Raw genomic sequence first — 57,458 nt, forward strand, 5'->3', positions numbered from 1 at the left:
ATGTTATGTAGCTTACTTCGTTCAGTTATGCAAAGCGGTATTTAACCCTACTTACGAAGCTGAGGGACTGCGTTTCGCATTTATCGTGAAACGCTTTCGCGTTTTTCGTGCGCCGCTTCATTCGGCGTTATGTGTGAAACTTTCTGTAAATTTACGATATAAGACCGATGTGTTTGACTAAATACCGAAGGATTCAAATACATATAGATATCACTGATATTTTCATATGTCTCATAGACACGTGATTGAGTATAAATTAAGCATTTCTTCCCTGATTTTTCGATAAAAATAATTTGATCAATTGGAATGTAATAAGTAGACCCATTAAATTTTACAGGCAGCCTCTTTAATTGATCACTTGGCTTTTTCAACTGATTTTTATCAATTCCAATGGAATTTTTAGCCCGCTCTAAAGCCATATAAAGCCTTGTTTTTTCAATCGGTTTTACAATGTAGTCGAGTGCCGACAGTTCAAATGCCTTCACAGCAAATTCATCATAACCTGTAATAAAAATGAACTTTAAATTCGGCTTAATGCGCAGACACTTTTTTATTGCATCTACACCGTTAATCGTAGGCATATTAATGTCTACAAGCAAAAGGTCTGGACTTTTAACCATCACTTCCTGTACGAGCTGCTCTCCGTCTTTACAGATTCCGATAACTTCAAATTCCGGAAGCTGTTCTATAAAGTAATCTAAAATTTCAACCGAATCTTCGTTATCATCGGCAATAATTAAGTTAATTTTGTTCATCCTGACTCCCCCTAGGATACAATGTTAAAGTATAGTACGAACTATTGCCCATTCTGTTTTATGCATGTCTACACATCTTTATAGTGTTTTTATGGTGAGATGAATGATCTACACGGACGCTAATCGTTAATGAACACATAACGATTGTTCATGGGGAATATTGCAATAATTGTAGGTTTTCTAGAAGAAGAAATAAAAACCGTTTATCTATTATCATTTATTTTCCTAACAATGATTTAATACCCTTTTTATAATCTGTAAACCAGCATGCCAGAATCTTTATTTAATATTTTTGATAAAGGCGACACGCTATTTTCAATCATTTTGTCTTCTCTTACTATTAAAACATGTTCTACGTTCTTCCACCCATACTTTTATTCATTTTTTTACTTTTTATTCAAGGTAATTACTTACACAAAACCCTTAATAACCCTGTATTTGTAATTTTACTTGAAAAAATTTATGTATTTTTTATTCATTTTATTATAAAAATTCTAGCATATAACGTTATGAACTTACATATGTATTCCGAACTAGTTCCTTTTAGAACTATGATTATTATACCATTTCATAGTATAAATCACATATATTTAAAGGTGAAGACTTTCCATTCCTTTAAGAGTTCAAAGCTATTTATTTGTAAAATAAATCAATTCATTCCTCTATAAAGGCTAACACACCTAATTATCCATCTATTATCTGTAAAAAAACAGGCCTAAAGTTATACTTCGGCCTGTTTTACATTTATTTCTTATTTTGCATTTTTTACAATTTGCTGTGCCTGTTTCGGTACAAAGAAGCGACCATTTTTATCCTGTACAATTACGCTGTCCATCTGCATTTCTTTCCCATTTACAATCGCAATATTTTTGTTTACTGGAAAACGTACCGTTCGCTTATTGTTTGTTACTACCAGCACAGGATTGTTTTTGTCTTTTGTGTCAATCGCTACATTTGAGCCTTTAAACGCTTTATTTGCTTCAATAAACAATTCGTTTGTTAATTCGTTTAAGTTAATGTTCATTGACTTAGCCATATGTTTGGCAATATCCGTATTATCAAAGTGCCCCATTGGTCGATTTACGCCGTACGAGTATAAAAATACATCCTCACCCGTATGACCGCCCGTTGTGAATCCAAGGTTTGCTCGGTTGGCTAATAGCTTCGGTAGTGTAGCACTGATTTCTTTTTTATCTCTTGCTTTAGTCAGCTGCGCTTTTTCCTCTGAAGTTAGATTTGATAAACCATACAAAGCAGCTACTTCTTCTTTATTTGATAAATCTTCTTTTAATTTAGACGTAGCGCCTTCTAACGTCATTTTTGCTTTTTTTAATGGGTCAATATAAGCAGAAACAGGTGTGGTATCGTATCCTTTTGTTGTATTTGCATTACCGATTGAAAGACCGCTGTTCCCATGATCGGCAATCGCAATAACCATCGTATTTCCATCTTTTTTAGCGAACTCTACTGCTTTGCCCACTGCTTCATCAAACGCTAATACATCGCTAATCATTCCTACTGGATCATTGGCATGAGCTGCCCAATCCGTTTTGCTCCCTTCAACAAATAAGAAAAAACCATCTTTATCTTTTGACAACGTCGTTATTGCTTTATTTGTCATCTCGGACAACTTTGGCTGTTCTGCTTTTGTCTGTGGGCGGTCCATATCATACGCCAAGTCTCGGTCAGCGAAGTTCCCCCAGATTTTTTTAGAGCGCGACTGCTCTAATTCTTTTTTGTTTTCTACAAAGTCATATCCTCTTTTATTCAATACATTGACTAAGTTTTCACCGTCTTTCCGGCTTTTTTCTTCTGCTCCTGGAAGAAGAGACTGCTTACCTCCTCCAAGCACTACATCCATGTTTTGATATACTTGCTGCTCAGCTAACGTTTGGAAGTCATCACGGTTATAGTTATGAGCTGAAAACCCAGCTGGTGTGGCATGCTGGATTTCAGAAGTAGCCACGATTCCTGTCGCGCGCCCTGAAAGCTTTGCTCCTTCTAGAACGTTTGCTACCGGACGAAACTGATCCTCTTTCTCTACAGATTTAACTCCAGGCGTATTTACTACCGAAGGCAACACGCCTACATAGCCTGAATTTGATTTATTTCCTGTTGCTAAAGCAGTAGCTGCCGGAGCGGAATCGGTAATAGCAGATTCTGCCGAATACGCCCGTACTCCCCCGGCCATTAGCTGATCCATGTGTAACGGTTTTCCTTTGTACCATCTTGCGAGTGTAGTAGCATTTGAACTCGTCCCGTCCATTACCATCATAATGACATTTTTAGGTTTCTTAGCTGACTTATGCTCCACTTTTGCTTCCGTTTGAATAAGTGAGTTTCCTACACCAAACGAGGCCAATGCTACCGCTCCTGCCAGTGTAATACCTGCTAATTTTTTCTTCATATAAATGTACCCGCTCCTTTATGTAATTATCTTTGACATTTCTAAAGTTATCATTTAAACGTAAACCCACTGTTTATCCATTGTAAAAGAGTGTAAAGTTTGTCTTTATATTCTTCCTTTCTTCTTGAGAAAAAATAGTCGAATAAAAAGGAAGTACATGAACAAACTACCAGTAATAGAAAGTCATGCGAGGGGCACGGTTATGTTTAAACATTTATTTAAAAAAAAGAATGCAGACGATCAGCCCAAAAAAACATTGGATGAACTGATTAAACAATTTAAAAAATCAAGTGATTTCACAACATTAGCTATTGGTTCGCAGCATCGAAAATACATCATTACTTATTTTAAGCAGCTCGTAAATATGCAAAGTGTTGAAGATAAAATACTTGAGCCTTTTCAAAAACTAGACTTCACGTTAAGCAGTGTATATGAAGTCGAAAATGTTCTGCCGATTGAAGATATTTCTGTTACAAAAGATACAAAAGAAATTTTAGAAAAGCTGCTGCGCGGCTATGTGATGTTTCAACTGCATAAAGACGATAAGCTAGTAGCTCTTATTAAAGTTCAAAGCTTTGATACGGGGTTTCGAAAAGAAAATGAAACGGAAAATGAGTTCAGCGTCGTTGGTCCTAAAATTGGTTTTGTGGAGGATTTAGATGTCAATCTCTATTTAATGAGAAAAACGGTCATTTCCGAAAACCTTATTTTTAAAGAACTCACCGTAGGAAATAAATCGAAAACGCGCGTGGTGCTTGTTTATTTAGAAGGCGTAACGAATCCTCAGCACGTAGAGACCATGACCCAGCGCCTTGAAGAAATAGATTTTGACGTCATTTTTGATAGTACAATGCTTGATCAATTGATTTCCGATAATTCTTCTACGGCGTTTCCGCTTTTTTTAACAACAGAGCGGATTGATCGAGTTCTGTTTAGTCTGTTAAACGGGCAAGCTGCCTTCTTTTCGAGTGGTTCACCCTACGCAGTTACCGGACCGTCAACATTGCTTGACTTCTTTATTTCACCCGAGGACTACTATTTACCGTGGGTTCTAGGGTCATTTTTCCGGGTTATTCGTATTTTGGGCGTCTTTTTCTCTATTTTTGCTACGCCTCTTTATGTAGCCATTGTTACGTATCATTATGAGATGCTTCCAAAAGATTTGCTGGGGCCTATTATCTTTTCAAGGACAAACGTTCCTTTTCCACCGGTCATCGAAGTACTTTTTTTAGAAATCACCATTGAGCTGCTTCGGGAGGCAGGAGCCAGACTTCCAACAAAAGTAGGGCAAACACTGGGAATCGTAGGCGGGATTGTTATTGGGCAAGCAACGGTAGAAGCTGCGTTAACAAGCAATATTTTGCTTATTATTGTTTCACTGACAGCTTTAGCCTCTTTTACAACGCCTATTTTTAAAATGTCTAACACGATCCGGCTGCTACGTTTTCCGTTTATTTTGTTTGCCACTGCGTTCGGTTTAGTCGGCATCACATTTGGCTTTTGTTTCTTGCTGGTTCATTTGCTTCGTTTAAAATCTTTGGGCATGCCTTATCTTGTTCCGCTTTTTCCGTTTCGCCCCACAGAGTACAGGGATACATTTCTGCGATTGCCCTATAGTCATACAGCAAAGCGTCCAAGCTACTTACGTCCTTTAGAACGCTTCCGCTATAACCCTAATAAAGCGAATAAGATGAAACGAAAAAGTAATTTAGATAATGAGTAAAGCGGGGAAACGTCATGAAAAGAATACTAATTTTATGCACTTGCCTTACTTTTTTAACGAGCTGTGCAGACCGTGAAACGATTGACGAAATTCAAGTAGTCAACTCCATCGGATATGATTATATTCCTCAAAGCAATAAAGTTAGAGGAACAATTTTATACCCTATCTATAAATACGGACCAACGGAAGAACCGAGTATTATTGCGGCTACTGCTAATTCATCATTTGATATTCCACTCCGTTTAAACAATAAATCATCTCTTCCCGTCGCGTTTGGGCAGCTGAGAAGCATCGTTATGGGAAAAGAATTTGCGACACATGGAGTAGATGAGTTAGTAAATACAATTGCTAGAAATCCAGACCTTGGACGTAATATTAAATTAAGCATTGTAGACGGCAACGCACATGAATTATTAAGCTCCGTTACAAAAAAGAAAATTAAGGACTATCAGTTTATTTCTAATTTAATCGAACAAAATATCCGCACAGAAAATTTGCCTAACACCAATTTACAAATTTTTTTATTCAGTTTTTTTAGCGACGACCGTGACCCGTATCTTCCTGTTTTAGCACAAGAAAAAGATGCTATTAAATTAAAGGGTCTGGCGCTTTTCAAAGAACAAAAAGTCGTTACAACCATTGGAATGAAAGAAACATTTTTATTTAAGCTGCTAACAAGCGGAACAAAGCACGGACGCTACGCAGTAAAAATTAAAGAGAATGACCGTAAAGGCGAAATTATATTGCAAAACTTGCGCACCAAAACGAAGTATGAAATTAAAGGAAATCATCAACATCCAAGTATTGTTGCGCACTTAACTATCGATGGCCTTGTAAAAGAATTTCCTGGATGGGTGGACCTAACTGATCCGACTCGTATTAAAATGGTTGAAAAAATGCTCCAAAAAGATATTGAAAAAGATGGGGATGCCTTTATTAAGAAACTTCAGCAACATAGGATCGACCCCATTTGTTTTACAGATTATGTTCGAAGTAAAACGAGAAGGTTTAACAGTGAAGAATTTAAAGCGCAATATCCGGATATGAATATTGAAGTAAAAGCTCGCGTTCACCTTATTCAAACCGGTATTAGCAACTAGGAGGAAGAAAAGATGCACAATACAATTAAAGAAGAAAATCAAGTTTCCCCTTCTTTTCTTTTTTTCTTAGTTCACTCTACTCAGATTGGCGTTGGAATACTAGGATTTCAGCGTTATATTATTAAAGGTGCCGGATATGAAGCATGGATATCCATCTTCCTTGCTGCAATCAGCGTTTGTATTTTATTAGCCATGATCTTTAATATCTTAACTCGTGAAAACAGCGATATTGTTGATATTCACCGGTTATATTTCGGTAAATACCTTGGAGGAGCTTTAACTCTTGCCGCTTCCATTTATTATTTTATCTTTGCGTTAACGATTTACCGAACCTACGTAGAGATTTTACAAATATGGATGTTTCCACAGTTAGAAACATGGATCGTATCACTTGTATACTTGCCTATTATTTACTACACGGTTTCCGGTGGGTTTCGTGTGATTACTGGAATTGCCTTTTTTGGGGTCATGCTTCCCTTGCCGCTCATATTTGCCTTAATTTACCCTTTGAAGTATGGGCACATTAATAATTTATTTCCTTTGTTTGATCACACGATATGGGAATTTTTAATTTCGACTAAGATGATGACCTTTGAGAATTTGGGGTTTGAATCCGTGCTTTTTTTCTATCCGTTTATAAAAAATGGCGCTACTAGTCAGAAGTGGGGGCAATATGGCGTTTTGTTCAGTACTTTTTTATATTTGTGCACGGCATTAGTGTCATTTGCTTACTTTAGTCAAGGACAGTTAGGCCATACCATCTGGCCAACTTTAACAATGGCTAAAATTATTGAAATTCCATTTTTACAGCGTTTTGAATATATTTTAATTTCTCTGTGGCTTTTAGTCGTTCTTCCTACTATTGCTGTCAGCGTATGGTGTACAATTCGTGGATTTAGTAAAACATTTAATAAGCCGCCTACGATTTTTCTCATATTAGTTCTTATTGCCCTTCTTGGTTTTTCTATTTTCTTTGACGATCGAGAAACTATCGATCATCTTAATACACGATTATCCATGACCGGCTTTTACTTTATTTATGGCTACATTCCTTTCCTTTTTCTCTATAGCCTCATTCGAGCCAAAATAAAACAAAAGAAAGCACAAAAAGAAGAGCGTGAGCCAACTTTAAGTTGAATCACGCTCTTTTTTTCATATTATTTTATTTGTTAAATAAAACAGCGTATTCCCCGTATCCTTCTTTTTCTAAATCTTCCTTCGGAACAAATCGAAGAGCTGCTGAGTTGATGCAGTAACGCAAGCCGCCTGCATCTTGCGGACCATCATCAAATAAATGACCTAAATGAGAGTTAGCCGTTTTGCTTCGTACTTCTGTACGAACCATATTATGACTAACGTCCATGTTTTCTTTTACTTCATCTTCATTAATCGCTTTTGTGAAAGACGGCCATCCGCATCCGGCATCATATTTATCAGTTGAACTAAACAACGGCTCTCCTGACACGATATCTACATAAATACCATCTTCTGTATGATCCCAAAATTCATTGCGAAACGGAGGTTCCGTTGCGTCATTTTGAGTAACTTCATATTGAATAGGCGTTAATGTCGTTTTCAGCTGCTCGTCGCGGCCAAAGTCTTTCCAGTTTTCTTTAATAAAACGATCACGTCCAGATCCTCGTCGATACATAGCATAGCGGAATTTATTTTTCTTATAATAACCTTGATGGTATTCTTCCGCTTCGTAAAACGGTTTTGCCGGTAGAATTTGTGTAGCAATCGGCTCAGAAAAACGACCGCTTGCTTCTAATTGCTGCTTCGATTCTTCGGCTAGTTCCTTTTGGTGTTCGTTGTGGTAAAAGATAGCTGTTCGATACGAGTCGCCTCGATCCGCAAATTGTCCGCCTGCATCCGTTGGATCAATTTGAGGCCAGTATAGTTCTAAAAGCTTTTCATATGGAAAAACTTCTGGGTCAAATGTAATTTGGACCGCTTCATAGTGGCCCGTTGTTTCTGAGCATACTTCTTTGTACGTCGGGTTCTCTTTGTGACCGCCTGTATAACCAGATACAACTTTTATAATGCCTGGCTGTTCATCAAAGGGCTTCACCATACACCAAAAACAGCCGCCGGCAAAAGTTGCTACTTCATATTGTTCTGTCAAAAAGATGACCTCCTTCATGTATTCTTTCTACTATTATACGCTGATTTTATATTCTCACCAACTAACTTGCCTTTCGTACTCTTTGCTTTTTAAGACAAAAAAATAATCAGTGAAGCCAATATTCACTGATTATTTTTCGACTTTAAAGCGCTTTATTTTTTACTTTCTTTAATTTTGTGGAACAGTTTATTCATCGTTTCAATTTCTTTATCTGTAAAATGCTCAAACCGTTCGATAAAATACGCTCGTTTCTTCTCTTGAATAGCATTAAAAATATCCTGTCCTTCCTTGGTCAGTTCAATATCAATAATACGCCGATCGTTTTCAGACCGTTTGCGCGCAATGTAGCCTTTTGACAAAAGCAAGTCGGTTACCGCCGTAATGTGACTTGCTGACACTTGAAGATACTTTGATAAATCAGTTGATCGCTGCCTGCCGGAATCAACCAGCATACGAAGCACCATAAATTCATTTGTTGATAGCTCTGAATTGTATACTTCATTAATTTCTTGGCGAAGCTGTCTGAACACAAAGCGAAACAGCGTCTCCATTTCTTGAACGAGCTCTTCTCTTTTTTTCACTTGTCACTCTCCTTAACGCTATCACATGATAACGAATATATATTTACGAAAGTATTTCACTTTCTTAACTTAATTAGTTTTATCAAATTACTAAGCGTTTCGTCAACTATTATTGAGATTTTTTTCCACAAACCTGTACGAATTGATGTATTTTTCATAAAATTCCATAAAAAAAGCGATTTACCGTTATGGTAAATCGCTGCTAGTAGCTAAAAATACCGGTTAAAAAGCTTCTCCATCTTGGAACAGGCTTTTTACCTTTTAAGCTATCTTCATTTTTTAACTGACTTTCAAGTTCCACTACTCGATTTTCTAATTTCGTAATAACTTTATTTAATCGATCGATTTCTGAACGATGCTCTAAAATTTGAAAGGTAACTACTTCTCCCGCTTTTTCTTCTGTACGCTTTTCATTTTCAATCAGCCTTAAAAAAAGCTGATCCAGCTGCTTTTGCATGTCTTGCGCACGTTCATCAGATATAACGACTTCCTCTTTTTCTACTACTTTTTCGACCACTTTGACGACGGCTTGACGATTGCGGTTTTTTTGGAAGTTTCTAAGTGCTTCAACATTTTCTTCTGTAAACTCACAGTGTCCCGATTCATTTCTCTCTAGCTCGATATCTGCCATTTTAACCCACTTTAATACCGTACTTGGATGTATTCCCAGCGACTTTGCCACATCTACCGTTTTCATCGTCATATTCCATCCCTCCATTTTTTTCATTTACTAGCCATTTCGAGAGAAATCTTTAAATCCCTTCATACGTGACAAAACTAGTATGAATTCGTCAAAGAAAGTGGACGTTCAACAAATGAAGAAAATGATGTCATTATTGCTTAGAAAAACTCGTACAATCCTTCTGCAAAATAACAAAATTCGTGCTGTGAAATCCCCTTGCCGTATCCTTTAAAAAAACACGCGCGCTCTTTAACTGTAAAGATTACGTCTTCAAAGCGCACAGCAAGCGCCATATCATAACGAGCATCTCCACAGGTTCCTCCGCTCCAGTCAATAACAGCTGTTATCCGACCGTCGTGCACAAGTACATTATCAATTGTGTAGTCTCCGTGAATAAGCACCTCTTGTTTGCATATCATGTGTTGATCCTGTAATTGTTTTAACAGCTGTTGATTTCCGTCTACCTTATAGTGGATTAAATTGTACTCTGCCTCTTGCAGCATTCGGTGGATCCACAGCTGCTTACTCACTAATTGTTCTGGACACTTCGCATCGTGAATACGAGCAAGAAGACGCCCCATTTCGTAGACAATGTGCTCGCGCTTTTTTTCATTATTTTCCTTCTCTAAATACTCTCTTACAGTTTTTCCTTCAAAAAATTCTAGCAGCAGCCAGCTTTGTTCTGCTGTTTGAACAAACTTGTAAGCTCTCGGGCTTTGAAAGTCTGTCAGTGCTTGTATATTCTTTAATACATAATATTCCTTATATAACCATTTTCTGTACTTTTCCCCTTTTGTTCGCTTTAAAACATACCTTCCTTTAGCGGTATGAAGGATACCAACATCCGACGTACATCCCTGCTTTGGAAACGTCACTTTTTCGATTTGTTTCACATACTTTTTTATAGAGTCAGGAATTTCTTCTACTATAATAGGAATAAATAGGAATAGGCTGCAACTGTCTCACTCTCCTTTCTTTCTACATTCTCTTTTGATTGCTCTTTCCCTACAAAAAGGATAAGACATAACGAAATCACTTTAATCTAGAAACAAACAAATGTGGTAAATGAGCTGTTATGAAGCGCTTATTACATACTTGAAACCTACGTTCACCATTCCTATAAAAAAATCCGAACGATTACTCGTTCGGACCTTCCTTCAACTAAACTACTTTTGCCCAGTCTCTTAACCTTTACCAAGCACCCAGCGGCTTTTCGTAAACATCGTATAACCAACCGCAAATAAAACAACCGTACAAACCGATAAGCTTCCTATTGTATAGATGAGACTCTGCATGTCATAGACACCGTAGAGAAGCTGTTTCATAAGTGCAAATACGTTATAAATAGGAATTAAAAATCCGCTTGGCTGCAGTTCGTGTACGGATTTTCCCATCAGTAAAAAGTATGGAAGTACCGCTACCATCATAATCTGAGATGTATAGCTTTGCGCTTCTTTAACCGAACTTGCTAAAAGACTAAGAATACATAATACCATAGCTCCTAGCAGCGCTAGCAGAGTAAGGGTGACTAAAAAAGATAAAATAAAGGTTGTAAAATGACCGTTAAGCTGCAGTGCATCATTTAATACAGTTGTTAAATAACGTACAGAGAAAACAAATGCCAATGTAGACAAAAGGCCGCTTATGATACCGAATGTAGAGATAGTAAGCCATTTTCCAACCAGTAATTGCGTTCGTTTGACAGGGGCCATCAATAAAGCTTCCATTGTCTTTCGTTCTTTTTCACCTGCAAAAATATCATTGGCAGAAGGAAGAATGCCACCTAAAACGCCCATAATGATAATCATTGGCGCAAACATCGCAATCATTGTTAAAGAGCCGTCATCTTCCTTAGATACTCCTTTTTCAACCACATTAAACGGAGCCATCGTTTCACTATTCACATTTAGTTGATCTAAGCGTTCGCTAACTATAGCTTCTCGATGTTTATTCAGTATATTTTGTATATACTCCGCGGTAGCACCTGAGTTCATGCTCGCTGAATCCGTATAAACAGTAACTTCTGGCGATTTCATCTTACGCACTTCTGAAGAAAAATCGTCTGGCACCTTTAACGCCGCTAACGCTTTCCCTTGTTCTACAGCACTGAGTGGGTTTCTGCTTTCGATTACTTTAATATTGTCATCGTTTTTTAACCAGTCAATCACACTGGCATCAGAATCCTTTGTAACAGCTACAGACATGGAATCTGTTTGATTACTAGCCATCATTTTGTCGGCAAAAAAGATAATCCCTATATTTAACAAAATAGGAATCAACACGCTAAAGATAATCGTCTTTCGATCTCGCAAACAATCAATTAACTCTTTTTTATAAATATGCCAAATCATCTTAAGCCCCCCTCACGATACGCGACATAAAGATGTAGTTTAAGTCTGTGCTTTCTTCTTCTTTATACAGCTGTTCGTTTGTTCCTTGATAAATCATTTTTCCTTTATGAATCATGATGATAGACTGACACAGCATCTCCACTTCTTCCATAATGTGACTGGAAAAAATAATCGTTTTCCCTTCTCTTTGCAGACTTTTAATAAGCTCACGAAACATGTTTGCTGATGTAATGTCTAATCCTGTAGTCGGCTCATCAAATAGGATAACGTCCGGGTTATGAAGAATAGTGCGTGCAATGGCTACTTTTTGACGCATTCCTTTTGAAAAGCCTCCGACGCGGCGATCCAAGTAATCTTTCATTCCAAAACGTTTGGCCAGCTCCTCAATCCTTATCTTTGTTTCATGTTTGCTCATTCCATAAAACTTAGCAAAATAAGCTAAGTTTTCACGAGCTGTCAAACGGTCGTATAAACCTGTTTCACCGCCAAAAAGCACGCCAATTCTTTGTTTTATTTTATCGGGCTGTTTATGAATGTTAATTCCGTGAATGAACATATTACCTTCCGATGGTTCAAGTACAGTCGACAGCATACGTAAAAGAGTTGTTTTCCCCGCTCCATTTTCACCTAATAGTCCTACAATTTCTCCTTGTGCGATGGTTACATGAACATCTTGAACAGCTGCAATTGTTTTCTTTTTCTCTTTAAAATATTTCGTAACACCTTTGATTTCAATCATATCCGCTCTCCCCTTTTACTGTGATTGACTATATCTTAGCTTATTTTTCATTCAGCATCTTCCATCTTGTCATAAAGAGGGTTTTTTATGTCACGAAACGTCCTTTCCATCTTGTAAATCATGGTAAAATAGTGTGGTAATATCCAATAGAATGAAACAAAGAGGGTTTTTATTTATGAAGGTAGGATTAGTGGATGATCATTCATATGATTTAGAGAAATTGAGGATTTCTTTAGAAAGAGAAGATGATATAGACATACTTTTTTCGACTAGCAGCGCGGAGGAAGCTTATAACGAAATTAAAAAAAATGAAATTGATTTATTAATTACAGATATTGAAATGCCAAAGCTATCAGGTTATGAGCTTGCAGACTTTATCAATGCTTACGCACTTGATATTCAAGTCATCTTTGTCACTGGGCACAGCGGCTTTGCCGTTCATGCATTTGAACTCAACGTTTTAGACTACATTATGAAGCCTTATTCTAAAGAACGTCTGTTAAAAGGCATTCAGCGTTTTCATCAAAAAAACCAATCAAATAACACAAGAGATAAGCTTATTTTAAAACAAAAAACCGAAATGCAAGTGCTGAACAAACAAGATATTATATTTGCAGAACGAACGGGTCGCTCTACCACCATCATAACGACAAATGGAGAGTTTAGTACGTATCAATCGTTAAACGAAATTGAAAAAGAATTAACAGCGAGTCATTTTCTAAGGTCTCATCGAGCTTTTATTATCAATATTTCCTATATTCAAAATTTCTCCCTGTATACTAAGCACTCATACTCAGTGATGTTTCAAAGCACCGAAAAAACAGCTTTAATCACGAAAACAAATTTAGACATCTTGCAAAAAGAATACTTTTAAAGGAGGGACTATTTAAAATGAAACTATTTTACACACTAGTTTTACTAACTGTTTTCGTGCTCCTCTTTTTTCAAGACCTGCCTGTTAGTTTACATCTCCTACTTAGTTCATTTATAATTGGTTCATTTTTTATATGGAGAAAGAAATATCAAACGGCTCCTTCACTAACGATAAAAAAAGCAATCGTACTGACGTCTTTTTTCCTGCTTTTATTTAGCCTATCTTCACCTTTTAGCATTGGCCTAACCGTTATCGCAATGATTGGTTACATGACCGACATGTTTTCGTCTTATCAACAATACCTATTCGTAACCAACCGGGAAAGCAGTGCTTCACGTGAAATTCAAAAAAACAATGAGCTTTTTCAAGCATTAAGAGCTGAAAGACATGATTTTATTAAACATGTCAGCGCCGTATCCTATCTTCTAGAAACAAATCAAAGACAGCAGGCACAAGAGTATATTCAAGATTACGTTGAAGCTTTGAATGATACCCATTCATATATTCAAGGTGAACATTCGCACGTAGCTTCTGTTGTACATCAAAGCAAAAATCAAGCACATACGTGGGGAATAAATATGAATGTTCAATTAGATTCACCGTTATCACAGCTGCCTTTAAAGCACCTTGACCAAATGAATCTCATCATGAATTTACTGCATAACGCTTTAGAAGCCGCTCATTCTTCTGAAAGAAAAGAGATAACCGTTTCGACTATGATTCGAAGTGGCATTTACATTTTAGAAATCAGCAATTCTACCGCTCCTTTATCACGAGAGCGTCAAGATCACTTATTTACTTCTTTTCATGTTACAGAAAAGAAAGAACGCCACGAAGGCCTTGGCACGTGGATCATTTCTGAACTTGTTTCCAACTATCACGGACGCTTGGAATACACGTATCACGATTTAACTCTTTCCATTAAAATAAAATTTCCGATAGTCGTTGTCTCAAAACAAGCAACATAGCCGCTACAGCCCAAGCGGCTTTTTTCGTATGAGCCTCTTCTATACGCACACACTATAAAAAGCACCGAAAAAAAGAAATATTTCACACTTGTTTTAGCTCTTTTATCGTCACTTTTTTAGTTTTTGATTTTTTATATGCAAATCTATTGCATTTCAAGTAAAAAACGAATATTATATATCATGTTGCTTTTAATGTTCGTTATTTTTGGAGGTTACTTATGTTTAAGTTAAAAGAATATAACACGGATGCTAAAACAGAGATTTTAGCTGGTATTACAACGTTTTTAACCATGATTTATATCGTCATTGTGAACCCAGTTATTTTGTCCAGCGCCGGCGTTCCTTTTGATCAAGTATTTACAGCTACTATTATTTCAGCAGTCGTAGCTACGCTATGGATGGCTCTTGCAGCTAATTATCCAATCGCTATTGCTCCCGGTATGGGAATGAACGCATACTTTGCTGCTTTAGTTGTTGGTTCAAATGGAAGTATCGACTATGCTACTGCTTTTTCAGCTGTATTTGTAGCGGGTATTATCTTTATCATCCTATCGTTAACATCGTTTCGTGAAAAATTAATTGAAGCTATTCCAAGCAATTTAAAGCACGCAATCAGTGCTGGTATCGGTTTATTTATTGCTTTTATCGGACTTCGTTCAGCTGGTATTATCGTTGCAAATAAATCAAATTTAATTGGACTTGGTGATTTGCAGTCTGAAAAAGTAGTGTTAACACTAATCGGACTTGCGATTACAATCATTTTATATACGCTAAATGTAAACGGCGCTTTATTCTTCGGTATGATTATTACCGGATTAATTGCTTTCTTTAGAGGACAGCTTTCATTTGATAAAGGTTTGTTTGCTTCCCCTCACCTTCCAGACGGCTTAATGATTTCCAATCCTTTTGCTGCTTTTGGAGATGTTATTCATCATGATTTGTACACAGTTGTTTTTTCTTTCTTACTTGTTACGATTTTTGATACAACAGGTACAATGGTAGGAGTAGCTCAACAGGCCGGTCTTATGAAAGGTAATAAGATGCCTCGCGTGCGTCAAGCACTGCTTGCTGACTCATTTGGTACAACGATTGGCGCTTTATTTGGTACAAGCCCAACAACGGCTTACGTTGAATCTTCATCTGGTGTAGCAGCAGGCGGACGTACAGGTCTAACGGGTGTGACGGTAGCCATTTTATTTATTGTGGCAGCGTTCTTTAGCCCAGTTGTAAGCTCGGTTTCTGGCGTAGCAGCTATTACTTCACCTGCATTAATTATTGTCGGAAGCTTGATGATGGGTGCTGTAGCTAAAATTAATTGGAATGACTTTGATGAAGCGTTCCCTGCCTTTTTAGTTGTTCTAGCGATGCCTCTTACATCAAGTATTGCAACAGGAATTGCGCTTGGCTTCATTTCTTATCCGTTAATGAAGCTGGTAAAAGGAAAAGGCAAACAAGTTCATCCGCTTGTGTATGTCTTTGCTGTTTTATTTCTGTATCAGCTCATCTTTTTACCTCATTAAAAAAGCTTGGAGATTCGTCTCCAAGCTTTTTTTATTGAAAGTGATTGTTATTTTCTTTTGTTTGATAAAGATAATTTTCCACATAGATTTGTTCTGCATCAGAAGCATTCTTTATCCCTTCTTCTGGATCTAGCTCGATACTTCTCTTTTTAGCTATATAATCCACTAGCGCCCCAAATCCTAAAGGACCGCCTATGATCCCAGCAAATACAATCCATATTGGCAATTGCTTCACTTCCCTTTTTTTAAAATTGTATCATCATCAGCGTAACAGGTAAATATTAACATGTTTTCTTCACTAATAAATAAAACGCTTTTTACCAAATATACGTAAAAAATTCCGTTGTATTTGATATACTAAACTCATGACATGTTCTACAGAGAAAGGGGCTTAATTGCATATGAACAAACAGCTTGGAACGTTAATGTTTGTTATTTTTATGGTATTTGTCGGCTTCGGAGTGATTATCCCCATCGTACCTGAAGTTATTCGTGCCACGGGTGCAAGCACGGTCAATTTAGGGATACTAATGGCTAGCTATTCGATCGCATCTTTTATTACCGCACCTTTTTGGGGGAAGCTTTCCGATATAAAAGGCCGCCGTCCCATCTTACTTTGGGGCTTACTTGGCTTTAGCGCAAGCTTTTTTCTTTTTTCGATGGCAGAAAACTCTCTGACTTTAATGTATATGTCACGCATCATTGGAGGTTTGTTTGCAGGAGCTGTTATTCCTTGTGCTTTTGCATACGCTTCTGATAGTACAGATGAAGAAAACCGTACGAAAGCAATGGGACTGTTAGGAATGTCGATTGGCTTAGGATTTATTTTTGGACCGGCATTAGGCGGCATCCTTTCATCTTTCGGTTTGTTTGTTCCCTTCGTTATCTCTGGTATCTTGTCACTGATTATGACAGCGTTCTCATTCTTTACGTTAAAAGAATCTTTACGAAAAGAATCTGCTGCCAAAGTACAGACATCCAGATGGCATGACTTCACGTCAGATTTTCAAGGAGCTATGAAGTATTTATATGTTCTTTCATTTTTAGCGACTTTTACGCTCGCTGGATTAGAAGCTACTTTTCAATTTTTTCAAATAGCGAAAATTAATGCTACTCCTACGACAATCGGATGGATGTTTATGGCGAGCGGTTTAACTCAAGCGTTGATTCAAGGCGGTGTGCTGCAGCGATTTAAAAAAGGAAATGAAAAAAAGCTGATGGCCATTGGCTTATTGGTTTCAGCAATAGGATTCACGTCTATTTTGTTATCTTCTAGTGCCGCTAACGCTACCTTATTTCTGTGCATATTTACAGCAGGAAATGCCCTTATTCGCCCTTGTGTCCTCTCATTGATTACGATGAGAACCAAAGTAGGATATGGCTCTGCTTCGGGGCTAACTGCTTCAATGGATAGCTTAGGGCGTATTTTTGGCCCTCTGCTTGGTGCATTTGCTTTTAAACTCCATATGACGCTGCCTTTTATTATCGGAGCCGTTGTCACTTTAGCTGCTTTACTGCTGATTCAGCGCCATACAGCTCTAGATTATTCTGAGCAAACACTCTCATCGTAGAGGCTTGGACAAAAGTATTTTAGCTGAAGGAAGATCCGAACGATGAATCGAGATTCTTGATGAAGAATCCAACGCGTTCGGATTTTTTTATTGTTATGAGTATTCTAGCTGTGGTGATTGGAGAGCAAAGCGGAGACTCCTGCGGGATAAGCGGTAGAGATGAAATCCCTCAGGAGCGGAAGCGACGAGGAGGCTCATCCCCGCCTGCGGAAAGCGAAGTCTTGCACGGAAATCAACAGCCGATTCCTACTAGCTCATGTAGCTAATTTGTTAGTCTTTGGATTAATTTAGCTATGTCTCAATCTCTTTTCATCGTTACTAACACAAGATTATCAGCAGCTGCAGTACGTTTTATAATGGAAAACTGATGAGCTTCGTATAACTTAATGGCAGGTGTATTTCGCTCGGCTGTAGACACCATACACTCACATTCTGAATATCTTTGAAGTACATACGCCAAAAGACGGCTGCCCACCCCTTTTCGAAAGTACTGAGGACGCACAACAAGGCGGCAAATCGTTAATCGCTCATTTTCTTTTTCAAACGACAGCACGCCAGCTAGCTTACGTTCAATCATTTCTCCGATAAACACTTCCTTGCTTTTTATAATATCTTCTTTGCTTTCTGTAAGCTGAGGAATGTCTGAAAAACCAATGAGCCTTGCTTCTTCTTGATAAGCTTCTATTTGCAAAGCTACTATTTGAAGAGCGATATCCACTCTTTGATGTTCGAGGATTTGAAGCATGAAAACCACTCCATTTCTTTCACAAATTTAGACAAATTCCATGTTTTCACTATATCCAAACGCCTTCCTTGTACATATTGTATTATGTACCGAATTAGCCAGGAGGTGTTTATATGCATATCACTGCTGAAAGAATTAGAGAAGCAACAGAAGCGATTGCTTCTACTGAGCTTGAAACATTTATGTACCAAGAGCCAACTGCACGCCACAGACGCTCACGCCGCCGTTCTACTCGCCGCACTACTCGCCGCACTACTCGCCGCACTACTCGCCGCACTACTCGCCGTTCTACTCGTCGTTCTACTCGCCGTTCTACTCGCCGTTCTACTCGTCGTTCTACTCGCCGTTCTACTCGTCGTTCTACTCGCCGTTCTACTCGCCGTTCTACTCGCCGTTCTACTCGTCGTTCTAGCCGTCGCCGCTGTCGCTGCGGTTCACCTTGCTGCTCATATCCATGGTTTAATAAATCATTTGGCTGCTGCTTTAAAGGGCATGGCTGTCGCCGCTAAATAAATCTAAAGCAAGTCGAGTTTAAACTATACGCGGCTTGCTTTTTTATAGATTTTATTTTACATAATCATTCGTTTTACTCTTCTTAAAAAAGAAAACAAAGTATAATAATGGGAAAGAATCTCTCTTAAGAGGAGGCCTATCCATGCACTTATCTTTTGATCACCTTGTTCATTTTTCACCTGATCCTATCAAAGCTCAGAAAGAACTAAACGAATACGGAATAAACGTCGTTAAAGGGGGCATCCATGAAAGATGGGGCACTTTTAACACGTTGGCTTATTTTAACCTCAGCTATATTGAATGGCTTGGGCTTAGAGATATCGCGTTAGCTCAAAATGTTACAGGTAATGACCTTATTCAGCAGCTTGTTAACGAACATACACCGATTGGTCATTTTGGTCGATTTGCATTCCGTACAGATGATATGGAATTGCTGATAAAAGAGCTGGAAAGCAAGAACGTCACTGTAAAAGGTCCTGTAGCGGGTTCTCGTCAAACCAATGATGGAGAAAGACTTCAATGGAAAATGTGTTTTATTGAAGCTGACCACGATTCCCTGCCTCTTCCTTTTTTTATTGAATGGGGTGAACCAGAAGAAAAACGCAAGCCAAAGCTAGCGGCTCTTTCTTCCCACCAATCTGGTCAGATGCAGCTGAAAAATATTTACTGTGCTGTACATAACCTCGAAGAATCCATCAGCAAGTGGATGAAACTGCTGGACGTTCAGTCTGGCGAAAGCTACAAAGACTCTTTACTTGATGCACGTTGTCAAAAACTATATATCAATGGAGGAAACCTTATTTTTTGCAGCGGAACACAAGGTGTTGTCCATGATACATTAAAAAAAGTTGGAGAGCGTCCATTTTTGGTTGAATTGGATCACGCTCTAACACCGCAACAATTTACCGTACAAGGAGCTTCTTTTAAATTCAACAAATAAACATCCGCGGGCGGATGTTTATTTCTGTGCTTCTTTTATAGCTTGATAAATGAAATGAGGCAAAATTTCAAAGGAATACTGAACGTCTAATCTTTCGGTCCATTGATGGGCATCTCTTCCCAGCGGTCCAATATTCAGCACCGGCATCTTCAGCTCCTCTAGCTCTTCTAGCGGGATATGATACCCTTTATTCCATAGCGGCATATTGGCTACTAACGTGTTAAATGTATGAAGCGGATGCTGCAGGCTGGCATAGCTTAAATCCGAAATTCCACCAAAATAACTTTGTTCAACTAGCTCCACTTGGAATTTCTCTTTAGCAGTTGCCTGTACGTTTGACAAAATCCCTTGTACAAAGGGATCATCATGTGAACAAACGGCCGGGTAAAAAGGCGGCGTAAAAAATAAGACCATCATCGGAGCTGCTTCTTTACATAAACCAGCTAAAGAGTTTACTAATTTAATGGTTTTATTTCTGTCATCATCCTCTTGTGCCAAAAGTGCTGCTTCCATTTCTTGCACATATTTTTCACCGTGCTGTTTGACTGCATGAGTATAAAGTTCTTCATACGTCCATACGTTCACGTCAAGAGATGAACCCTCCATTCCCGCAGCGTACTGCCTAGCGGCTTTATTATAATGTTTGTTCACATTCAAAGCCGCTTTGTCAGCCGATTTCAACAGCAGATCTGTTACTTCTTTAAGAGAGCGGTTTAACATAAATAAATTAAATAATACAACGGCAGAGTGAGGAACTTGAACGGAATACTCTTCTTTTAAATCTTTTTGTACCAGCACCGTAGGAGGTGGACTCGTTTCATCTCTTACTTTTTCGCAAAAATCAACGTTTAATTCTATTTCTTTTGTTAAATAAGAAGCTAGTAAATTAGCATTTAAACCAGCTAGCGGTTCCCCTACATGAGTTTCTTTTCCATAACACAAAAAGCTTGGCATGATCTTCCCAATCGATCCTGAGTACACATAGTTCGTTTGATCACCAGGATAGCGGCTGAACACTGGTTCTGCATTTAGCATGAGAGAAAAATCCAGCTGATGTTTGCGGGCAAGTTCTAAAAGAACAGGGACTGCTTTTCTCATCCCAAGCGAATTTACTTCTTCATCCGGTACCGACAGCAGCAGGATGTTTCCGTCAAACTCTCCGTTGCATGCTCGTTCAACCATACTGATGTGAAGGGCAATGCCTGCTTTCATGTCCATCGTTCCTCGGCCAAAAAGCCAGTCTCCTTTTATCATATCTTTTTGTACGTGCGCGGGAACTTGTTCCATGTGGCTATAAAAAGTACTCGTTAATGTATCAGCGTGAAAAGCATCCTTTTTCCACTGTCCATAATCTTGTACATCCACTACATCGTAATGACTTACTAGTACAACTGTTTTGTTCGTATTTTTCCCTTGAACAAAAGCTGTGACAATCGACCGCCCGTCTCCTGTTGAATGAAGCTCGACTTGCTCGTTTTTTTGAAAGTAAGGCAGCTTCAATAAATACGACGCTATCGATTCAGCCATTTCCACTTCTGCCATCGTTCCTGTCACGCTAGGTATAGAAACCAATTCGCTTACAAGTTTTTTTAACTGTTCTTTTGTTTGATACAAAGATGTTTTGTTCGACATACCCTTCATCTCTTTCCTTTTTCTAAATTTTCTATCAAACAAAACCATTCGTCAATCCCTTTGACAGAGACCCTTTCAATCTCTCCCTATGTATCATAGTATGGCGCTGCCTTTACGCACATGATAAAAAAAAGAGTGCGCGGCTAGGGATAGCACCGCACACTCTTTTTTTTACTTTGCGTCATCTTCTAAAAAGTCTAGGATACGATCAATAAGCTGTTCACTTCCTGCATCGTTTCCGTGTTCAAGAGACATTTCCATTTCAATGCTCCTTTCATAAAATATTCTTGTTTTATAACATACCACAATTCATTTCGAATGTAACCTTCAATTTGTGTAAAAATTTCGACAATTTATGATTAATTTTAAAAGCTAGTGAGTATTGATTATACCCACCAGATTCTTTGCTTGTCAAAAACCATGCTTTCTATTTAAAAACACTAAAAAAATAGAGGCGCGAGCAAACTTCTTCTATAAAAGACAGCCTACTCGCTCAAGCTTGGAACAGCATGATGAATAAATTTCTAGTTCATTTGCTTTTTGTACATCTTTAATATCTATGCCTACAGCATATGTACGAACATGGTTTTCGACCACAATTTCATAAAATGTTTCTAATTCACGATAAGCTACTTGATAATGCTTTCCTAATAATTTCACTGCTTCCTTTAATGCTTTCTCTCCTGTATATGCTGCAACTGCTGTATGACTCATAAAACCCTCTCCTTTTAGAAAAATAAAAAAACTCATTTTGCTTTGATGCAAAATGAGTTTTTCACCCGTTTTATCACCCAAAGCACATGCTTTGCTGGTAGGAGCACCTTACATTCGTAGGTTGCTGTGGAGTCAAAGAGCCAGATCTCTCGTCCACTCGTGATAACTTTTTTAATTTAAAATTTATTTTATCAAACAATTCCATCCGCGTAAATAGAAAAATGAAAATATTTTAATTTTTTGGGTAATGGAATGAATTCAAAAAATGAAAGCTTAGATTAGCAAAATAAGAAGCTGCTACAAGTAATGCCTCTTCATTTAATGAAAAAGAAGGATGATGCCATTCATATTCTCCAGCTGTACCCATCCATACAAAAAATCCTGGTACATGCTGCTGATATACGGCAAAATCTTCTCCTCCAGGCGATTGTTCAGCTGCTACGACTTGATAACTAATATCCTCTGCGGCTTTAATAGCCAGTTTTTCCAGCCTATCATCATTGTTTACTACAGGAAGATACGGATACCATTTAACGTCTACTGAAGCCCCGAAAGCTGCGCCAATCCCTTCAGCAGTTCGTTTCATAAGAGCCGGTATTTTTTCTCTCGCTTCTTCTTGAAAGGTACGCACCGTTCCTTCAAGCGTTACTTTGTCAGGAATGACGTTCCACGAGCTCCCTCCATGGATTTGAGTTATGCTGACAACAACATTTTGAAATGGGCTGAGATTACGGCTGACAATGGTTTGTAAACTAGTAACAATTTGACCAGCAGCAGCAATCGGATCTATTGTTTTTTCAGGAATACCCGCGTGACCTCCTACTCCTTTGACGTCAATTTCAAAACGATCAACACTTGCCATTAAAGGTCCTGGTTTGATACCAATGGTTCCTACAGGAAGATCCGGTTTGTTATGCATCCCAAAGATCGCTTCCACTCCTTCGAGCACACCTTTTTCAACTAGCATTTTTGCCCCAGAAGCCGTTTCTTCGGCAGGCTGAAAGATAAATCGAACCGTACCGCAAAGCTCCTGCTGACGCTCTTTAAGAAGGATGGCTGCTCCGATTATAGAAGCCGTATGAAAATCATGTCCGCATGCGTGCATAACACCGTTCACTTCAGATGCAAATGGCAGATTGGTTTTTTCTTCAATTGGCAACGCATCAATATCAGCTCGAATAGCGATAGTAGGTCCCGGCTTTCCTCCCACAATTTCTGCTACTGCTCCTACGTCTAAATGGAACGCATCCGCTATAGAAATATCAAAGTGCTTTAACCACTTTTTAATACGTTTAGTTGTTTCATATTCTTTCATTGAAAGCTCTGGAAACCGGTGCAGCTCACGGCGTATGTCTATTAGCTTATTTAGTAGTAATTGATCTGTCATATTTATCACTCTTTCACATGTCTTAATTTGGAGCACTTCTCTATCTTTTACGACAAAGAGTGTATCTCATTGAGTTTTTTATAAAGAAATATGGTCGTATAACCTTCTGCAAGGTGCTTTTCTTTAGCTTGAACATATCCTTTTCGTTCATACATCTCAACTAACCAAGGATGTTCTTTTGCTGTTCCTAAAGACACACCTGGTGATTTAAACGTATTTTTTATTACCTCTTCCTCTACTAGATGCAGCAGCTTAGACCCAACTCCTTTCCTGGCAAACGACGGGTCTACTGCAAACCACCAAAGATGCGGAACAGCAAACGGACCTGGATGTTCTCCCCAAGGCATTCGTATAGATACAGTAGCAGCGATTCTTTTCTCTTCTTCGTACACATAGCAAAGGTTTTGAGAAATATTTTTCTTAACGAGGGCAAGATCAGCAGTAGCTGCTAAGAAAGGAATGCCTAGCTCTCGAATAGGCTTGTATGCTTGTAGAGTTAAGTTCAATAAGTTATCTGCATCGTCATTTGTTGCCAAACGGAATTCATTTTTCATCTCTTCGTCTCCTTATGCAGTGCTTAAATATTTCATTTAACTTATAAGTTTACTAAGAATTAAAAAAGACAGACTGCCGCCTTGCGTACTCACTATACAACTGCTTTTATAACGTGTCAATTCTATTTATTGTTTTCTATAAAAAGTATAAATAAAACAAATACGCGCAGTTTTCTGCGCGTATTTGTTACATATCAAGACAAATGTTAGGACTCGCTCACCGTAGCTTTTAAGTTAGCTGCCAACAGCACAAGTTCTTCTATAGATGCTAATTCCTCTTGTGAAGCCGCAGCTACTTCTTCAGCATAAGCAGCTGCTTGTTTAGCTACCTCCGAAAGGGCCATGACAGACTCCATTACTTTGAATGAATACCCATCAATCTCTCCTGTTGCCTTTGTCATTTTGTTCATTTGTTCTTGAGCAGCAAAGACATCTTCCATGATTATGGAAAACTGTTCAGTTACATCTTCGACAGTGGAAATACCGAGCGTAACTTCTTCCGTATTCACTTCCATGTTTTGATAAGCCTGCTTTGCCTGCGCTTCAATTTCTTTTAACAGATGACTGATTTGTATAGCGGACGTTTTAGATTCTTCCGCTAGCTTACGTACTTCCCCTGCTACTACAGCAAAACCTTTTCCATGTTCTCCAGCCCTTGCAGCTTCAATAGCAGCATTAAGTGCAAGAAGATTTGTTTGTTCAGCAATTCTTGTAATCGTGTCAATAATTCGTCCAATCTCTGTAGAACGATCTTCGAGCCCCTTCACTTCACTGGTCGATATCTTAACAGATTCATAGATTTTATTCATTTGATTCGTCACCTCTTTCACCGCAACATTTCCGGTAGAAGCATGTTCAGAGGCTCTGTTCATCGATTTTTGTACCTTTGAAGAATGATTAGTCATTTTCTGAAGCAGCTTTGCCATATCCACCATAGCTTGCTCGGTTTCAACCACACTTAGCAACTGCTTATCAGAACCCGCAGCAATTTCTTGAATAGACATCGTAACTTCTGTCACAGCTGTTTTTGTTTCCTCCATGCTTGCAAGCAATTGCTCTGAAGAATGACTGACCGTGCTCTTTGTTTTACTTATTTTCTGACGCAACATTCTCATGTGAGTCATCATTTCATTAAATGAAGATATGAGTGTACTAATCTCATTTTTCCCTTTCAAAGGAACAACATCTACAGATAAATCACCGTTTGAAATCCCTTTCATTGTTTTTGACAAATTTTCAACCGCAATTATGTAGCGACGTATGATAAAATAGAACACGGTAGTTGTAAAAGAAACAAACAGAAATGTAATCACTAGCGTAATCGAAGCTGCTTGCTCTTGTTTCACAATAAGATAATAATTTGTTACTTCAATTACAGTAGATGTTATGGCCACCATGGCTGCAATCATACATAGCATTTTCATGCGTAAACTTTGAAAAGCTTTTTTCATTTTTTCATCCCCTATACAATCTAAAGACATAGAATGTCTAATCTATATTAGTAGTATCGGCATATTTTTATATTTTTTTGTAAAAACTAAAGAAGAATTGAAACAATTATTATTGGCGCTTTTCCACTAAATATTGGAATTCATATCATTCTGCAAAGCGCTGCAACAGCAGTTGATAACTGTCTGATTATTCTTTCATTTGACCAAACTCTACCTTTGCTTATAAAATGAAGATTTGTAGAAAGGAGTACGAAAAATTTTATGTATACGTATCAAACAGGCAATCAAACAATTGACTACAAAATTGAAGTCGTTCCAAATAGAACCGATATCACGGTGCAAATTTGTGACAAAGAAGGGGTAAAAGTTATTATCCCGAGAGGTCTTAATGAAAACAATGTGCGTTCAATCATCGCACGCAAAGCAACATGGATTTTAAAACAACTAAACGGTTCACAACCAGCTGAGGAAAAGCCATCTGCTCCAAAAAAAGAAGCAGTAAAAAAAGAAACAGCTAAAAAAGAGGCTCCTAAAGCAGCAGCTTCTGCAGCTAAAACTGGTTCTTTTGAAGAAGGAGACAAATTCCCTTACCTAGGACGTCAATACCGCTTAAACATCGTTCGTGGAGATGTAGCAAAGGCTGAAATGACATTCCGTGCAAAATTCATTGCTACAGTACCTGAAAGCTGGAACGAGCAGCAAACAAATGAAGGTATTGGACAACTATTAACAGAATGGTACCAAGGCCGCGCAGGTGAAAAATTCCAAGAAGCTTTGAAATCTGTTAAAAAAGCAGCAGACAATGCTCCTGAATCTGTTAAGTGGGACGAGTTAGGTGAAGAATACGCTACGACTCAAGATAATACAATTGTATTAAACTGGCGTTTGCTAACAGCTCCTCTTGCAACAATTGAATATGTCATTGCTTCTCAATTTACAAATGCAGATGAGTTATTTGAAGATGCAGCTGAACGCAAACAGTGGTTAAGCGATAACACCCTAAACGCATTTTAAGTTTATACATAAAAAAAGCACGCGGCGAACGCGTGCTTTTTTTATGACAATGAAGTATTATATCCACTCCCTCCCCTCAGAAATTCCACTCTACCAGGTCTTTGGACATGTCAAAGTTTCTACACCAATCGATATATTGTCTTTTAAAAGAAAGATATATATAATCAAGAAAATGTTTGATTTTGTTTAAATGTGGATACGTATACCTATAAGCAAGATGGCAAACACTTAAGGTAAGCAGTTTTGCTATAAAAGTTGTAAAAGAAAGGAAGTGCAGCTTATGAAAGGACAGAGCTTTTTTATTTTAGGACTTATATTTGCTCTTATCATTGCTGTTTTAGCTGTAATTAACAACGATCCGGTACAATTTAACTATGTATTTGGTTCACAAAAATGGCCTCTTATTTTAATTATCTTAACAACGGCTGTGTTTGGAGGAGTAGTTGCTGCTTCATTGAGCTTTGTAAAAATTGTTCAACTAAGAGGACAAGTGAAACAGAAAAACAAGCGAATTGCTGAGCTGGAAGAAGAGATCAAGCAGCATAAGCCTGTTGAACCTGTTGTTGAAGAAGAGCCAAATCAACCAGCTACTCGAACTGAGCGCGCTCAGTTATAATAAAGAAAAGCCGTTATTCTCCAGAATAATGGCTTTTTTCATTTTTTGTTCCACCACGCATATTTTTGGAATACACGCATAAACAGATAGATATGGAAAACTTTAGTTCTGAATGGTACAATCAACACTGTTATATCTCTATGAAAAACTTAAATTGACAGTCTTACCGTTAAGAAGGTGTTCATCCATTATGGTCAATAAAAAAATAAAGCGTGAAATTCTTACATACACAAGCGTCATCCTCGGCACCGTTTTGCTTTCTGTTGTCGTTCAGCACTATTGGTTTCAGCCCTATACTGTAAAAGGCGATTCTATGAAGCCTATTTTGCACGAAGGCAATCGAATTATTATTAACAAACACAGCAAGCTAGAGCGCTTTGACATCGTCGTTTTGCAAGCTCCCTACAGCAGTGATTTTCTAGTAAAGCGTATAGTGGGCTTACCAGGAGAAACGGTCGAATACAAAGATGATGTTCTCTATATAAATAACAAAGTCAAAAAAGAGCCGCATCTTCATAAATATTTATCCAAAGTTCCCGCTTACGAGCGATTCACTGAAAATTTTTCCACGTATGAACTGTCTCCAGACGGCACGATACCGGATGGGTACGTATTAGTGCTAGGTGACAACAGACGCATTAGCCGAGATGGCAGGCATTTTGGCCTCACTCCGATTTCTTCGATCATGGGAGAAGTCAATATGAAGTACTGGCCTTTAAAGGAAATGACTTTTATGCATTAACACATAAAAAGAGGTTGAGACATAACGAAATGAATCCAATCTAAAGCCGAACAAATGGGATACATGAGCTGAACCGCTTGTGACACCGCAGTCGATTTCCGTGCAAGACTTCGCTTTCCGCGGGCGGCCGCTGAGCCTCCTCGTCGCTTGCGCTCCTGCGGGGTCTCACCTGTTCCGCTTTTCCCGCAGGAGTCTTCGCCTTGCCCTCCAATCAACTGCTAGAAAGAACGAAACAAATGAAACCTATGTTCACCATAAAAAAAAACGAACCACTAATCAAACATTTTGATTAGTGGTTCGTTTTTCACTTCAGCTAAAATACTTTTGTTCCAGCCTCTTTTTATTTTGGATTTTCCTTATTTTCTACATTCTGTTCTTCTGCAAATTCTGTGTCATACGCTAGTTTTCGCTTAAAAGCCGGACGTGCCTTCACTGTGTGTTTAGTTTCAATATGGTTGAATAAGTACCGGTGAACAAAAACCTCCGCAAATGTAATAATAGCTGCAGAAATGATGCTTCCCCAAGCAATTTGAACGTAGCTGTCTAATAACAATGTACCAAAAATCCATACGCTCATATAGGTTAGAACAAATTCAACAATAATGGCATCACAATTGCCCACTCGAGGCAGTACAATTCGATCCACTACTAGATATGTCACAACTGTTGTTAGCAAGCTAAAAGAAATAATGTCTCCGATGGTTGCATCAAAAAACAAATCAAGGCCTATACCAAACGCAATAAGTGCCGCTGCAAATTTAATGAGCAATAATGTTGCATGATTCATATTTGAACCCTCCTTTTTCTATATTAATTTGAACAAAAATAGGGAAATTAATACCTTTTTTGCCAAGAAGGGTATAATATAGGCAAAGCCAGTACGTTTGAGGCTGCTCGAGCGTACAAGAATGAGTTGGGAGATGTTGTAATGATTGTACTAGAAAACAGCGAAATGAAAGTCAGCATTCAAGAAAAAGGAGCGGAAGTTGTAGAAGTATTTCATAAAGAAAAAGACCTGCAGTTTATGTGGAGCGGAGACCCCGCTTATTGGGGACGAGTATCGCCCGTATTGTTTCCGATTGTAGGCCGATTAAAAAATGATCAGTATACCGTTGAACAGCGCGAATACTCTTTGCCACAGCACGGTTTTTTACGTGATTCCGCTTTTAGCGTGATTCAGCAAACAAACGAAACAGCACGGCTGAAATTTGCTACAAATGGCCGCTTTAAAGACGTATATCCGTTTGAATGTTCAGTTGAAATCAGCTATCGTCTGGAAAACAACCGATTAACGTTTCAGTGGAAAGTAGTGAATGAAGATAAAGGCGATATGTATTTTTCGATTGGAGCCCACCCTGCTTTTCGTATTCCGCTACGTGAAAACGAGCAGATTTCTGATTACTTTTTAGAAATAGAGCCTTCTGAAACTACGCCGAAGGAATTTGTGTTAAAAGACGCTCTTATTCATGAAAAAGGGGCTGCAGAAAATTTACACCAGCTGCCGCTAAGCGCAGATTTATTTGCAAATGATGCGTTAATTTTTAGCCATATTGACGGAATTACGATTAAATCAACGGTTAATGAAAATCAAATTAACGTTCAGTTTAATGATTTCCCGTATGTCGGTATTTGGTCGAAGTATGATACAGAAAATCATACAATCGCTCCATTTCTTTGCATCGAACCTTGGTTTGGAATTGCGGATACGCATGATCACAACGGAAATTTCAAAGAAAAATTAGGCATCAACCGTTTATCAAAAGACGGTGTATTTCAAACAGAGTTCTCTGTTTCCTTTAGCTAATGCAACAGAGAACATAACAAAATCAATCCAAGAGACGAACAAATGTGATCAATGATCTGTACTGCTTGTTACACCATAACAATGAAAAGCTCCGAACGATTACTTGTTCGGAGCTTTCTTCAACTAAACTACTTTTGTCCCAGCCTCTTTTATATTAATTATTTACTACATCACTATTTTTTAGCGCATGGACTTGCTCTATTAGCTTCTGAACGTATTCTTCGCTAAGTACACCTGTTGCTCCTCGAATAATTTCAGTCGAATAGTGATCCGGAGGTGCGACTTCTTTTTCTTTATTTAACACAAAAAAAGTAAGAACATGATCCACCATCTTACCTTCATGCTCGACAGAAATAATAGCAGGACGATAGCCGTTATTATCTACGCCTTCTCTGCCATAAAGGTACGTAATTGCTTCAGGCGGCACGCGGTATAGTTTGCCTTCAACGACTCCGCCTTCTTCAACCATGTCTGCACGTCCTCCGTCGTGAATAACGTGATTATATCGAAGCGTATAGCCTTTAAAAACAGCTCTGCCGAGACAGTCTTGGAAATGCTGATCCACCCCGTGCTTAATAAAACGATCGTTATCCATACATGAACCGTAAGCAAAGTACAGCATACCTTCTAATAGATCTTCTTTCCACACGCGCCAGTTTCCGCCCGGGATAAATTCCTGCAGCAGGGAACGGTCTCTTGCTACATACACAACGGCTTCAAATTCACCTTGGTCCGTTTCAACCGTTTGCACAACTTTATCATATTCATTGTCTTTATGACCTTCATGAATGTATCCTTCTAATTCATCAAGCGCCTTCCACATAAGCTGATCGGTCACTTCATACACTTCTCCGTATACAACATGTTCACTGTCGATATCGAGCATAGGGTAGCCTTGCTTTGTGTCATATAATTTCCCTTTCGTTTTTGCCTGCTTGGCAATAGGGCGCGCATGATGCAGCAATCCGTGATTACCTTCTCCTTCAAGAAGCGTTCCGTATACAAATAAATAATTGCACATACTTCTTATTCCCCCTCTTTCTCTTCATAAAGCTCTAGCGGTAACCCGTCCGGATCAGCAAAAAATGTGAATTTTTTTCCCGTTAGCTCATCTACCCTAATAGGTTCCACATCAATCCCTTGCTGCTCTAGTTCACGCTTGGAATCCTCGACGCTTTCAACCGCAAAAGCTAAATGGCGTAATCCACACGCTTCAGGCCTTGAAGGACGCTGTGGCGGATTTGGAAACGAGAACAACTCAATTTGATAGCCAGGAGCTACTTCTAAATCTAGCTTATATGAATCTCTTTCTTTTCTATATGTTTCTTCTATAATCTTGCATCCTAACACATTTACATAAAAAGCTTTTGAACGTTCATAATTACTTCCTATAATGGCTACGTGGTGCATTCGTTTTAAATTCATTTCATTCTCCCATAAAAACCCTTTTCTAATCATCCTACACAAAATGCCGGCAAACATCAAATAATTACGTTATCACCTTCAACTAGAGTGATAAAAATCACGGACATAGCTCCTTATAACAAGTAACATAACAACGAGGTGAATAACATGATTTCGTTAACATTTAAAGCAAGAATTGACCGAACTCAAAATTTAGATTCGTTAAAAGAAGAAGCTTCTATTATGCACCGAATTGCTGATCAGCTATCTCCAATGAGCCCTGAGTTCATAGAATATACTGAACGTATTCAATATGTGTATGAACGCATGCACATTATCGTACGTCATCCTACTAAAAAACTCGCTTAATATAAGCGAGTTTTTTTATAAAATCTTTGTCAAACTACCTTATTTTGAGATATACTGAATGCTAATAAAAAAATGAAACTTTTTGATCTTACGCGCGTATACTTAATTACGATAGGATAAAAGATAAATAGTTGCGTAGATAAAAACCATCACGTGATGGTTGACATAGTTAAAGGAGGTGGTATTCTGATGGGGTTGCGACATACAAAATTGGCGAACTTGCAGAGATGGCACATGTAACGAAACGCACGGTTGACTATTATACCAACATTGGGTTGTTAAAAGCAGAACGCTCTGCTTCTAACTATCGCTTTTATAACGAAGAAGCGCTGAAACGTCTTTACTTAATTGAAAAATTAAAAAGCGAAGGCCGTTCTCTTGAAGAGATTTCCTCTCTATTTTCTATAGAGCAATCCGAGAATAGCCACTCCAAAGACGAATTAGCATCCAAATTTTACGTACTAAACGACAGTTTAAAAGAAGTTGCACCGCTTATGGAAAAGCTGAATGAAGAAGATCGAAAAGTAATGATGACTCGGCTTTCACCAGAAAGCGTCACTCTTTTGCACTCTTTACTGCTGCTGCTGTCGTAAATTTATTATTTACAGGAGGTGTTTACTTACTTTATAGCACTATAAAGTAAGTATATTCATTGATAACCATTAACTTAATTATTTTTGCGATTTTAATTGTACTCACTGCTTTTTTCGTTGCTTCAGAGTTTGCAATTGTGAAGCTTCGTAGTTCACGGGTAGATCAACTTGTTGCTGAAGGAAAAAAAGGAGCGAATGCGGTTAAAACCGTAACGACACACTTAGATGAGTATTTATCTGCGTGTCAGCTTGGTATTACGATTACTGCTTTAGGTTTAGGTTGGTTAGGAGAACCGACTGTTGCGAAGATTTTAGAACCGCTGTTTGAAGAACTGGGTGTTGCTGCATCTTTAACACACATCCTTTCATTCATTATCGCATTTGCGCTTGTAACGTTTGTTCACGTAGTTGTTGGTGAATTAGCGCCAAAAACATTTGCGATTCAAAAAGCTGAAACAGTTACGTTATTGTTTGCTCGTCCATTAATTTTATTCTATAAAATTATGTTCCCCTTCATTTGGTTACTAAATGGTTCTGCCCGTTTATTAACTGGAATGTTTGGATTAAAGCCAGCTTCAGAGCATGAGCTTGCGCACAGTGAAGAAGAGCTGCGCATTATTTTATCAGAAAGTTTTAAAGGCGGGGAAATTAACCAGTCTGAATATAAGTACGTGAACAACATTTTCGAATTCGATAACCGTGTTGCTCGCGAAATCATGGTACCAAGAACAGAAATTTCAGCTGTTTCTGAAGACGACAGCATTGAAGATTTCTTAAAGCTTGCTGTAGAGGATCGCTACACTCGTTACCCTGTTACCGTTGACGGAGACAAAGATAACATTATCGGCTTAGTCAACGTCAAAGAGATTCTAAACGATGTCGTAATTAACGATGCGTTAAAAAAGCAAAGCGTGAAGCTTTATATGAATCCTATTATTCAAGTAATTGAAACTGTAGCGATTCAAGACCTATTGCGCTCGATGCAAAAGAAACGTACGCATATGGCTGTGTTGATTGACGAGTACGGCGGTACGGCTGGTATCGTTACCGTTGAAGATATTTTAGAAGAAATCGTTGGAGAAATTCGAGATGAGTTTGATACAGATGAAAAGCCGCTTGTTCAAAAAATCAGCGATCAGCACTTTGTCTTTAACTCAAAAGTACTGCTTGAAGAAGTTAACGAAGTGCTTCATATCGAAATTGAAAACGACGATATCGATACAATTGGCGGCTGGATGCTGATGCAAAATATCGATATCCAAGAAAGCGAATCGTTCAAACTTTTTGGATACGAGTTTATTGCAAAAGAAATGGACGGTCACCAAATGAAAGAAGTAGAAGTACGTTCCCTTCCTGAAGAAGAACGCGTGCAGCCTGAAAGTCATTCTCCAGAACAAGAAGTTACACAAGCATAATAGAAAGAGCCGCTTCTTCATGAAGCGGCTCTTTCTATTATTACTTTAATCATGCAGCAGCTTATACACAACGTTCTCTTCTGCCTCTTCCCCAGTCTTTTCCTTCGCTTGGTCCATCGTGCCGACAAATTCCAGCTTTCCTTCCTTTAAGACCGCAAACCGATGACACACGTCTAAGATTTCATTCAAATCATGGGTGATATAGATAATCGTCTTTCCTTTTGCCGCCAGCTGTTTAATATAACGAATGATCTCGAGCTTGGACTGCAAATCAATTCCAACTGTCGGCTCGTCCATTAACAATACGGACGGTTCATGAATAAGTGAAACGGCTATATTCAGCTTTCGCTTCATGCCTCCTGATAAATTTTTCACTTTTTCCTTCCATCTTCCTTCGAGCTGTACAGCTGAGCAAAGAGACTGAAGCTGTTCATTGGAAACAGAGCGTGAAGTCATTTTGCTCCACATCTTCATGTTTTCTTTTACGGTAAGCTCTTCCCACAGCGCTATGTCTTGTGGAACGTAGCCAATGACTTCTCGTATCGCTTTTTGATTTTTCTTAAGCGACAAGCCTCCAATCGTGACATTCCCGCTTGAAGGAGCCGTAATGGTAGACAAAATAGACAGAAGCGTCGACTTACCAGCGCCGTTTGGTCCTAAAAGACCAATGACTTCTCCACTTTCTACGGTCAGCGTAACATTTGCTAACGACCGTTTTTTTCCGTATGTTTTGCTAACATTGTTAATTTCAATCATTTGATGCTCCTCACATTCCACACTATTTTAAACGCGCACAAACCTATACATGCAATGGAAACAGCTATTTCCTTCCAAATGAACGTAAGCGGCAGTGCATGCTGATACAGAAGCAGATGCTGCGGAAGCCACTGACTTATTCTTTCAATCGTTGCAGAAAGCTCTCCTACTGGGAAAAAGCTCCCTCCTATTATACTGAGTGCTGTGACCATGACAACGCTGATCATATAATAAGATCCAACTCGCTGACTTTCACTTGCAAGCCACGTGCTAAAAGCAACGCACACAATCACATAGATACACATATACAGCAGCACGCCGTAAGACTCCATTCCATACAGCCATTTAAATAGAGCAAAGCTTATGAGAGCTTGAAGCACGTATAGCACCACATAAGCGGCGCTGACGCTTCGAACATAACCGTAAAGTCCTTTTTGCATCGTTTCCATTCGTTTGAAAAGGTGCTTCCGCTCTTTAATCATCCAATCTGATGTAATACAGCAAAGTAAAAGCGTAAAAAATCCCCATAGCGGCACGTATCCGGTCATTTGAACGCTCTCTTGCTTCGTATGCTTCTTCGTTCCTTGCCCCTCGTAATCAATTGTCATCAGCGGCTTTGGCTTCCACTGGTTATCGGTATAGTGATACGCTTCTTTCCATAAATCCGGTCCTGCATGAATGTTATAGACTTTATATAAAAAACGCACTTCATTTGCCGCTTTAACATTTGTCGTTAACCGTGTCACTTCACTCGCCACGACTTCTCGAACCGCTTCTGTGACAACGGAAGAAGGCAGCGTGAGCAAATCAATGACTCCTTGATAATTCCCCGCTTCTACTTCTTGTTGAAATCCGTTAGGAAACATAAAAATGCTGTCAATTTTATTTTTGGCCAGCTGCTTTCTCGCTTGTTCTTCGTTCAGAGAAAGAAACTGAATTTCTGTTGTTTTCTGTAGTCGATCCATCACTTGTTTAGACATTTTGCTGTGATCTTGATCGACAAGAGCAACGGGTATTTTTGAATCACTTTGTACTTTTGCTAAAAACGAGCTGCTAATAACCGTTCCTATTAAAGGCAAAAAGAAAATCATGATAACAAGCATAGGGCGCTTCAGCAGCTGCTTTATTTTTTCATTGATCATTTTCTCCACCGCCTTTGCAAAGTCATCACGTAGCCAACAGTAAGAAGAAAACTTCCCGCTGCCGTAATGAGAATAGGCTTAAGGTAAAGAAAAGCTTCGTTTGTGTTATATCCATCAAATTCATAAAATAATAGCTCCAAGACCCGGGTATTGAGTGACCATTTCTGAAAACCACTCGCCCAGTCCGGTAAATAGACGACCGGCACAACATGTCCACTTAAAATCGCACTCAGCAAAATAAACAGCAAACCGGTTAGTTGATAAGCTTTTTGTGATAAAAAAAGAACCCGCAGCAGTAAAAACAAACATAAAAAGGCAAACAAAATTCCGCTTACCCCTAAAAAAAGCTCTCCGTACGTACCGGTTACAGGAAGTTTCAATCCTTTAATGAGGCTTCCAAACAAAACGGCAGATACTGGTAGCAAAAGAACATACAGAGCCGTCAGCTGCGCTAAATAAATGTGGACAAACGATACACCTCTTGTTTTCATTCGAGCCAGCACGGAAGAAGTTTGCGTTTCACTAGCAAGCAGCCATCCGCCGTAGCTCCAAATCATAAGCAGCAAAGCAGCAAAAGACAGGACATAATATTGCTTCATATCCCGCTGAAAGAAACTCGTTTCTATTTGTTCATCAAATAAACTTCCTCGATCTAACACGTGAAGCCCAAACGTCACCAAGCTTTTCTTAAATTCTGCGCGTCTATTTTCATCGGAAACATTTTCTTTTTCTAAAAAGGCATCAACCGTATTAATACCGCTTTGAGCAGCTGACGTGTAGTCGGCTGCACTTTCCATCACGTAGCGAAACAGCTGTGACTGAAGCGGCTTATTGCTATTCCCAATGACGTGTAAAGGCTGATTTTTCCCATGAGCAATATCATGACTAAAACCTTTTGGCAACGTCACAATGGCTGCCACTTTATTTTGTTGCAGCAGCTGTTTAGCTTTCTGTTCATTCGTGTAAAGAGGCTTCATGATTTTGCGAAGCTTACCTTCAGTCAGCTGTTCGATGACGTACTTCGTTTGTGCAGTATCATCTTTATCCACAATTGCCACAGGGAACCGATTTACTTTCTCTTCACCTTGCATGGTCTGACTAATAATGATCCCTGCTCCGATTAAAAACAGAGCAGGGATCATTATTAGCAGTATGAGAGATTTTATATTTTTCAATAGAGCTTTACATGTAAAAAGAGTCAAAGAGAAATATATCTTCATCTGCTTTGCACCTTTTAGTAACCAGCGGTTCCCATATTCATCATGAGACCTTGAACATTTTTAGCGAAATTTTCTTGAATCGACAGCATATCTTCAGGCGTCACATCTTTTACATTTGTCGCATTAGATGCGTCAAGCTCTGGAATAGCGGCTGATTTTTTTAATTGAGAAGCAGAGTCAATTTTTAACGTAACGTTTGCCGGATCTGCTTTTGGTCCTATTTTTGTACGAATATCAAACGAATAATCTGCTTTTCCTTTTGAAGCACTAATCGCTTGATTTTGCTTTACTTCCCCATTAATTACTAGATCTTCTTGATCGCCTAAGTCTAATGAGAAAGTACGGTCAGCCGTTTGTTTCGCATCGGTTTTACCATTGATGACCGAATTCATTTTAAACGTCATATTTGTATCTTCATCTTTTGGATCTTTTGTTAACACGTGAATAGACATATTTTCTTTTCTCTTTTCACTTTCCGTTGTTACGTCATTTTTCATATCAAACGTTAACACATCATCCGTACTGTTCTCCGTTAGAACTGTTTTGAACTGCTTTGCCGTTTTGTTATCTTCGTACGGAACATTTTTAGTCACTACGTTAATCTTGCCTTTATCGTCAGAAGCATTTTTTAGACCCATGTTCATATCGCGCGCTACAACAACATCGTCCTGAACGTACACAGTTGATTTAACACCGCCAGGGTACGTGATATCTTTTGCATCTTTTTGGAAGTCTTGAAGACTTTCTTTTACTGATTTTTTCAATTCTTTTGGATCTGCCATATCTTTCAATTCTGGATTCGTTGCTGCCGAAGATTTAAACAGCTTAGATACGTGATTTGCATAGATGGTATGAAGCTTGTCATCTTTTGCTACCTTCGCAATAAGCTTATCCATAAATTGTTTTGTTTCTTTGTCGGACATGTTAAGCGTTACGCTTGTTAACTGAAGCGTTTTGCCATTTGTTTTATAATCTACATTTTTTTCTTTTGTAAAATAATCGCTGTCTAGCTGATCATAAATGAACGTTCCGTACTCTTTTGCAATGTAGGTTTTTTCTTTTTCCGTTAACTTTAAGTCTTCTAAACTCACGTTGCTTGTGTTAATATCAAGCGTTTCAGGACCTGAATAAGAAGGATCGAACTTACGCGCTACCTGTCCATATTCGTCTAAGTTTAAATAGAAATATTCATTTGCTAGAATCGGGGCTTTAAAGCCTATTCTTTCTTTCGTTTGAAAACCTTCTAGGTCAAGCGCTTTTGAACCGCCGATATTAAGAGCCAGTGAACCGTATGCTTCACTTTTTTTCGGATCTTGTTCCGCTTTAATTTTAATTTCAGCTTTACTGATAAGATCTTGAATCATTTTAAAGCTTGGATCATACGAAAGTGAATCCATGTTAAAGCCGCCTTTGATAGTAGCATTTGTGGTAGAAGGCTGCTTCATCGCTTTTTCCTGATAAGCCATCGTTTCACTGTACTTCGTTTCTAATTCATCTGCTGCTTTTTGATACGTATTTACTTCAGAAATTAAGTATAATTGCTTAGGAGATTTTTTAAATACCGTAGCAAATGTAATTACTCCTCCAATAATCACAATTAAAGCTGCCAAAATGATAATCCATTTAGCCGGCGCTTTTTTGGGAGCGGGCGCTGTTTCTAGCGAAGCCGCTGTTTCGTCTGTTGTTCTGTTTTGATCTTTCTCACTCATCTACACCAGAACCTCCTATGTATTTTGTTAGTCACTTTGTACATGATAAGGAATGGTTTCCATAAATTCTACTACTTCGACAAAATAAGACAATAATTAGTCCGATAAACCGATGTCTTTCGGTGCAATATCGTGTGCAAAGTACTCTACTTAAGTACCCAATATATTGAAAATAAAACCAATTATTCAAAACTATCTCAATAACTATTAAAATAGGTAAATGACTTATCTTCTTATATTTTTACAATATATTCCTATCATTAAGCATTTACACCTAAGAATTACAAAGCACAGTTTTTCTATAGCTGATTTCTTTTTTCTATAATCACATACAGGTGATATCTATGTATGTCTTTATGAAAACATGATAAAAACATCAGCGTTTTGTTCCGTTTTGAAAGGGAAATAATAATAGTAAGAAAGCTTTTTTCTTGCCGATGATGTAAACATCGCATACAGTATTCGTAAATACATTTTACACAATTTAATTTGAGGATAGAAAAAGGAGGATACAATCATGAATATACGCGTCACTCCTTCTGCAAAAGAAGCGTTGCAGAATGTGGAACAAAATCAAATGATTCAGCTTTCTTTTGATCGAGGAAGCTGCGATATTGTTAATACAATTTATGAAATGAAGATCATCTCAAAGCGCAGCCTTCAACCCTATGAAAAAGTTGTAACGGTTGAAGACTTAGAATTTATTGTTGACGATGACATGGAGGAAGTGTACAACAATGAGCTGGTGATTGATCATGCGGCAGGTGCTTTTGTCTTCAAAAATCACAACCAAATTTTTAATAATCGCGTAGGACTGCGCTATATCAATTCATAGAAAAAAGCAGGGAGCTCCCTGCTTTTTTTCTTGCATATGTTAGTACAATCGTTTTTATCGATTGACCTTCAATCGCTCTTGGATAAATAACAACACGTTCACAAGGCTATTTTCTTCATATACATTCACTTGCTGACGCTTAAATTCCCCTTGTTCGTGGTAGTAAATAATATCTCCCGTTCCTTTGTCTTCATTCATATGTAAATGAAAACTAAGCGGCGTTGCCAAAATAGATCCGTCTTCATCTCGCTGAAGAATTTGACAGAGCGTTTGATTCCCTTGTTTTTCAGATAAAAAGTCATAGCCAAATTGACGTGCTAACTTCTCCACTTGTGCAGCAATAATAGCTGTAATCTGTTGATTGTCTTTCATAAGCAGTATTTCTCCTTACTTCATCTCGTTAGGGTTTTCTTATTAGTATACTATACCTTAAACTTCTGGCGCTAACGACTTAACCTGTACAAATCATGACCACATGTCCATCCGGATCTTTTATAGTAAAAAACGAAAAATCCTCAAAAGAAGTAATCGGAGAATCAATCGTATAGTGCAGCTCTTTCACAAATTCATACGCTTCTTTAATATCTTCCGTATGGAAATTAAAAATTGGATGGAGACTAACCGCTATTTGTTTTTCTGTTCCTTCAGGACCCGCGTCTAGTGTTAACCCTGTTTCTCCATCAATTTTAAGATTATGAACGGGGTTCCTCACCTCGCTCATCTTGTATTCTTGATTCAATAACTCGCTGTACCATTTTACTGAAGACTTTAAATTGGATACGTGGATAAATACCGTATTCATTTTGTTGAAAACAGGACTCGGCATTTTTACCCTCCTTTTTGTTTTTCTGTTCATTCTATACCATTATCCACGTATCACTTTATACCTGCTACTCCCTTAACTTTTGCTCATATAGATACAAAAAAGCTTGCGAATGCTATCCACAAGCTTTTTCTTCATAAAAAATATGTATGCTGTACAACTACAATCACAACCGCAATTAAAATCGAAGGCAGTAAATTCGCAACTTTAATTTTAATAATTTCTAATAAATTAATTCCAATTGCTAAAATTAACACGCCGCCTACTCCTGTGACTTCGGCAATGATACTATTCATTAAATCTTGCGGCACAACCGCATTAATTTGCGTGGCAAATAGCGCAATGATGCCTTCGTACAGAAACACCGGCACCGCTGAGAAAATGACGCCTATTCCAAGCGTAGTCGTTAATAATAATGAGATAAATCCATCCATCACCGCTTTTGTAAACAATACGCTGTGATCACCGCGTATTCCGCTGTCTAATGCCCCGACAATCGCCATCGCTCCAATAACAAAGATCAACGTTCCTGTCACAAAGCCCTGTGACATACTAAATGTTTGCTTGTCGTTTTGCTGAGATTGAAATTTTCGTTCAATCATATTGCCTAAAAGGTTTAGCTTTTCATCTAAATCAATGAACTCACCAATAACCGCTCCAATGGCTAAGCTCAAAATTACAATTAAAAACTGATGACTTTTAAAGCCCATTTGCAAACCAAGGGTGATAACGGATAACCCCATCACTTGCATCACCGTCACGCTTACTTTCTCAGGAATGCGGTGAGCAAGCTTGCCCATTAATGTTCCTACAACAATCGCTAATCCATTTACCAAGGCTCCTATAATAAACATGCTGTCACCTTTACTGCGAATAATGCCGTTTCTTTTTTCATTTGTTCTACTTCCTCTCCGCTCCACACTAGCTGTATCAAACACACTAAATTTTAACACAAAATTCTCTCAATTATGAAGAAAAGAAAAAAGAGATTGAAACGTAACTAAATAGATTAAATCTACGTTCACCATCACAATAAAAAGATCCGAACGCTTCATCGTTCGGATCTTCTTTTAACTAGAACAGGTTTGTTCCAGCCTTTTTATTAAAATGTAATAACGTCTTTTGTACCTTGCTTTTGGTAGCCTGTTTTTAACAGCTTCACTTCTTTATCCGCTGGCAAGTTGGTAAATACAACCGGTGTCACAATAGACGGTGCATGCTTTTTAACATACTCTAAATCCACCTGTAAAAGCGGTGTTCCTTGTTGAACGCTGTCACCTTCTTGAACAAGCGCTTCGAATCCTTCTCCTTTTAAATTCACGGTATCTAATCCAACGTGAATCAGGATTTCAATTCCTTCTGCTGTTTTTAAGCCAATCGCATGTTTTGTTGGGAACACGGTCATGACTTCACCGTTAATCGGTGATACGAGCGTTCCTTCAATCGGTTCAATCGCAAAGCCGTCGCCCATCATCTTTTGTGAAAACACTTGATCTTCCACTTCACTAAGCGGCTTTACAACGCCTTCAAACGGTAACACAAACTCTGTGTGTGCATCTGTTTGAACAGCCTGTTGTTCAACAGGTGCAGCGGTTGACGCTGTACCGTATTTAACTAATTGATTCATTGCGTCTGCAACAAACTCTACTTCTGTTCCGACAATGACTTGAACATTTGTTTTGCTGAGCTTCATGATTCCTCTCGCTCCGTGACGCTTTAAGGCAGATTCGTTAATGTTGCCGGCATCAGCTACTTGTAAGCGAAGACGAGTCGCACAGTTATCAATTACGGTTAAGTTTTCTTTTCCGCCTAAATCTTCAATAAAATAAGACGCCATATCCACATATTTATCGCCTGTTGCCACAACCGTTTCGTTTGATGTGTCTACTTCTTCATCATCTTCACGTCCCGGTGTTTTTAAATTTAATGCTTTGATCAGCGTATAGAAAATGACAAAGTAAATGACTGCATATACAATTCCAATTCCCGCTAACAGCAGCGGTTTTTGTGAAATTCCATAGTTTAAGAAGAAATCAATGGCCCCTGCTGAAAATCCAAATCCAGCGTGAATACCAAGTGCAACGGCTAAAGCCATCGAAATTCCTGTTAAAACGGCATGAATAACGTATAATAGCGGTGCTACGAACATAAATAAAAATTCAATTGGTTCCGTAATTCCTGTTAAAAAAGATGTAACAGCAAGTCCAATTAACATACCGCTGACTTGTTTGCGCTTTTCTTTTTTAGCTGCTGCAATCATCGCAAGCGCAGCTGCCGGTAAACCAAACATCATAACCGGGAAGAATCCAGACATGAATGTTCCTGCCGTTGGATCTCCTTTAAAGAAGCGATTCAAATCTCCCGTTACGCCGTGATAGTCTCCGAACACAAACCATACTAAGCTGTTTAACACGTGATGCAGTCCAATTGGAATTAGTAGACGGTTTAAAAATCCGTATATACCTGCACCAAGCGCTCCTGCTCCTGTAATCCACGTTCCTAAGTTGTTAATTTGATCTTGAATCGGCGGCCAAATAACACCAAAGATTCCTGCGAGCGCAAGCATAACAACTGAAGTAATAATCGGTACAAACCGCTTTCCTGCAAAGAAGCCGAGCCACTCTGGGAGCTTAATCGCTGAGAAACGATTGTATAGTAAACCAGCCGTTACCCCTGAGACAATCCCTCCGAGTACACCCATGTTAATATCTTTATCAATAGCTACAGTCCCTTTTGTTAAAACAAAATAACCAACTACTCCGGCAAGTGCTGCTGCGCCGCTTCCATCTTTTGAAAGCCCTACAGCAATTCCGAGTGCAAACAGTAGTGCTAAATTCGCAAAAATCGCATCTCCGGCTTGAGCCATAAATGGAATATCTAATAAGTCCTTTTGACCCAAACGAAGAAGCAATGCCGCAGCAGGTAATACTGCGATTGGCAGCATAAGCGATTTACCAATACGTTGTAAAAAATTCAGCATGTTTCTATCCCCTTTGTATAACGTATTTAATCCGATGTTACGAGCAAGGATTTTCGTAACAATATTTATCGGATGACAAGTTACCGCATTCACCCCGGCCTATGATTACATCATCAGCTGAAATAAAGGCGGTTTTACTGCATGGACTCATACTAGCACACAAAATATATAGTTGTCTATACCAATTTTCTTTTTAAAAACCTTTCTATATCAACGTTAAAAGCCCTTACAAAACTTTCTAATTCACAAAAAAGAGTTAACTGGTCTAGACAACTATTCCAAAAAGCGTTACACTTAAATCAATACAACGAGCAAAGGAGTGTATGTATGGATACACATTCATCCATCATTATTTATAATGTAACCGTTTATAGTGAAAATCAGACATTAAAAAACGGGTATATTAAACTAACGAACAAGAAAATTACTGAAATCGGAGAGATCCATCAATACGTACGTCAAACGAAAGACCATGTAATTGAACTTTCTCCTTCCTATAAAGTTATTCCTGGTGCCATTGACGTGCATATTCATGGCGTTAACAATGCGGACGCTATGGACGGTACGGCAGAAGCATTAAAAACAATGGCGCGCACGCTTCCAAAAGAAGGTACAACAAGCTTTTTAGCAACTACTATGACGCAGTCGAATGAAGCGGTTGAAAAAGCACTTCGCAACGCGGGCGCTTATATCGAAGAGCAAACAAGCACCGATGCTGAAGTAGTTGGTATTCACTTAGAAGGTCCGTTTATTTCACCGAAACGTGCGGGCGCGCAGCCTCCTACTCACATTCAAGATCCGAATGTGGCACTATTTCAAGAGTGGCAAAAAGCAGCCGGAGGACATATTAAACTTGTTACATTAGCTCCGGAGCAGCCAAACGGCTTAGCGCTTACTTCTTATTTAAAAGAAACAAACGTCGTCGCTTCTATCGGCCACTCCGACAGCACATATGATCAAGTCGGTGAAGCTATTGAAGCAGGAGCTTCTCATATTACGCACTTATATAACGGCATGCGCGGTCTTCACCATAGAGAGCCCGGCGTATTGGGCGCCGCTTATTTGAGAAATGAATTATTTGTAGAGCTGATTACAGACGGCATCCACTGCCGACCTGAAATGGTCAAGCTTGCGTACGATCAAATCACAAGTGAACGCATGATTCTTATCACGGATTCTCTTCGTGCCAAATGGCTAAAAAACGGTACGTATGATTTAGGAGGACAGCCTGTTCACGTAAACGACACAACGGCTACCCTTGCAGATGGAACATTAGCGGGAAGCATCTTAAAGATGAACGATGCAATTAAAAACACGATGAGCTTTACGAACTGCTCATTAGAAGACATCGTAAAAATGACTGCTGAAAACCCAGCAAAACAGCTTAATCTGTTCGATACAAAAGGAAGCCTCAAAATTGGAAAAGATGCGGATATCGTGGTGTTAAATGAAAACCTAGATGTTGAAATGACATTTTGCCGAGGCACATTGAGCTTTCAAAAGGAGGACTAACAATGAATATCATCCAAGTGAAAAACTACAGTGAAATGAGTGCAAAAGCAGCTGATATGCTGATTAGCAAACTTCATGAAAAGCCAAATATGAATCTGGGACTTGCAACGGGAGGCACGCCGAAAGGATTATATGATCGTTTAATTCAAGATCATAAAGAGCACGGTACGTCTTACAAACACGTTACTTCCTTTAACTTAGATGAATATGTCGGAATGAAGCCGCAAGATCCAAACAGCTACCACTACTATATGGCAGATGCGTTATTTAATCACATTGATATTGACGTAAGCAACACACACGTTCCTAACGGCCTAGCTGATACGCCTGAAGAAGAATGCCGCCGCTACGATGAGATGATTCAAAATCACGGAGGCATTGACCTTCAGATTCTTGGAATCGGCCAAAACGGACATATTGGCTTTAACGAACCTGGTACGTCATTCAACTCTCCTACTCATATTGTGACATTAGAAGAGTCAACGCGAAAAGCGAATGCGCGCTACTTTAATTCTCTTGACGAAGTGCCTACTCAAGCTATTACAATGGGAATTGAGTCGATTATGAAAAGCAAAGAAATTTTACTACTTATCTCCGGTGAAGCCAAAGCAGAAGCGATGTATCAGCTGCTTAACGGAGAAATCACAGAAGAATTTCCTGCTTCTATTTTAAAGAAGCATCACAGTGTTACAATTATTGCGGACCAAGAAGCTTTAAGTAAAGTATCGACTATGGTTTAATTTATAGCCTCCTCGTCTCTTTTAGATGAGGGGGTTTACATAAAGGAGAGAAATCACGTGATTGATAAAAGCTCACCTCTTCCGATTTATTATCAAATTGAAGAACAGTTAAAAAAACAAATTGAAAACGGAGAGTTAAAACCAAATGATTCGCTTCCTTCTGAACGAGAGTTTGCAGAACGATTTGAAATCAGCAGAATGACCGTTCGCCAAGCAATTAACAATTTAGTAAACGACGGTTATTTATATCGTCAAAAAGGCCGTGGTACCTTTGTATCTGAAAAAAAACTTGAGCAGCAGCTCGTTGGATTAACGAGTTTTACAGAAGATATGAAAGCGCGCGGAATGGTGCCAAGCAGTAAATTGCTAAGTTTTGAAATCATTGCGGCTTCAGAAAAAATTGCCGAGCAGCTGCAAATTTCTCTTCATGCACCTGTTTATGAAATCAAGCGTATTCGTTTAGCTGACGACGTGCCAATGGCGCTCGAAAGCGTGTATGTATCGGCTAACTTAGTCAAAGGATTAACAGAATCCATTGTTAATGACTCTCTCTACCGCTATATTGAAGAAGAGCTCGGGCTGAAAATTGGCGAAGCCAATCAAACGTTAGAATCTATTTTAGCTTCTGAAACCGAAGTGAAGCATCTTGGAATCAGCTCATATTCACCCGTTCTATTAATTCAAAGAAATACGTATTTGCAAGACGGCACGCCGCTTGAAGTGGTGAAATCTTCGTACCGAGCAGACCGCTATAAGTTTACGATTAACATGACACGATCTTAACTAAGGAGTTTTTTTATGTCTAGTTTATATCTACAGGAACTAACAAAACTGCTTGCTAAAGTGGAGGCGCATGAACAGCAGGCAATGGAATCCGCAGCCGAGAAAATCTCACAGCAATTAGCTTCTCATCACCTCATTCATTTATTTGGGTGCGGTCATTCTCATATTTTAACGGAAGAAGTGTTTTACCGTTCTGGAGGGCTTGCGCCGATTCATCCTATTTTTGTAGAAGAACTGATGCTTCATAAAGGAGCTTCGCGCTCTTCACAGCTAGAGCGTAAAAACGACTATGCCTCCACCTTTATGGAAAAAGAAGATATCGTACCAGGAGATATCATGATTGTCATTTCTACATCGGGCGTAAATCCCGTTCCAATTGATGTAGCTTTGATTGCAAAAGAAAAAGGCGCCTTTGTTATCGGGCTTACCTCTCCTTCTTATGCCACGAGCCGGGCTTCGCGACATAAAAGCGGAAAATACCTACATGATGTCGTGGATCTTGTTATTAATAATCATATTCCAAAAGGAGACGTTCTTCTTCATCAGCAAGACATTTCCTTCGCTTCTGGTTCTACTGTAATTGGAGGCGCTATCTTAAACGATATCCTATCTAGAACCATTCAAAAACTGCTCAGCCGCGGCATCACGCCTCCTGTCTTTTTAAGCGGAAACATGGAAGGTTCAGATGAACATAACCAGCGGTTGATTGATGCTTACAAAGGAAGAATTACTGCCCTATAACAGCCCCTGCGGCTGTTTTTTTGCACAAAAAAAAAGATGCTTAAAAGCATCTCATCAAAGTCGGACTGTACGATTTGGACTAGATCTCCTCTTTATCAGTAGAAGTCTTGTTCACAGCACCATAACCTACTTATCCGACATAATTACTATGTTTAACATAAGTATACTCTTTTATACCTTAGGTGTCAAATAAGTTATAAGAAATTTCGTAGTGCATTCATTTAAAGATTTTTTTTCGGTAATGTTCCAGCTGGCTTTTAGCTTCTTTCATAATTGTTGTATGTATGATTTCATCCGTGATGTTAGAATAATTGTCTCCGTACTGATAGTCATCTATCATATCACTAATTTCAAGCCAACCTACTAACTCCCTCGGACAGTCGAGTTCAATGAACATGGTGTATAAGTGATCGGCTTCTGTTAGCGCCCTCTCTTCATGCTGCACAATTGTTTGAAGCCTAGTATAGATCAGGTAATCTGTACATTCCTGTTCACTCGGTTCCGATAAGGAAAGCTCTTTTAAAGTACGCTGAAAATAATCTTCTATTTCAAAGAGATTATAAGGTGGACGAAGAGAAACTAAAATAGAAAGAGATAAAGAATCCTGTTCATGTTCCAGCATAGAAAGTGCCCATGGTAAATAATGTTTTTCTGCTGTGACACTCTTTTGATAAATGTAATAAAAGAGCTCGCGTGTATCCATAGAACTCCTCCTCCCTTTTTCATGACGACACAATTTCAAATAGTTTACCATATCTATAAATTTTATCTACAGCTTTCTGCCAAAATTTTGTATAAAGTTTCCTGCCGCATCTCACAAAAAAGAACCTGCATCAAAACTGATGCAGGTTCTTCCCTTCATATCATCCTAATTATTTCATGTTCATTTGCCCTTGTGAGGCCCTTTCGCTACGTATATCGGTTCATAACGAGAGTGCCAATTGTCAGATCAGAATATCTGCTTTTCATGTGAGGTAATACGTTTGCTGAAGTTGCTGTTAAGTATTCCAAAACTAAACCAGTCCCTTCATGAAGCTAAGTATTTACCTTTCACAGTAGCCTTAGAAAAATTTCTATCGGCTCTGTACTATCTGTATACCACGTTTCAATTGAACTAAACTAAAAAATTCATTTTAATCAAAAAATTCTTACCATGGGGATAGAACCATTAACAGCGAATTACAAATGGAGCTTTAACCCTTCATGAGAAGCTGTGAACCCAAGCTTTTGATAAAAACGAAAAGCATCTGACCGTTCCTTGTCGGTTGTTAATTGTACTAACTGACAATTACGTTCTTTGGCTCGTTCAATCGCCCATGTAATCAGCTGATAGCCAACCCCTTTTCCACGCTGTGACGAAGCGGTTCGAACTCCTTCAATCGTGGCTCTCCACCCGCCTTGTCGTGCAATGTGGGGCGTAAAGGTTATTTGTTGAACACCTATTACTTCACTATCTTTACATGCGACAATCAGTTCATTGTTTGGATCCGCATCAATTGCCTGAAATGCTTGCACATAACAGTCTGGAAGCGGTAATTCGTAGCGTTCTCGTTTGCTTCCGAGCATATCATCAGCGAGCATTCCAACAATTTGATCTAAATCTTCCCGCACTGCTTCTCTAAAGGTTATCTCTCCCATTTCACACAGCACCTTTCCCTTGTCTATTTATGATATTAAAAAGAACACTGACGAACAAGCTCAGAATCGACGCCAAGAACAAAGCGACCGCTAAAGCACCAAGACCCATTCCTTCAAAGCCGCCAACTCCAAATATGCTATATAGAAATAGAAATATGCTTATTAGCATGCTGCTAAGTGAAATTCCATACTGCACGGGCGAGTTCTTTCTATAGAAGAAATACGACGCACCAAAAAGCAGCACAAAGAAAGCACCCATTAATCCAAATAAAGAAATCATTTACACCCTCCTCCCTCTTCAAAAAAGGAATTTATATCCATTATATACTATCATTTTTATTTATTCTATCTATATTAATAGCCCTGCAGCCACAACTAAATAGACATGACCAAAGCGGCCATGTCTATTTTTCTACTATATTATTAAAAAGAAAGTTCTTTGAACCAAAAAGAATAAGGGGCTAAGCAAGCTTCATCAATTTCATTCATACGTTTTTTGCATCGCTGCAGCACCTCAGCAGGAATGTGTCTCTCTAAGTATGCAGATTCTCCGTTAGCTTGAATCGTTTCTTCTACTAGCTCTTCAAACACATCTAAGCATGCTAAAAACTGCGGAAAAGTTGTATTAACAAAGCGCTCGCAGTCATCGTTGGACGTATCGAGCAGCACAACCGAACCGTTTTTTTGATGAAGACAAATTGGATCTCCAGCGCCTGTTGTTCCTAAAAACCAATAGTGCTGGTAGCGAGATGATAACTCAAATGTTTCGCATAGCGTTGTTAGCTTGCCTTTGGATGAAACGAACTCTAGAAATGGTGAAGCTTCTTTGGGCAATCCTTTTTCTGTTAGCAACTTCTTTGTCTCTTTATCAATATCAAGGGGTGCAAGCTGTTCGGCATCAAACTTCATTCGTTTTTCTTGTCGTTGCATCACATTTGACAACTTCTTTCACTCCTTTTCACCATTTGCTCTTTCTTTGCTTTTGTTTATTATAAAAGAAATCCAGCTCGTATTATATGCTACAAATGAACTTAATTAGACTGAAATTTTTTCCAATCTTTATTTATATAGCCCGATTCCCTCTTTATAAACACAGGTAAAAAGAAACCGCTCAGATTTTCTCCAACAGATTCTGCTTTTAAAAATAATTCTCATTCCCTTCTTTCCTTTTCAGCGTACTTTCGCCTCTGATAAACAGGCTCAATCTTTATTATTCCAATTTTTTCCACTTTTTGCAACTAGGACTTATCTCACCATTTCTTATACGAGATTAATAACTTGACAAAATACTAAAATAAGCAACAGTAATTATTTACAAGTTTTTAAACTTTATGGTTTAATAGGTATGTAATTCCTGTTTTTTACTATATTTTTTTGGAGGTTTAACATGAAAAAAGGGTCAATTTATCGTTTTATTGCTTTTGCTTTAATGTTCACCTTGTGTTTTAGCCAATTAGGCTTACTGAAAACACAAGCGGCAGGCAATCCTCCTGCTAATGAAAAAACATTAAGCATTGGTAAAGCAGCAAAAGGAACATTTACAGAACCAGAACAAACACATTGGTACAAAATTAATCCTTCTAAGCAAGAGGTAGCAAAGTTTTCACATTACAGAATTAAGCTTCAAAGTGATGATGAAGTAAATATCACGATTTACTCTAGTCTTGAAGATGCCAAAAACAACGTGGCATTTGACCGTTATATGGGATACTCTTACAAAGATGAGCCTGCTCAGCTAGATTTTCCAATCGCTTGGACAGGTCCTTATTATGTAAAGGTTGAATATTACGGAGATGAAGATATCATCATCGAAGACGATACAGAAGAAGATGGAAAAAAACCTTCTGAACCTCAACCGGAATTAAAAACAGAAGTTCCTTACACAATCAGCTATGAAGGCGCATCACTTCCTCCTTCTCAAATGATGGAAGAAGAATGCCCTGCTGAATTAAGTACAAGCCAAAAAGAAAACGGAAAAGGTATTTTAAAAGATTTGCGTACGATTCGTGACGCTGTGCTTTCAAAAACAGCAAGCGGAAAGGACCTTTCTTCTCTTTACTACAAAGCCGCTCCGTTTATCAGCTCTAAAATGATTATCGATAAATCGATGCGCGAACAAGTATACAAAGATTTAGTTCAGCTAAAGGGTCTATTTACAGATGTGGCGAAAAACGGCGCATCAAGCACATATATGATCACAAGTGCTGATCAAAAAGCAATCAATGATTTATACAGCATCGCTTATAAATCTGTTCCGACTGCTTTAAAGAAAGATTTAGAAAAAGTAGCAGCGCAGACAAAATTAAAAGACGTAACGGACTTAAACGTATCGTCTGTATTAGTAAGAGCTAAATTAGTCAGCGCAAACAGCGTTTCAACAAAAGCTGAAACTCGCTATATTGTTAAATTAAAAGATGGTGCAAATGCTAAATCATTTAAAACAAAAGCACAGTCAAAATCAGCAAGCATTGAATCTATTAATCCATTGAAACAATCAGCCGCTTCTTTTGATAATATGTTTGTTATTCAATTAGATGACAGCAATGGAAAAAGCTTCAGCACGTCATCTGCTCAAGGTAAAATGACGGCAAAACAAATTCAAGCACTTCCTGAAACTGAATTTATCGAGCCGGTTCAAGAGTACCACGCTCTTTCGATGGATTCACAATATCCGTATCAATGGTCATTAAACAACACGGGTAAAAATGATGGCACTCAACATGCCGATATTCAATATGAATCGCTTGAAAAATTACTAAACGGTCAAAAATTAAAAGATACGGTTATTGCCGTTGCCGATACGGGCGTCGATTCATCACTAGCTGATTTAAAAGGCGTAGTGGATACAAAGACAGGCTATAACTACGTGGATCGTTCGTCAAATGCAACTGACGACAACGGACACGGAACTCACGTAGCTGGTATTATCGCAGCCTCTGCAAATAATAACTATTCAATGGCCGGCATTAATTCTCACGCTAAAATTTTACCGGTTAAAATTCTAGACGCATCTGGAAGCGGAGATACAGAACAAATTGCGTACGGTATTAAATACGCGGTTGATCACGGTGCAAAAGTTATTAACTTAAGCCTTGGCGGATCTTACAGCCGCGTGCTTGAATATTCATTAAAATATGCATACGACCATAACGTAACGGTTGTAGCAGCAAGCGGAAACGACGGTATGGAAGAGCTCTCGTACCCTGCTTCATCTGCCTATGCGATTTCAGTAGGCGCATCAAACCGTTTAGATATCGTATCTGACTACTCAAACTATGGAAAAGGATTAGATATTACAGCTCCAGGCTCTGATATTCCAAGTCTTGTTCCAGACGGAAACGTTACTTATTTAAGCGGAACATCAATGGCAACACCTCACGTGGCAGCCGTTGCGGGATTATTGCTATCACAAAACCCAGGCTTAAAGCCAAAAGACGTTGAAAAACGCCTAACGGATACAGCTAAAGATATTAAATTCGATGAAAAAGATGCTCCTGTATACGATGACGAAGAAAGTCCAGCAGAACCTCCTGCTCCAGGCTACGATTACGTATCAGGATGGGGACGTTTAAATGCGTACAGCGCGGTAAGTGCACAGCAGCTGCAAGCGCAGGTAAATACATTTGTCAGCACGCAAAAAACAGTAACAGGTAAAGCTCAAAGCGGTTCAACTGTTAAAGTAATGAACGGCTCAAAAACACTTGGCACAGCCAAAGCTGATGCAAAAAATACGTTCTCTATGAACATTCCAGCTCAAAAAGCTGATACCGTTTTACAAGTGGTTGTAACAAACGGTAAAGCAAGTACAAGCATTCGTGCAGTTGTTCAAAAAGCACCTGCCAAACCAGCCTTAAAAGCCGTAACGAATAAAGATGAGTATGTAACAGGAACGTCTAAAGCGAATTTTACTGTAAATGTTAAAAACAGCGCCAAAAAAGTGATTGCTTCAGCAAAAGCTGACGCAAAAGGCGCGTTCAAAGTAAAAATTCCAAAACAAAAAGAAAACACAGTCTTGTACATCACAGCTACAAATAGCCAAAAACAAGAAAGTGAAGAAGTAAAAGTAACGGTGCGTGACGTTATTGCTCCAAATGCACCTAAAGTGAATCCAGTCAGCGACGCGGATACAGCTATTAAAGGAACAACAGAAGCAAACGCGTCCGTTGTAGCGAAAGTAAACAATAAAGAAATTGGCAAAGCAAAAGCCAATGCAAAAGGTCAGTACAGCATTGCCATTAAAAAACAAAAAGCAGGTACAGCAATCAGCGTAACAGCAGCAGACGCAGCCAACAACACAAGTAAAGCTACGACTGTAAAAGTAAGCGATAAAACACCCCCTGCTGCACCAAGCGTAAATGCTGTCACAACAAAAAGCACGGCTGTAACGGGTAAAGCAGAAGCAAATTCTACCGTAACAGTAACAGTAAACAAAAAAAGCATTGGCTCTGCTGCTGCTAACAGCAAAGGACAATACTCAGTAAAAATTAAAAAGCAAAAAGAAAAAACAGTTTTAAGCGTAACAGCAAAAGACAAAGCAAATAATACGAGTAAAGCAACAACAAAAACGGTGACAAAATAAAGAAAAAAGGCGCTTGGCTTATGGCCAAGTGCCTTTTTGTTATAACAGCTGTTTGTTTTTAAAGTATTTCCACATTCCCCACGTTAACACAATTAACATAACGATAATAACAGCAGTAGCCCAGTGGGAATTTTGATATGGAATCGGTACGTTCATCCCGAAAAATCCGGTTACGAACGTTAGCGGAAGCATAATCGTTGAAATTAACGTTAAGACATTCAGCTTTTCAGATGAAGTTGCATTGGTAATAGAATAATACGTATCAAGTGCACTGTTTACGAGGTCTCTAAACGTTTCGGCAGAGTCTACAATACGCTCTAAGTGGTCAAGCAAATCAATGTAGAAAGGAACATTTTCTTCTCGTATGTCGAATTTCCACTTTCCATTAACCGTTAAGAAAATTCGGCGCTGAGGCAGAATAACGCGCCGGATTAAGATAATCGTTCTTTTTAAAGCCAAGAACTCTTCCGTCACTCCGCGCACTTCTTTGTTGTAGATCTCATCTTCTAATTCATCAATACGCATGTCAATTCGGTCTAAAATCGGAAAGTATTCGTCCGTGATGCCATCAATCAAAGCATATAGTAAAAAGTCGGCGCCGCGGTTCATAAACTTCGGATAGCGTGAGCACACGGCATCCATTTTGCGAAGCCAGCCCATTTTATGTTTATGAATCGTCACTACGTAATTTGATCCGACAAAGGCATTTAACTCAAGCGTCGTAATCTCGTCATCACTTTCTTCGTTATAGCGAAGCGCGTGAAAAACGAAAAATTTATAATCTTCGTAATCATCCATTTTAGCGCGAGGACTGTCGTGTAAGCAGTCTTCAATCGCCAATGGGTGAAAATCGAATAATTTAGCAATTTGAGCAAGCTCTTGTCCGTGGACATCATACAAATCAATCCACAGCAAATTATCAGGATTGCGCAATTTCTCATGCACGTCTCCTAAATCAAGATTCGTTACCATTTCTTTTGTTTCATCATCATATAAGTATGTTTTAATCATTGATTTTTCACCTCACATCATTGAGGCATTAAGGAGTATTTTCCTTTGTTGAAATGAGAGGAACATATACACCTTTGTTGCCCCTATCTTGTTTTGCAGTAACCTTCATCGAAATGGGGTCATCAGTGCCCATTCATCTCACCTCCTAATTAGTTGAAGGAACGCTGACTTGTAATACAGCTACTTCACAAAGTTTAATTTTAACATACAATCCAACTCTAGCGTAGCGCTTTTTTCAAAACCTTTTCCTCTCTATTTAAAGTTTCAAACAAAACTTCCGATACTATAAAAGCAAGTTATTATACCCTTATTTTATAAAAACCCTACTAGTGTATCCACTATTTAATAATACAATAGTACTTACAAACAGTAACCACTACCTCAGACCTCTCGAATACTCCCACAAAGGTCCACCTAATCGTAGACGATCAACCCCGCAAGGGGGATCGTCTACGATTAGGTCTAGAATCTCTACCATGGCCGCCCTTTGGTCATGGTAGAGATTCTACATCGATAAACATTATATGGGGGATGGGGAAAAACGTGTAGGAATTTTTAGACTTTCATCGAATACTTACTTAACAAACTTAGATTACGAAAAGGACTGATGATACATGCATTTTAAACGTGAAGAACCGTTTCGCTTTTTATTCGAGACTCCCATTGTTGGAACGTTTTCCATTGCTAAATACGACAACAAAGAAATCGATTCTAAGCCAGGTCCTTTGTCTGTTATCGACCTTTCACCAAAAGGAATCAAAATAATTACGCCGCTTGATTTACCTATTTTCAACCATCAAATTCAGCTAAAAATCAGCTTTTATTTAAATGAAAAACCCATCCATATTACCGGACTTTGCGTGTGGAAAGAAAAACGGCACACCGAATACCTTTATGGCATTGAAGCGTTTAACGATGTGGAAGAACAAGCAATCTTAATTACAGAACTCAAAACCTACGCCAAGAAAAAGCAAGATAAGTAATAAAAATAGCGCTCATTTGTTTTACTCCCCTTTTAAGATGGCAATACTACGAACGACTTCGATAGAAAAAGGTGAGACGATGAGCAGCAAAGCAAAAAAAGAGTGGATTGGCGGTCTCGTACTATTTTTACTCGTCAGTTTTGTCAGCATCACATTTGCAGGCTATCATACGGTGAAAGCTGCCGTTGATCAAACGTATGTACCGCTTGAGCATGGTAACAAAACACACGTCAATTTAAAAAAAGGGCAACCGTTTTCCCTGCTTTTAATTCAAGAAAACCATCAAAATACGTCATTTGTATATATGACTGTTAATAAACAGCATGAATCAATAAAAATGACCCACTTGCCAGGGTCAACTCAGCTCGGCAATGAAACACTGCGAACCATTTATCACCAAGGAAATATGAATGCTGTTGTAAAGAAAGTCGAAACGTATGCAAAGCTTCCTGTTGATTATTATGTCAAAATGGATCAGCAGTCAGTCGTCGATGCTGTAGATAAATTAGGCGGCATTATCGTCACAAACAAACGTGCTTTTGAACATAGCAACATTGTTTTTCCAAAAGGATCGATTCGCCTTAACGGAAAAGAAGCGCTTGTTTTTTTAAAGGAGCGTAATGAGCAAGACATCTTTACTGCCCATGAAAGACAGCTGTCCGTAGCGAAAGCTATTTTCAGTCAAGCAGCTACGATTCCCAATGTTACAAAGCTGCATTCCCTTGTATTTACGCTGGCTGATCACATTGAAACCAATGCAACATTTAATGATATCAAACGGATTCAAAAAACCTACAAACCGGCAGTTTCCCATGTAGATAAGCAGCAGTTTCCGCAAAACGAATGGAACCAAAAACAAGTCACAACGCGACTGCATAAGCACTTAGAACGTGAAGAGCTGTTTTTATAAAAGACGCCTCACGAAAAAACCATTGACCACAGGCTCAATGGTTTTTTATATTACTTATCTTCAGCAGGCACCACTTTTTCATTTATTTTAACCACAATTCTTTCATCCTGTTCATCCTTAAGATAGCTCTTTTGATAAAAAGAATGATTATTAGGGGGTCCAATCACAACTGTATCCGTAATCGGAGCAACGGCTTCTGCTACTTCGCTTGCACTTACTCCGTATGCTTTTTGAAACACGATCGGAGGCGTTAAGCGCAGCACGTCGGATCCTTCTGTAGACTCAAATTGATCGTTGTTAAAAAAGAGATGCAGATGCGCTTCTTCCGATAGCGGTTCGATCCAATGCCACCAGCCCATCGGTATAAAAACAACTTCGCCTTCTTTTATTCGGTAATTGTGCATACTGCTTGTATCAGGGTCCAAAATAGATACCTGCACTTCACCTGAAACGACGACATCTAATTCCCACGCATTTGGATGCCAGTGTGGTTCTCTCATATGCCCTTTCGTCATATATAAATCAACAAAAGCACCTCCGAGCATTGCCGGCAGCTGAGTTGAGGTTAGTTGATACGCTATATTTTGGTCGTTTCGTTTGAACAGGACATTTTGTTTATAGTTCACTGACAGATTAGGCGTTCCTGAGCTTTTTTTGATATTTGAATTATCCGGCACAAATCCAGATTTACTCATAGTGTCATACCCTCTTTTCATTAAAAAGTTATATGCACTATCCTATTAAAACTCTTTGCTAAGGGTGTTTTAATTAGAAAAAATAAAAAACGAGCGTTTCCGCTCGTTTTTTATCCGACAAGACGTTCAATTTTCTTTTTCTTCCATACAAATTGATAATAGCTGTACTGCAGGATTAAGCTGACAACAAACGCCGCTGGATATCCAATCCAAATCCCTTTGATTTCAAGAGACGTGAACTGCGATAACACGTAGGCTACGGGCACTTCCACACACCAAATCGCCATAATACTAAATACCGTAGGCCAAAGCACCGTACCGCTTGCTCGCATCGTAGCGGTAATAATTTGCGCATGACCGAAAATCAAATAGCTCCAAAGCGTTATCACTAACAGCTCTTCGGCAATATGGAGCGTGTGCTGACTTGTTAAAAACAGCGCTAAAATTTGATTGGAAAAGAGATAAATAAGTAAAATCAACACGCTCCCAATAACGTAATTCAGCATAATTCCAGAGCGAATCACTTCTTTTAAACGCTCAAATTTATTGGCACCAATCGACTGCGCCGCAAAAATAGAAACCGCAATTCCTAAGCTGATTGCCGGCATTTGTACATAGCTCGCCACTTGGTTCACCGCTCCGTACGCCGCTGTAGCGTCTGAGCCAAATCCGTTTACAAATGTAATGACCGCAATTTCAGAAAGAGAAACTAAAATCATATTGATACTCGCGGGAATCCCTAAACGCATAAGCAGTTTTAAAAGCGTTCCGTCCATTTTTAACGAAATAGAGGAGTCAAACTTTAACGGATGATTTTTCTTGCGCAAATAAATGATCATAATAATGAACGTTAATACGGTTGAAAACACCGTTGCGTACGCAGCGCCGTACACGCCAAGCTTTGGCACTCCAATCCATCCAAAAATTAAAATTGGAAGAAAAATGAGGTTTAAGACCGTACTCACAACTAAAAAGTAAAAAGGCGTTTTAGAGTCTCCGGTTCCGCGCATAAACGTCGTATAAACAAAGTATAAAAACAAAACAGGAATCGCCACAAACAAAATGCGCGCATAGTGAACCGTTACATCAATAATATTAGCCGGCGTTCCCAT

The 57,458-nt window shown here is 38.7% G+C and carries 59 protein-coding genes and 1 riboswitch (1 of these 60 running past the window's edge); of the genes, 25 read left to right on the plus strand and 34 right to left on the minus strand.

From position 1 onward, the window contains the following. Positions 1-80: 80 nt before the first annotated feature. A complete protein-coding gene (locus ACO1DI_RS24755; protein ID WP_423145680.1) occupies positions 81-755 on the minus strand; it encodes a LytR/AlgR family response regulator transcription factor in 675 nt (224 codons plus the stop codon). Positions 756-1,506: 751 nt separating this feature from the next. After that, positions 1,507-3,162 (minus strand): alkaline phosphatase, encoded by a 1,656-nt coding sequence (locus ACO1DI_RS24760; protein WP_014461103.1) that lies wholly within the window; start codon positions 3,160-3,162, stop codon positions 1,507-1,509. A 202-nt stretch (positions 3,163-3,364) separates the two neighbouring features. Between ACO1DI_RS24760 and ACO1DI_RS24765 the strand changes: the two genes are divergently transcribed. From ACO1DI_RS24765 to ACO1DI_RS24775, 3 genes are read left to right on the plus strand one after another with little or no spacing between them, the layout of a single operon-like run. Further along, on the plus strand, positions 3,365-4,885 hold the full coding sequence (locus tag ACO1DI_RS24765) for a spore germination protein (RefSeq protein ID WP_014461104.1): 1,521 nt from the start codon (positions 3,365-3,367) through the stop codon (positions 4,883-4,885). Between the two features lie 14 nt (positions 4,886-4,899). After that, positions 4,900-5,985, plus strand: coding sequence for a Ger(x)C family spore germination protein (locus ACO1DI_RS24770; protein WP_047751418.1), 1,086 nt, complete (start codon positions 4,900-4,902; stop codon positions 5,983-5,985). A gap of 12 nt (positions 5,986-5,997) precedes the next feature. Then, positions 5,998-7,122: a GerAB/ArcD/ProY family transporter gene (locus tag ACO1DI_RS24775; protein WP_014461106.1), complete on the plus strand. Its 1,125-nt coding sequence runs from the start codon at positions 5,998-6,000 to the stop codon at positions 7,120-7,122. A 25-nt stretch (positions 7,123-7,147) separates the two neighbouring features. Here the strand turns inward: ACO1DI_RS24775 and msrA are convergent, their stop codons facing one another. The 6 genes from msrA to ACO1DI_RS24805 form a co-directional block, all read right to left on the minus strand. After that, the gene (msrA, locus tag ACO1DI_RS24780; protein WP_371905457.1) at positions 7,148-8,110 is read right to left on the minus strand and encodes a peptide-methionine (S)-S-oxide reductase MsrA; all 963 of its coding nucleotides are present in this window, start codon (positions 8,108-8,110) and stop codon (positions 7,148-7,150) included. Positions 8,111-8,262: 152 nt separating this feature from the next. After that, positions 8,263-8,691 (minus strand): MarR family winged helix-turn-helix transcriptional regulator, encoded by a 429-nt coding sequence (locus ACO1DI_RS24785; protein ID WP_182420763.1) that lies wholly within the window; start codon positions 8,689-8,691, stop codon positions 8,263-8,265. A gap of 202 nt (positions 8,692-8,893) precedes the next feature. Continuing rightward, complete coding sequence (locus ACO1DI_RS24790) at positions 8,894-9,394, minus strand: MerR family transcriptional regulator (protein ID WP_042992263.1); 501 nt, start codon at positions 9,392-9,394, stop codon at positions 8,894-8,896. A gap of 137 nt (positions 9,395-9,531) precedes the next feature. Next, positions 9,532-10,266: a phosphotransferase family protein gene (locus ACO1DI_RS24795; protein WP_226555851.1), complete on the minus strand. Its 735-nt coding sequence runs from the start codon at positions 10,264-10,266 to the stop codon at positions 9,532-9,534. Positions 10,267-10,557: 291 nt separating this feature from the next. Beyond that, positions 10,558-11,724: an ABC transporter permease gene (locus ACO1DI_RS24800; RefSeq protein WP_014461111.1), complete on the minus strand. Its 1,167-nt coding sequence runs from the start codon at positions 11,722-11,724 to the stop codon at positions 10,558-10,560. Between the two features lies 1 nt (position 11,725). Further along, positions 11,726-12,463, minus strand: a complete 738-nt coding sequence (locus ACO1DI_RS24805; protein ID WP_108674509.1) for an ATP-binding cassette domain-containing protein — start codon at positions 12,461-12,463, stop codon at positions 11,726-11,728. Positions 12,464-12,638: 175 nt separating this feature from the next. Between ACO1DI_RS24805 and ACO1DI_RS24810 the strand changes: the two genes are divergently transcribed. The 3 genes from ACO1DI_RS24810 to ACO1DI_RS24820 all read left to right on the plus strand — a co-directional run bounded on the left by ACO1DI_RS24810 (position 12,639) and on the right by ACO1DI_RS24820 (position 15,825). Beyond that, positions 12,639-13,337: a LytR/AlgR family response regulator transcription factor gene (locus tag ACO1DI_RS24810; protein ID WP_108674508.1), complete on the plus strand. Its 699-nt coding sequence runs from the start codon at positions 12,639-12,641 to the stop codon at positions 13,335-13,337. 17 nt (positions 13,338-13,354) lie between these two features. Continuing rightward, positions 13,355-14,305 (plus strand): sensor histidine kinase, encoded by a 951-nt coding sequence (locus ACO1DI_RS24815; protein ID WP_226701068.1) that lies wholly within the window; start codon positions 13,355-13,357, stop codon positions 14,303-14,305. Between the two features lie 218 nt (positions 14,306-14,523). Beyond that, complete coding sequence (locus ACO1DI_RS24820) at positions 14,524-15,825, plus strand: NCS2 family permease (protein ID WP_014461116.1); 1,302 nt, start codon at positions 14,524-14,526, stop codon at positions 15,823-15,825. A gap of 31 nt (positions 15,826-15,856) precedes the next feature. Here the strand turns inward: ACO1DI_RS24820 and ACO1DI_RS24825 are convergent, their stop codons facing one another. After that, complete coding sequence (locus tag ACO1DI_RS24825; protein ID WP_014461117.1) at positions 15,857-16,051, minus strand: hypothetical protein; 195 nt, start codon at positions 16,049-16,051, stop codon at positions 15,857-15,859. 175 nt (positions 16,052-16,226) lie between these two features. Between ACO1DI_RS24825 and ACO1DI_RS24830 the strand changes: the two genes are divergently transcribed. Further along, positions 16,227-17,396 carry an MFS transporter gene (locus ACO1DI_RS24830; protein WP_371905456.1) on the plus strand — a complete coding sequence of 390 codons (1,170 nt, stop codon included), beginning with the start codon at positions 16,227-16,229 and terminating at the stop codon, positions 17,394-17,396. 59 nt (positions 17,397-17,455) lie between these two features. Then, complete coding sequence (locus ACO1DI_RS24835) at positions 17,456-17,662, plus strand: hypothetical protein (protein ID WP_226701066.1); 207 nt, start codon at positions 17,456-17,458, stop codon at positions 17,660-17,662. A gap of 32 nt (positions 17,663-17,694) precedes the next feature. Here ACO1DI_RS24835 and ACO1DI_RS24840 read toward each other — a convergent pair whose 3' ends face one another. Next, on the minus strand, positions 17,695-18,141 hold the full coding sequence (locus ACO1DI_RS24840; RefSeq protein WP_182420767.1) for a GNAT family N-acetyltransferase: 447 nt from the start codon (positions 18,139-18,141) through the stop codon (positions 17,695-17,697). Between the two features lie 113 nt (positions 18,142-18,254). Between ACO1DI_RS24840 and ACO1DI_RS24845 the strand changes: the two genes are divergently transcribed. After that, positions 18,255-18,650, plus strand: coding sequence for a CotG/ExsB N-terminal domain-containing protein (locus tag ACO1DI_RS24845; RefSeq protein ID WP_014461120.1), 396 nt, complete (start codon positions 18,255-18,257; stop codon positions 18,648-18,650). 146 nt (positions 18,651-18,796) lie between these two features. Beyond that, positions 18,797-19,594, plus strand: a complete 798-nt coding sequence (locus tag ACO1DI_RS24850) for a VOC family protein (protein ID WP_014461121.1) — start codon at positions 18,797-18,799, stop codon at positions 19,592-19,594. Between the two features lie 18 nt (positions 19,595-19,612). Here the strand turns inward: ACO1DI_RS24850 and ACO1DI_RS24855 are convergent, their stop codons facing one another. The 5 genes from ACO1DI_RS24855 to ACO1DI_RS24875 form a co-directional block, all read right to left on the minus strand. Further along, positions 19,613-21,226: a M20/M25/M40 family metallo-hydrolase gene (locus ACO1DI_RS24855; RefSeq protein ID WP_115653314.1), complete on the minus strand. Its 1,614-nt coding sequence runs from the start codon at positions 21,224-21,226 to the stop codon at positions 19,613-19,615. A gap of 471 nt (positions 21,227-21,697) precedes the next feature. Then, positions 21,698-21,940 (minus strand): hypothetical protein, encoded by a 243-nt coding sequence (locus ACO1DI_RS24860; protein WP_014461124.1) that lies wholly within the window; start codon positions 21,938-21,940, stop codon positions 21,698-21,700. 67 nt (positions 21,941-22,007) lie between these two features. After that, positions 22,008-22,109: riboswitch (SAM riboswitch) on the minus strand. Positions 22,110-22,172: 63 nt separating this feature from the next. Continuing rightward, the gene (locus ACO1DI_RS24865; protein WP_014461125.1) at positions 22,173-23,327 is read right to left on the minus strand and encodes an amidohydrolase; all 1,155 of its coding nucleotides are present in this window, start codon (positions 23,325-23,327) and stop codon (positions 22,173-22,175) included. Positions 23,328-23,374: 47 nt separating this feature from the next. Beyond that, positions 23,375-23,881, minus strand: coding sequence for a GNAT family N-acetyltransferase (locus ACO1DI_RS24870; RefSeq protein ID WP_014461126.1), 507 nt, complete (start codon positions 23,879-23,881; stop codon positions 23,375-23,377). A 206-nt stretch (positions 23,882-24,087) separates the two neighbouring features. Beyond that, positions 24,088-25,332 (minus strand): methyl-accepting chemotaxis protein, encoded by a 1,245-nt coding sequence (locus tag ACO1DI_RS24875; protein WP_014461127.1) that lies wholly within the window; start codon positions 25,330-25,332, stop codon positions 24,088-24,090. 261 nt (positions 25,333-25,593) lie between these two features. On the opposite strand from ACO1DI_RS24875, the gene ACO1DI_RS24880 reads away from it, so the two are divergent. The 3 genes from ACO1DI_RS24880 to lepB all read left to right on the plus strand — a co-directional run bounded on the left by ACO1DI_RS24880 (position 25,594) and on the right by lepB (position 27,704). Beyond that, on the plus strand, positions 25,594-26,346 hold the full coding sequence (locus tag ACO1DI_RS24880) for a M48 family metallopeptidase (RefSeq protein ID WP_014461128.1): 753 nt from the start codon (positions 25,594-25,596) through the stop codon (positions 26,344-26,346). Between the two features lie 280 nt (positions 26,347-26,626). Then, entirely contained in the window at positions 26,627-26,962 is a 336-nt protein-coding gene (locus tag ACO1DI_RS24885; protein WP_014461129.1) for a LapA family protein, read from the plus strand. Positions 26,963-27,152: 190 nt separating this feature from the next. After that, a complete protein-coding gene (gene lepB, locus ACO1DI_RS24890) occupies positions 27,153-27,704 on the plus strand; it encodes a signal peptidase I (RefSeq protein ID WP_013055900.1) in 552 nt (183 codons plus the stop codon). On the opposite strand, the gene ACO1DI_RS24895 is transcribed toward lepB, so the two are convergent. Next, positions 27,701-27,919, minus strand: a complete 219-nt coding sequence (locus tag ACO1DI_RS24895; RefSeq protein ID WP_014461130.1) for a hypothetical protein — start codon at positions 27,917-27,919, stop codon at positions 27,701-27,703. The two genes, lepB and ACO1DI_RS24895, sit on opposite strands and share 4 nt — an antisense overlap. A 125-nt stretch (positions 27,920-28,044) precedes the next feature. After that, positions 28,045-28,491 carry a YndM family protein gene (locus ACO1DI_RS24900; protein ID WP_423145681.1) on the minus strand — a complete coding sequence of 149 codons (447 nt, stop codon included), beginning with the start codon at positions 28,489-28,491 and terminating at the stop codon, positions 28,045-28,047. A 141-nt stretch (positions 28,492-28,632) separates the two neighbouring features. Between ACO1DI_RS24900 and ACO1DI_RS24905 the strand changes: the two genes are divergently transcribed. Continuing rightward, the gene (locus ACO1DI_RS24905) at positions 28,633-29,508 is read left to right on the plus strand and encodes an aldose 1-epimerase family protein (protein ID WP_423145682.1); all 876 of its coding nucleotides are present in this window, start codon (positions 28,633-28,635) and stop codon (positions 29,506-29,508) included. A 154-nt stretch (positions 29,509-29,662) separates the two neighbouring features. Here ACO1DI_RS24905 and ACO1DI_RS24910 read toward each other — a convergent pair whose 3' ends face one another. After that, on the minus strand, positions 29,663-30,529 hold the full coding sequence (locus ACO1DI_RS24910) for a gamma-glutamylcyclotransferase (protein WP_014461133.1): 867 nt from the start codon (positions 30,527-30,529) through the stop codon (positions 29,663-29,665). Between the two features lie 5 nt (positions 30,530-30,534). Next, positions 30,535-30,933, minus strand: a complete 399-nt coding sequence (locus tag ACO1DI_RS24915; RefSeq protein ID WP_014461134.1) for a VOC family protein — start codon at positions 30,931-30,933, stop codon at positions 30,535-30,537. Between the two features lie 147 nt (positions 30,934-31,080). Between ACO1DI_RS24915 and ACO1DI_RS24920 the strand changes: the two genes are divergently transcribed. The 3 genes from ACO1DI_RS24920 (at position 31,081) to ACO1DI_RS24930 (ending at position 33,289) form a co-directional block, all read left to right on the plus strand. Then, positions 31,081-31,281: a hypothetical protein gene (locus ACO1DI_RS24920; protein WP_014461135.1), complete on the plus strand. Its 201-nt coding sequence runs from the start codon at positions 31,081-31,083 to the stop codon at positions 31,279-31,281. A gap of 227 nt (positions 31,282-31,508) precedes the next feature. Then, the gene (locus tag ACO1DI_RS24925) at positions 31,509-31,874 is read left to right on the plus strand and encodes a MerR family transcriptional regulator (protein ID WP_014461136.1); all 366 of its coding nucleotides are present in this window, start codon (positions 31,509-31,511) and stop codon (positions 31,872-31,874) included. 59 nt (positions 31,875-31,933) lie between these two features. Then, the gene (locus tag ACO1DI_RS24930; RefSeq protein WP_014461137.1) at positions 31,934-33,289 is read left to right on the plus strand and encodes a hemolysin family protein; all 1,356 of its coding nucleotides are present in this window, start codon (positions 31,934-31,936) and stop codon (positions 33,287-33,289) included. Positions 33,290-33,334: 45 nt separating this feature from the next. Here ACO1DI_RS24930 and ACO1DI_RS24935 read toward each other — a convergent pair whose 3' ends face one another. The 4 genes from ACO1DI_RS24935 to ACO1DI_RS24950 are packed head-to-tail and all read right to left on the minus strand — an operon-like array spanning position 33,335 to position 38,116. Next, positions 33,335-34,045, minus strand: coding sequence for an ABC transporter ATP-binding protein (locus tag ACO1DI_RS24935; RefSeq protein ID WP_014461138.1), 711 nt, complete (start codon positions 34,043-34,045; stop codon positions 33,335-33,337). Continuing rightward, positions 34,042-35,187: an ABC transporter permease gene (locus ACO1DI_RS24940; RefSeq protein ID WP_423145683.1), complete on the minus strand. Its 1,146-nt coding sequence runs from the start codon at positions 35,185-35,187 to the stop codon at positions 34,042-34,044. Before ACO1DI_RS24940 ends, ACO1DI_RS24935 begins: the two co-directional genes overlap by 4 nt. Continuing rightward, positions 35,184-36,407 (minus strand): ABC transporter permease, encoded by a 1,224-nt coding sequence (locus ACO1DI_RS24945; protein ID WP_423145684.1) that lies wholly within the window; start codon positions 36,405-36,407, stop codon positions 35,184-35,186. The genes ACO1DI_RS24940 and ACO1DI_RS24945 overlap by 4 nt, the downstream gene beginning before the upstream one ends. Before the next feature lie 14 nt (positions 36,408-36,421). Then, positions 36,422-38,116: a DUF6583 family protein gene (locus ACO1DI_RS24950; RefSeq protein ID WP_014461141.1), complete on the minus strand. Its 1,695-nt coding sequence runs from the start codon at positions 38,114-38,116 to the stop codon at positions 36,422-36,424. Positions 38,117-38,633: 517 nt separating this feature from the next. Here ACO1DI_RS24950 and ACO1DI_RS24955 point away from each other — a divergent pair. Continuing rightward, on the plus strand, positions 38,634-38,951 hold the full coding sequence (locus ACO1DI_RS24955) for an iron-sulfur cluster biosynthesis family protein (RefSeq protein ID WP_423145685.1): 318 nt from the start codon (positions 38,634-38,636) through the stop codon (positions 38,949-38,951). Positions 38,952-39,005: 54 nt separating this feature from the next. On the opposite strand, the gene ACO1DI_RS24960 is transcribed toward ACO1DI_RS24955, so the two are convergent. The 4 genes from ACO1DI_RS24960 to nagE all read right to left on the minus strand — a co-directional run bounded on the left by ACO1DI_RS24960 (position 39,006) and on the right by nagE (position 42,754). After that, positions 39,006-39,323: a hypothetical protein gene (locus ACO1DI_RS24960; protein WP_140450283.1), complete on the minus strand. Its 318-nt coding sequence runs from the start codon at positions 39,321-39,323 to the stop codon at positions 39,006-39,008. 79 nt (positions 39,324-39,402) lie between these two features. After that, entirely contained in the window at positions 39,403-39,777 is a 375-nt protein-coding gene (locus tag ACO1DI_RS24965) for a VOC family protein (protein ID WP_226555877.1), read from the minus strand. 131 nt (positions 39,778-39,908) lie between these two features. Then, the gene (locus ACO1DI_RS24970) at positions 39,909-40,628 is read right to left on the minus strand and encodes a DUF554 domain-containing protein (RefSeq protein WP_033579488.1); all 720 of its coding nucleotides are present in this window, start codon (positions 40,626-40,628) and stop codon (positions 39,909-39,911) included. 248 nt (positions 40,629-40,876) lie between these two features. Then, positions 40,877-42,754 (minus strand): N-acetylglucosamine-specific PTS transporter subunit IIBC, encoded by a 1,878-nt coding sequence (gene nagE / locus ACO1DI_RS24975; RefSeq protein WP_115653303.1) that lies wholly within the window; start codon positions 42,752-42,754, stop codon positions 40,877-40,879. A 327-nt stretch (positions 42,755-43,081) separates the two neighbouring features. Between nagE and nagA the strand changes: the two genes are divergently transcribed. Genes nagA through ACO1DI_RS24995 form a run of 4 tightly spaced genes read left to right on the plus strand, consistent with a single transcriptional unit; the run spans position 43,082 to position 46,530 of the window. After that, on the plus strand, positions 43,082-44,266 hold the full coding sequence (gene nagA, locus ACO1DI_RS24980; RefSeq protein WP_423145686.1) for an N-acetylglucosamine-6-phosphate deacetylase: 1,185 nt from the start codon (positions 43,082-43,084) through the stop codon (positions 44,264-44,266). Positions 44,267-44,268: 2 nt separating this feature from the next. After that, on the plus strand, positions 44,269-45,006 hold the full coding sequence (gene nagB, locus ACO1DI_RS24985) for a glucosamine-6-phosphate deaminase (RefSeq protein ID WP_140450280.1): 738 nt from the start codon (positions 44,269-44,271) through the stop codon (positions 45,004-45,006). Positions 45,007-45,063: 57 nt separating this feature from the next. Further along, complete coding sequence (locus ACO1DI_RS24990; protein ID WP_013055880.1) at positions 45,064-45,789, plus strand: GntR family transcriptional regulator; 726 nt, start codon at positions 45,064-45,066, stop codon at positions 45,787-45,789. Positions 45,790-45,804: 15 nt separating this feature from the next. Continuing rightward, entirely contained in the window at positions 45,805-46,530 is a 726-nt protein-coding gene (locus ACO1DI_RS24995; protein ID WP_014461150.1) for an SIS domain-containing protein, read from the plus strand. A gap of 217 nt (positions 46,531-46,747) precedes the next feature. On the opposite strand, the gene ACO1DI_RS25000 is transcribed toward ACO1DI_RS24995, so the two are convergent. The 4 genes from ACO1DI_RS25000 to ACO1DI_RS25015 form a co-directional block, all read right to left on the minus strand. Next, the gene (locus ACO1DI_RS25000) at positions 46,748-47,233 is read right to left on the minus strand and encodes a hypothetical protein (RefSeq protein ID WP_182420779.1); all 486 of its coding nucleotides are present in this window, start codon (positions 47,231-47,233) and stop codon (positions 46,748-46,750) included. 476 nt (positions 47,234-47,709) lie between these two features. After that, a complete protein-coding gene (locus ACO1DI_RS25005) occupies positions 47,710-48,168 on the minus strand; it encodes a GNAT family N-acetyltransferase (protein ID WP_423145687.1) in 459 nt (152 codons plus the stop codon). Between the two features lies 1 nt (position 48,169). Then, entirely contained in the window at positions 48,170-48,448 is a 279-nt protein-coding gene (locus ACO1DI_RS25010; protein WP_140450276.1) for a YesK-like family protein, read from the minus strand. A 143-nt stretch (positions 48,449-48,591) separates the two neighbouring features. After that, positions 48,592-49,101 (minus strand): SUKH-4 family immunity protein, encoded by a 510-nt coding sequence (locus ACO1DI_RS25015; RefSeq protein ID WP_223546654.1) that lies wholly within the window; start codon positions 49,099-49,101, stop codon positions 48,592-48,594. Between the two features lie 454 nt (positions 49,102-49,555). Here ACO1DI_RS25015 and ACO1DI_RS25020 point away from each other — a divergent pair, with 454 nt between their 5' ends. Continuing rightward, positions 49,556-52,747, plus strand: a complete 3,192-nt coding sequence (locus ACO1DI_RS25020; RefSeq protein WP_226701056.1) for a S8 family peptidase — start codon at positions 49,556-49,558, stop codon at positions 52,745-52,747. Between the two features lie 39 nt (positions 52,748-52,786). Here the strand turns inward: ACO1DI_RS25020 and corA are convergent, their stop codons facing one another. After that, complete coding sequence (gene corA, locus ACO1DI_RS25025) at positions 52,787-53,758, minus strand: magnesium/cobalt transporter CorA (protein WP_013055874.1); 972 nt, start codon at positions 53,756-53,758, stop codon at positions 52,787-52,789. 614 nt (positions 53,759-54,372) lie between these two features. Here corA and ACO1DI_RS25030 point away from each other — a divergent pair. Beyond that, positions 54,373-54,741 carry a PilZ domain-containing protein gene (locus tag ACO1DI_RS25030; RefSeq protein WP_115653295.1) on the plus strand — a complete coding sequence of 123 codons (369 nt, stop codon included), beginning with the start codon at positions 54,373-54,375 and terminating at the stop codon, positions 54,739-54,741. Between the two features lie 37 nt (positions 54,742-54,778). Further along, entirely contained in the window at positions 54,779-55,651 is an 873-nt protein-coding gene (locus ACO1DI_RS25035; RefSeq protein WP_423145688.1) for an LCP family protein, read from the plus strand. Between the two features lie 50 nt (positions 55,652-55,701). Here the strand turns inward: ACO1DI_RS25035 and ACO1DI_RS25040 are convergent, their stop codons facing one another. After that, positions 55,702-56,346 carry a cupin domain-containing protein gene (locus tag ACO1DI_RS25040; RefSeq protein ID WP_014461158.1) on the minus strand — a complete coding sequence of 215 codons (645 nt, stop codon included), beginning with the start codon at positions 56,344-56,346 and terminating at the stop codon, positions 55,702-55,704. Between the two features lie 110 nt (positions 56,347-56,456). Then, positions 56,457-57,458: the 3' portion of an MATE family efflux transporter gene (locus tag ACO1DI_RS25045; RefSeq protein ID WP_205689713.1), read on the minus strand. The gene runs 321 nt beyond the window's last position; the window shows 1,002 of its 1,323 coding nt (coding positions 322-1,323); the start codon falls outside the window, past its right edge; its stop codon occupies positions 56,457-56,459.

Origin of the sequence: Priestia sp. 40, assembly GCF_049368575.1 — a bacterium.
Classification (GTDB): Bacteria; Bacillota; Bacilli; order Bacillales; family Bacillaceae_H; genus Priestia; species Priestia zanthoxyli.

Coding starts and splice junctions, on each gene's coding strand:
- ACO1DI_RS25005 (WP_423145687.1), bottom strand. CDS start 48,168: ATGGGAGAGATAACCTTTAGAGAAGCAGTGCGGGAAGATTTAGATCAA.
- ACO1DI_RS24755 (WP_423145680.1), bottom strand. CDS start 755: ATGAACAAAATTAACTTAATTATTGCCGATGATAACGAAGATTCGGTT.
- nagE (WP_115653303.1), bottom strand. CDS start 42,754: ATGCTGAATTTTTTACAACGTATTGGTAAATCGCTTATGCTGCCAATC.
- ACO1DI_RS24915 (WP_014461134.1), bottom strand. CDS start 30,933: ATGAATTTAAAACGAATGCACCACGTAGCCATTATAGGAAGTAATTAT.
- ACO1DI_RS25040 (WP_014461158.1), bottom strand. CDS start 56,346: ATGAGTAAATCTGGATTTGTGCCGGATAATTCAAATATCAAAAAAAGC.
- ACO1DI_RS24970 (WP_033579488.1), bottom strand. CDS start 40,628: ATGTTTATTATAGGAGCCTTGGTAAATGGATTAGCGATTGTTGTAGGA.
- ACO1DI_RS24940 (WP_423145683.1), bottom strand. CDS start 35,187: ATGATCAATGAAAAAATAAAGCAGCTGCTGAAGCGCCCTATGCTTGTT.
- ACO1DI_RS25035 (WP_423145688.1), top strand. CDS start 54,779: ATGGCAATACTACGAACGACTTCGATAGAAAAAGGTGAGACGATGAGC.
- ACO1DI_RS24855 (WP_115653314.1), bottom strand. CDS start 21,226: ATGTCGAACAAAACATCTTTGTATCAAACAAAAGAACAGTTAAAAAAA.
- corA (WP_013055874.1), bottom strand. CDS start 53,758: ATGATTAAAACATACTTATATGATGATGAAACAAAAGAAATGGTAACG.
- ACO1DI_RS24965 (WP_226555877.1), bottom strand. CDS start 39,777: ATGCCGAGTCCTGTTTTCAACAAAATGAATACGGTATTTATCCACGTA.
- ACO1DI_RS24870 (WP_014461126.1), bottom strand. CDS start 23,881: ATGAAAAATGAATTCCGTTTGGCAACAAATGACGATGCAGATAACTTA.
- ACO1DI_RS24950 (WP_014461141.1), bottom strand. CDS start 38,116: ATGAGTGAGAAAGATCAAAACAGAACAACAGACGAAACAGCGGCTTCG.
- ACO1DI_RS24765 (WP_014461104.1), top strand. CDS start 3,365: ATGTTTAAACATTTATTTAAAAAAAAGAATGCAGACGATCAGCCCAAA.
- ACO1DI_RS24865 (WP_014461125.1), bottom strand. CDS start 23,327: ATGACAGATCAATTACTACTAAATAAGCTAATAGACATACGCCGTGAG.
- ACO1DI_RS24920 (WP_014461135.1), top strand. CDS start 31,081: ATGATTTCGTTAACATTTAAAGCAAGAATTGACCGAACTCAAAATTTA.
- ACO1DI_RS24995 (WP_014461150.1), top strand. CDS start 45,805: ATGTCTAGTTTATATCTACAGGAACTAACAAAACTGCTTGCTAAAGTG.
- ACO1DI_RS24835 (WP_226701066.1), top strand. CDS start 17,456: ATGAAGAATCCAACGCGTTCGGATTTTTTTATTGTTATGAGTATTCTA.
- ACO1DI_RS24775 (WP_014461106.1), top strand. CDS start 5,998: ATGCACAATACAATTAAAGAAGAAAATCAAGTTTCCCCTTCTTTTCTT.
- ACO1DI_RS25030 (WP_115653295.1), top strand. CDS start 54,373: ATGCATTTTAAACGTGAAGAACCGTTTCGCTTTTTATTCGAGACTCCC.
- ACO1DI_RS24910 (WP_014461133.1), bottom strand. CDS start 30,529: ATGTGCAATTATTTATTTGTATACGGAACGCTTCTTGAAGGAGAAGGT.
- ACO1DI_RS24815 (WP_226701068.1), top strand. CDS start 13,355: ATGAAACTATTTTACACACTAGTTTTACTAACTGTTTTCGTGCTCCTC.
- ACO1DI_RS24845 (WP_014461120.1), top strand. CDS start 18,255: ATGCATATCACTGCTGAAAGAATTAGAGAAGCAACAGAAGCGATTGCT.
- ACO1DI_RS24820 (WP_014461116.1), top strand. CDS start 14,524: ATGTTTAAGTTAAAAGAATATAACACGGATGCTAAAACAGAGATTTTA.
- ACO1DI_RS24955 (WP_423145685.1), top strand. CDS start 38,634: ATGAATATACGCGTCACTCCTTCTGCAAAAGAAGCGTTGCAGAATGTG.
- lepB (WP_013055900.1), top strand. CDS start 27,153: ATGGTCAATAAAAAAATAAAGCGTGAAATTCTTACATACACAAGCGTC.
- ACO1DI_RS25010 (WP_140450276.1), bottom strand. CDS start 48,448: ATGATTTCTTTATTTGGATTAATGGGTGCTTTCTTTGTGCTGCTTTTT.
- ACO1DI_RS24885 (WP_014461129.1), top strand. CDS start 26,627: ATGAAAGGACAGAGCTTTTTTATTTTAGGACTTATATTTGCTCTTATC.
- ACO1DI_RS24905 (WP_423145682.1), top strand. CDS start 28,633: ATGATTGTACTAGAAAACAGCGAAATGAAAGTCAGCATTCAAGAAAAA.
- ACO1DI_RS25000 (WP_182420779.1), bottom strand. CDS start 47,233: ATGGATACACGCGAGCTCTTTTATTACATTTATCAAAAGAGTGTCACA.
- ACO1DI_RS24805 (WP_108674509.1), bottom strand. CDS start 12,463: ATGATTGAAATCAAAGGTGTTACGAAATATTTTAAAGAGAAAAAGAAA.
- ACO1DI_RS24900 (WP_423145681.1), bottom strand. CDS start 28,491: ATGAATCATGCAACATTATTGCTCATTAAATTTGCAGCGGCACTTATT.
- ACO1DI_RS24840 (WP_182420767.1), bottom strand. CDS start 18,141: ATGCTTCAAATCCTCGAACATCAAAGAGTGGATATCGCTCTTCAAATA.
- ACO1DI_RS24925 (WP_014461136.1), top strand. CDS start 31,509: ATGGCACATGTAACGAAACGCACGGTTGACTATTATACCAACATTGGG.
- ACO1DI_RS24770 (WP_047751418.1), top strand. CDS start 4,900: ATGAAAAGAATACTAATTTTATGCACTTGCCTTACTTTTTTAACGAGC.
- ACO1DI_RS24935 (WP_014461138.1), bottom strand. CDS start 34,045: ATGATTGAAATTAACAATGTTAGCAAAACATACGGAAAAAAACGGTCG.
- ACO1DI_RS24945 (WP_423145684.1), bottom strand. CDS start 36,407: ATGAAGATATATTTCTCTTTGACTCTTTTTACATGTAAAGCTCTATTG.
- ACO1DI_RS24810 (WP_108674508.1), top strand. CDS start 12,639: ATGAAGGTAGGATTAGTGGATGATCATTCATATGATTTAGAGAAATTG.
- nagA (WP_423145686.1), top strand. CDS start 43,082: ATGGATACACATTCATCCATCATTATTTATAATGTAACCGTTTATAGT.
- ACO1DI_RS24790 (WP_042992263.1), bottom strand. CDS start 9,394: ATGACGATGAAAACGGTAGATGTGGCAAAGTCGCTGGGAATACATCCA.
- ACO1DI_RS24880 (WP_014461128.1), top strand. CDS start 25,594: ATGTATACGTATCAAACAGGCAATCAAACAATTGACTACAAAATTGAA.
- ACO1DI_RS24960 (WP_140450283.1), bottom strand. CDS start 39,323: ATGAAAGACAATCAACAGATTACAGCTATTATTGCTGCACAAGTGGAG.
- ACO1DI_RS24850 (WP_014461121.1), top strand. CDS start 18,797: ATGCACTTATCTTTTGATCACCTTGTTCATTTTTCACCTGATCCTATC.
- ACO1DI_RS24800 (WP_014461111.1), bottom strand. CDS start 11,724: ATGATTTGGCATATTTATAAAAAAGAGTTAATTGATTGTTTGCGAGAT.
- ACO1DI_RS24875 (WP_014461127.1), bottom strand. CDS start 25,332: ATGAAAAAAGCTTTTCAAAGTTTACGCATGAAAATGCTATGTATGATT.
- ACO1DI_RS24830 (WP_371905456.1), top strand. CDS start 16,227: ATGAACAAACAGCTTGGAACGTTAATGTTTGTTATTTTTATGGTATTT.
- ACO1DI_RS25020 (WP_226701056.1), top strand. CDS start 49,556: ATGAAAAAAGGGTCAATTTATCGTTTTATTGCTTTTGCTTTAATGTTC.
- ACO1DI_RS24760 (WP_014461103.1), bottom strand. CDS start 3,162: ATGAAGAAAAAATTAGCAGGTATTACACTGGCAGGAGCGGTAGCATTG.
- nagB (WP_140450280.1), top strand. CDS start 44,269: ATGAATATCATCCAAGTGAAAAACTACAGTGAAATGAGTGCAAAAGCA.
- ACO1DI_RS24860 (WP_014461124.1), bottom strand. CDS start 21,940: ATGAGTCATACAGCAGTTGCAGCATATACAGGAGAGAAAGCATTAAAG.